Raw genomic sequence first — 56,592 nt, forward strand, 5'->3', positions numbered from 1 at the left:
CCCCCCCCCAGATCCCTTTTTGGGGGGGCCCCCCACCCGCAGCCGCCCCTACCGCCTCAGCCCGGGGGAGTGTGACGATTTTTTGCCGTGACGGTTGATCTGGGTCAGGTGTTTCCGGGTAACGCGCGCCGAAGCCATGGTCAGCCGTGGTGCGTATGGCCCTCCATCGGGCCGCCCTCCATCGGCATCGACGGGGGCGCTTCGCCGGGAACCGGCAGGCTGCGCTCCAGCAGGTGGCCGCCGTGGCTGGCGACCAGGTAGAGGGTCCAGAGCCCTGAGGTGATGAGCAGCAGGGCGATGAGAACCTTGAGCCCGCGGCGGCGCAGCAGGGCCTGCACCCCGCCCGCGCCGAAGCTGGTCGCCAGCATCGCCGGCAGCGTGCCCGCGCCGAAGGCGAGCATGAGACTGCCGGCGCCCCAGGCGCTCTGCGCCGTGGCGGCCCAGGCGAGGCCGCTGTAGATCAGACCGCAGGGCATGAGACCCCAGCCGAGGCCGAGGGCAAAGCCCTGTGCGGGGGTGCTGACGGGCAGGAAGCGTGACGAGAAGCGCTGTACCGGGCGCCAGAGCACGGCCCCGGCGCGCTCGAGGACCGTGAGACCGCGCCACCAGTCGGCGATGTACAGGCCCATGAGAATAAGCAGTGCGCCGGCCAGGTAGCGCAGGCCCAGAGTCCAGGCCGCCAGGTTGATGCTGCCGGCCAGGAAGCCGAGCAGGGCGCCGAGGGCCCCGTAGCTGGTGATGCGGCCACCGTGGTAGGCGAAGGTCAGCGTCGGGCGGGTCTGGCCACCCAAGCTCAGGGCGGCGGCGATGCCGCCGCACATGCCCAGGCAGTGACCCGCGCCGGCGAGGCCGATGCCGAACGCCGCGGCGTAGTCGGCAGGGTTCACGGCTGCCCTCCGGACCGCCCGCTGTCGTCGCTCTCACCCGCGTTTGCGAAGTCGTCCTCAGTGTTGCTCCCGTCGGCTCTCGCGTCCGGCGCTTCTTCATCGGCCAGGATGCGCCAGCCCTCCTTGTCGAGGTCGTCGTACTGGCCGCTGTCGATAGCCCATAGCAGGAGCTTTACGGCGATGGCGACGAAGACGAGGGCGATGGGGATGAGGAGGTACAGGCTGTCCATGAGCGCTCCTTAGGGGCGGCGGCAGCGAGCCAGGCGCAGGGAGTTGCCGACAACGAGCAGCGAACTCAGGGACATGCCGATCGCTGCGGCCCAGGGCGGTACGTGCCCCAGGGCTGCCAGGGGAATGCCGACGCCATTGTAGCCCAGGGCCCAGGCGAGGTTCTGCCTGATGACGCTGCGGCATTTCGTCGCGTGCGACAGCAGCAGGCTGACCCGGTCGAGATCGCCGTCGGCGACCACGAAATCCGCCTGGGTGCGGGCCAGGTCCGTGGCGCCGGCCACGGCCAGGGAGGCATCGGCAACCCTGAGTACCGGGGCATCATTCAGGCCGTCGCCCACCATCATCACCACGGCGCCGGTGCGTTGCAGGGCGGCCACGGCGGCGCTCTTCTCTACCGGTGCCAGGCCGGTGCGGACCGTGTCGAAGGCGAGCTCGGCGCCGAGACGCGCCCCGTGCCCGGAGGCATCCCCGGTGAGCAGGGTAAGGCGCAGCCCCCGCGCTCGCGCATCCGCGAGGACGGCCGCCGCTGCGGGTCGCAGTGGGTCCTGCAGGGCGATAAGAGCGCTGGCACCGGCCGCGGAGCAGAGGCCTATCCAGTAGCGGCCGTCCTCCGGGGGATCGTCGAGCCGCGGGCACAGGCGTCTGCAGAACGCCAGGGAGCCGAGATGCCAGCACTGGCCCCGCCATTTTCCCTCGAGCCCTGCGCCGACGTGGTAGCGCACGGCGTCCACCCCGGGGGCGGCCTCGACGTGCCGGAAGGCATCGGCGAGCGGATGGGTGGACCAGGCCTGCAGCGCGGCGCAGAGGGCGAGGACCTCCGGCTCCGCCAGGTCGCCGGTCAGGCGGATCTCGTCGATGGCGAGCTGTCCCGCCGTGAGGGTTCCGGTCTTGTCGAACACGACATCCGATGCCCGGGCCACGGCCTCAAGCGCGTTCTCCCCGCGAACGATCACACCGGCGCGGCGCAGGGCGGCCGCCGCGTTCGCCAGGGCCGCCGGTGTGGCCAGCGCAAGGGCGCAGGGGCAGCTGATCACGAGGACGGACAGGGCGATCCAGAAGGCCTTCTCCGGCGCCAGGAACCACCAGGTGAGTGCCGTTGCGGCGGTGGCAAGGAGTACGGTGCCGATGAACCAGGCGGCAATGCGGTCCGCCAGCTGTGCGATCCGCGGTTTTTCCGTGGCGGCCGCCTCGATGGAGCGCTGCAGGGCTGCGAGGCGGGAGTCCCGGTAGCTGCCGCTGGCCACGAGCTCAATGCCGCCCTCGACATTGACCGTGCCTGCGTAAACCACATCGCCGGCGCCGACGCTGCGCGGCAGCGGTTCTCCGTTGAAAGTGTCCTCGCGCACGGCACTGGTGCCGTCGACGACTTCGCCATCGATGGGGACCATTTCGCCGGCGGGCACGAGAACGCGGTCGCCCGCGGCAAGGCGCTGCCGCGGCCGCTGCTCGACCCGGTCTCCCGCGCGCACCCGAACCGCCGCGGGGAGTGCCGCCTCCGCATCGTTCCAGAGAAAGGCATCGCGATAGCGCAGGCGCTTCTCGGCGAAGCGCGCGAGGAGCAGGAAGAAGGTGAACATTACCACCGAGTCGAAATACACTTCGCCGCTGGCCGTGATCGTGGCGTAGACGCTGGCGCCGAAAGCGAGGCCGATGGCCAGCGCCACCGGCAGATCCATGACCAGCGCGCCCTGGCGCAGGTGACGCCAGGCGCTCTGGAAGAACGGGCGTGCGGAGAACAGCACGACAAAGCCCGCTACCAGCAGGCTGAACCAGCGCAGCAGACCGCGGTACTCGCTGGCGATGCCCTGCAGGTCGCCGGCGTGGAGCGCGATGGCGAACATGCCCACCTGCATCATGCCGATTCCGGCCACGGCCAGCCGGCGCAGGTCTGCCCGGTGTTCCCGGTCCAGTTCCCGCTGCTGCGCGTCGCTGCGGAAGGGGGCGACCCGGTAGCCCATGGCTGCGACGCGGGCGAAGACTTCGGCGAGGGGCAGCACGCCAGCGTCGAGGGTGACATCCAGGCGGGCCTGGGCAAGGTTGACGTTGGCCGCCTTCAGGCCGGGAAGGCGGCGCAGCGTGCTCTCTACCAGCCAGGTGCAGGCGGCGCAGGTCATGCCGCCGAGGAGCAGGCGGGCGCGCAGCAGGCCGTCCTCCCCGCGCTCACTGAAAGTGGCGGCCAGTTCCGGGTCATCGTAGATGCGCCACGGGTCGAGATCGCCGGTGGGGACCTCGGGGGGGCGTTCACTCCAGGCCGTGCGCTGCTCATAGAAGCGGCCCAGGCCGCTCTCGGCGATGAGCGCTGCCACCGCGCGGCACCCGGGGCAGCACATCGGCTGCTCCTCACCGTTGATGCACACGGAAAAATCCGCGCCCGGAGGTACCGCCTCGCCGCAGTGATAGCAGCGCCCGCCCTCCGCGGGGCCGGTATCAGCCGCCGTCGTCACCGCGGAAGTTTCCCGCCTCCAGCGAGCCGTCGAGGCGCCAGCCCCCGTCCTCGCCGGCATCGAGGATCCAGTGCCAGTGGCTGGCGATCGGACCGGGGAGCGCCGCGCTGTAATGCTCCGGTCCCGTGCGGGTGAGCTGGACGGTGAAATCCCGGTCCGCTTCCAGTGGGTGCGACAGCTGCAGCCGGAGGCTTGCATAGCGCTCGATGCCGTCGGTCTCGACCTCGATGCGTTCCCCGGTTATGGCGAGGCGGGCGGCGTAGCCGCGCTGCCGGGCTGTTTCCTGCTTGGCGAGCTGGCGGTTGATGGCGAGCCCGTCCTTATAATACTCGTCGACCACGAGGTCATCGGCGTGGCGGTTCGCGATATACAGTGTGGCGAAGGCCGCGATGACCACCGAGCCCGGCAGCACGATCAGGAACCAGGGCCAGAACTGCCGGTACCAGGGCGCGCTGTCCTCCCGCGCCGGGGAGCCGGGGCGGCGGTTCACAACGGACGCATGAAGCGGGATTCGGCCACGGCGCGGAGCGAGGGCATGTCCTCGGCGACGACCGTGAAGGTCATTTCCGTACTCGGTGCCGCGAGCGCCTCCGGCCGTGCGCTTACGCGCAAGCTGATGGTCCGGACCTCGCCTCCCTCAAGCATGTAGCGGGTGCTGCCAAGCAACTCGGCGCCGTCGATGCCGTCGATGGACAGCGTGAAGGCGTGTGGCTCGCCGTCCATGTTTACGAGGTTCAGCTTGTAGATGTTTTCCACGGCGCCGTCGGTCGTCTCGACGTAGAGCTGGTTCCGATCGCGGATCACGGTCATCTCCAGCGGTATGCGGGTTACGACGTTGTAGCTGAAGACAGCGACCATGACAATGAGCATGGTGATGTAGCCCAGGACCCGCGGCCGCAGCCAGTGGGTAGTCCCGCCCTCAAGCTCGTTTTCACTGGTGTAGCGGATCAGGCCGCGGGGATAGCCCATCTTGTCCATGACCGAGTTGCAGGCGTCGATACACAGGGCGCAGCCAATGCATTCGTACTGCAACCCGTCGCGGATATCGATGCCCGTCGGGCAGACCTGCACGCAGAGGTCGCAGTCGACGCAGTCCCCGAGACCGAGAGCGCCGCGGTCCGCATCGCGCTTGCGCGAGCCCCTCGGCTCACCGCGGTTGGGATCATAGGAGACGATCAGCGTGTCCCGGTCGAACATCACCGACTGGAAGCGGGCATAGGGGCACATGAACTTGCACACCTGCTCGCGCATCCAGCCGGCGTTGACGTAGGTGGCCAGCGTGAAGAACACGGTCCACAGGGCCTGCCACTTGCCCGTCGAGAAGGTGGCCAGTTCCCAGACGAGGTCGCGGATCGGGTAGAAGTAGCCGACGAAGGTCAGGCCGGTCATGAAGGCCACGAAGAACCAGCCGGCGTGCTTGGCGCTCTTGCGCGCGGCCTTTTCCATGGACCAGGGCGCCTTGTCGAGCTTGATGCGCTGGTTGCGGCTGCCCTCGGTCTTCTGCTCGATCCACATGAAGATGGATGTCCACACGGTCTGCGGGCACGTGTAGCCGCACCAGACACGGCCGGCGGAGACGGTCACCGCGAACAGCGAATAGGCGCTGACGATGAGCAGGAAGGCGAGGAGCGGGAAATCCTGGGGCCAGAACGTCAGCCCGAAGATATGGAACTCGCGCTCCGGCAGGTCGAACCAGACTGCCTGGCGCCCATCGATGCTGATCCAGGGCAGCAGGTAGTAGCCGAGGAGGAGAGGCCAGCCGGTGAACAGGCGCAGGCGCTGGTAGAAGCCCTCGATCTTGCGTGTATAGATCTTCTCGCGCTTCTGGTAGAGGTCGAGTTCGGCCACCTCGGCGGGGGCCGCTTCCTGCACGACTTCGATGACGTCCGGATCTTTCATGGGGGATACCACTGGTTGCTGCCGGCGCGTGCCGGCGTTACCGCGCGCGGAAAAAATCCGCGCACGGCAGGTTCGGCGCCTACTGCGCCTGGCGGCTGCTGCCGTAGATGTAGGCCGTGACGATGTGGATCTTGTCCTCGCTCAGCGTCTCGCCGAAGGCCGGCATCTTGCCATTGCGTCCGTTACGCAGCGTCAGCTCAATCTGTTCCTCGCTGCCGCCGTAGAGCCAGATGCCATTGGTGAGGTTCGGCGCGCCCATGGCGGGGTTGCCCTTGCCCTCGGGGCCATGGCAGGCGGCACAGTAACTCTGGTAATGCTGCTTCCCGCGCCCGGCTTTCTCCGCGTCGGCGCTGCGGTTATTGAGCGACAGCACGTACTCGGCGGCTTCATCGATGCCGTCTTCGCCGAGGATATCCTTCCAGGCCGGCATGGCGGCCTGGCGGCCGTTGACGATCGAGTGCTTGATCGCCTCCGGTGAGCCGCCCCAGAGCCAGTCTTCATCGACAATGTTCGGGAAACCGTAGGCGCCGCGGGCATCCAGGCCGTGGCACTGGGAGCAGTTGTTGCCGTAGATGCGCATGCCCATCTTCATGACCTTCGGGTCTTCGGCGATCTCGGCCACGGGCAGGGCCAGGTAGCGGTCGCGCATGGCGCGGTACTTCGCATCCGCCGCGGCGACCTCGTCGGCGTGCTGTTCCTCCTGCGTCCAGCCGAGCAGGCCCTCGAAGTTGCCCATGCCCGGGTACATGGCGAGGTAGCCGATGCCCCAGACGATGGTGATCACGAACATGGCGAACCACCAGGCCGGGAGGGGATTGTCATACTCCTCGATGCCGTCGTACTCGTGCCCCGTGGTTTCGTTCTCGCCCGAGCGCTGGCGGTTGGCGAACAGGATCCAGGTGATCCCCACGATGGTGATCACCGTGAGAATGATGACCCAGTTGCTCCAGAAGCTAGTCATTCCGTCCTTCCTCTTCCTTGGTCCGTTGATTCAGCTCCTCGTCCGCGAAGGGCAGGTTGGCAGCCTCGTCAAAGGTCTTCTTGCGTTTCTTGCTCCAGGCCCAGCCACAGACCCCGATGAAGGCAATCATCAGGAAGAGGGTGGAAAGGCCGCGCAGGTCATTGATATCCATAGCTCAGCGCCGCGTCTGGATCAGGGTGCCGAGCTGCTGCAGGTAGGCGACGAGGGCGTCGATCTCCTTCTTGCCCGCGACCGCGGCCTGCGCGCCGGCAATGTCCTCATCCGTATAGGGCACGCCGAGCTTGCGCAGTACGCTCATCTTCCTGCCCGTGTCCTCGCCGTCGAGGGTGCGCTCGAAGAGCCAGGGATAGCCCGGCATGTTCGATTCGGGCACCACGTCCCGGGGGTTGTAGAGGTGCGCACGGTGCCAGTCATCGCTGTAACGCTGACCGACGCGGGCCAGGTCCGGCCCCGTGCGCTTCGAGCCCCAGAGGAAGGGGTGGTCGTAGACGAACTCGCCGGCGACCGAGTAGTGACCATAGCGCTCCGTTTCGGCGCGCAGCGGCCGGACCATCTGCGAGTGACAGTTGTTGCAGCCCTCGCGGATGTAGATGTCGCGGCCCTCCAGCTCGAGGGCGTCGTAGGGTTCGAGGCCGGCGATGGGCTCGTTCGTTTCCTTCGCAAACATCAGCGGGACCAGTTCCACCAGCGTGCCGAAGCTGATCGCCACGATGATGAGGATGATCATCAGGCCGACGTTTTTCTCTACCTTCTCGTGTTTCATGGGTCAGGCTCCTCAGGCGGCAGTGGCCGACGGTGCCGGCGCTTGCGCCGGGGCGTCCTTGCGGGTGGTCATGTAGACGTTGTAGGCCATGATCAGCATGCCGGCGAAGAACACCGCGCCGCCGAGGACTCGGACAACGTAGCCGGGATAGCTGGCGGCCACGGATTCCACGAAGGCGTAGGTCAGCGTGCCGTCCTGGTTGTAGGCGCGCCACATGAGGCCCTGCATGATGCCGTTTACCCACATGGAGGCGATGTAGAGCACCGTACCGATGGTGGACATCCAGAAATGCACGTTGATGAGGTTGGTGCTGTACATGCGCTCCTTGTTGAAGAGCTGCGGGATCAGGTGGTAGAGCGAACCGATGGAAATCATGGCCACCCAGCCGAGGGCCCCGGAGTGCACGTGGCCGATGGTCCAGTCCGTGTAGTGCGACAGGGAATTCACGGTCTTGATGGACATCATGGGGCCTTCGAAGGTGGACATGCCATAGAAGGACAGGCTCACCACCATGAAGCGCAGGATGGGGTCGTCGCGCAGCTTATGCCAGGCGCCGGACAGCGTCATGATGCCGTTGATCATGCCGCCCCAGGAGGGCGCGAGGAGAATCAGGCTCATAACCATGCCGAGGCTCTGGGCCCAGTCGGGCAGGGCGGTGTAGTGCAGGTGGTGCGGACCGGCCCAGATGTACACGGCGACCAGGGCCCAGAAGTGCACGATGGACAGGCGGTAGGAGTAGACCGGGCGCTCGGCCTGCTTGGGCACGAAGTAGTACATCATGCCGAGAAAGCCCGCGGTCAGGAAGAAGCCCACGGCGTTGTGGCCGTACCACCACTGCACCATGGCGTCGACGGTGCCCGAATAGGCCGAGTAGGACTTGGTCAGGGTGACCGGCAGCGCCGCGCTGTTGATGATGTGCAGGACGGCGACGGTCACGATGAAGGCGCCGAAAAACCAGTTGGCCACGTAGATGTGGCTGGTCTTGCGCTTCGCGATGGTACCGAAGAAGACGACGGCGTAGAGCACCCAGACGATGGTGATCAGCACATCGATGGGCCACTCGAGCTCGGCGTACTCCTTAGATGAAGTGAGCCCGAGGGGCAGGGTGACCGCCGCGGCGACGATCACCAGCTGCCAGCCCCAGAAGGTCATCGCCGCGAGCTTGTCGGAAATGAGCCGGGTCTGGCAGGTGCGCTGGACCACGTAGTAGGAGGTGGCGAACAGGGCGGACCCGCCGAAGGCGAAGATCACCGCGTTGGTGTGCAGGGGCCGCAGGCGGCTGAAGGTGGTCCAGGGCAGGTCGAAGTTGAGGGCGGGCCAGGCCAGCTGGGCGGCGATGAGGACGCCGACCAGCATGCCCACGATCCCCCAGACCACGGTCATGATCGCGAATTGGCGCACCACCTTGTAGTTGTATACCGGGTGCTCCAGCGCAGGGTTGAGCTCAGTCATGATGTCTTACCGTCGTTCGCAGGATGAAAATCGTCAGTTGCTGAATTCTAGTGGCTTTCAATTACAGCTCTTACAGCGCCGCTGCGGGCCCCTCCGCGGGCGCCGGGGTCAGGCATCGGTGAAGGCCGGCGCGGCGCCGTACTCCCAGGCCAGCACGGACACGACCAGGATGCAGACCAGGATCACCAGCGCGATGGCGAGGACGGCGCTGGAGAACAGGAAGCCCCGCTCCTCGGGAATATCCATCACGATCGGGATGCCGAGGTACATGAGGTAGACGGACCAGCTGACAGCGACCACGCCGATAAGCAGGTCCAGCCACAGCGTCGGATAGAAGCCGACCAGGCCCGTGACGAACAGCGGGGTAGCCGTGAGGCCGGCGATGACGATGCCCTTGGCGATGGTGGAGTCGGCACCGTAGGTATCGGACATCCAGTGGATGAAGTAGCCGATGGCCGCAACGCTTGCGACCATGACCATGTAGAAGAGAATGCTGATCTGGAACGCGCTCTCGGTGGTCAGCCGTATCACCTCGTTGTAGCTGCCCACGGTCCAGCCCACGTGACTGGTACCGTAGTACCAGGCGATCGCCGGGAAAACGGCCATGATGCAGGGGTACAGCACAAGCGCATTGCGGGATTTTTCGGGCATGGCGGCAACAGTCCGCCAGGTCGCGCTGGGCTTGGTCAACATGCCGAACAGGTGCTGGATCATGGGGGGGTTCTCCTCGTCGCTTATGGCGCGGAATTCTAACGTTATACCCACTGGGGGGGTTGATGCAGGTCAAGGTGCGGCGCAAAGACGCCGGCAACGCAGGGGACCGGGGGGATTGTAATCGGACCGGCTTGGGCCGGTGCAGGGCGTGCCCTGCCCCGTGAGGGGGTTAGCCGCCTTCGGCGAGCCGCTTCAGGGCATCGAGATCGAGGACCTCGATTTCCTTGTTGTCGACGCGGAGCACATCCATCTTCTGCATGCGGCTGAAGACGCGGCTCACGGTCTCGACGGTGAGCCCGAGGTAATTGCCGATGTCCACCCGGGACATGCTCAGGCGGAACTGCGTGGCGCTCAGCTTGCGCCTGGCGTTGCGCGCCGAGACGCTGAGGATCAGCGCGGCCACCCGCTCGTCCGCGGAACTCTTGCTGAGGAGGGTGATCAGCTGCTGGTCCGCGGTGATCTCCCGGCTCATGAGCTGGAAAAAGTGACGCTGCAGCTGCGGCATGGTCGCGCTCAGCCTCTCGAGCGACGAGAAGGGAATCTCGCAGACGGCGGCGGTTTCCAGCGCCTTGGCGGAGGAGGCATGGACGTTCTTGCTGATGCCGTCCATACCGACGATCTCACCCGGGAAATAGAAGCCGGTGACCTGCTCGCGGCCGTCGTCGGTGGTCTGGTAGGCCTTGAGGCTCCCCGCGCGCACTGCGTAGACGGACTGGAAACCGTCGCCTTCCCGGTAGAGGTGGTGGCCCTTCTGCAGCGGCTTGCTGCGCTGGATGATCCGATCCAACTCGTCCATGTCCCGCGCCTCGAGGGAGAAGGGCAGGCAGATACTGTTCAGCCGGCAGTTGCTGCAGCTGACCTGGAACTCATGGGAACAGGCTTTCTTGGTATCCAGATGCTGCTGCTGGCTGTTCATGCGGACCTTCCTTGTTGCCTAGGGGAAAAGTAAAACCCCGTCGTCGGGCTGTCAAGGAAGCTTTACAGTATGACCGCCTGCGTTGCGGTCACACCGTGGCCGAGAAGCGCCGCCCTGGTTGCCGCTGTTGCCTCTCGAGATATTCGTCGAAGGGCATGCAGATATTGCGAAGGAAGGGTCTGCCCGCCTCGTGGATGCGGATATCCTCGTCGCCGAGCGTGAGCAGGCCGTCGGCCTGGAGCGGGGCAAGGGTGGCCAGCTCATCCGCAAAGTGTTCCTGGAAATCGACGCCGAAGCGGCGCTCGCAATCACCGATATCCAGGGCCAGCTCGCAGATCAGGGTCATGATCACATGGCGGCGCAGCTTGTCCTCGCTCGTCACCATGCAGCCCCGGTTCAGCGGCAGCTCGCCGGCGTCGATGCGGCGATAGTAGTCGTCCAGGTCGCGGGCATTCTGCAGGTAGAAGTCGCCGATCTGGCTGATGGCGGAGACACCGAGGCCAAGCAGGTCGTCGGCGAGCTGCAGGGAGTAACCCTGGAAGTTGCGCTGCAGCCGGCCCTCGCCCTGGGCCAGGGCGAGGTCGTCGTCCGGCAGCACATAGTGGTCCATGCCGATGTGCCGGTAGCCCGCATCCTGCAGGGTGGCACTGATCATCTGCGCCAGCACGAGCTTTTCTTCCGGCTCCGGCAGCGTCAGCCGGTCTATGGAGCGCTGCGGCTTGAAGCGCTCCGGCAGGTGTGCGTAGTTGTAGCAGGCGATCCGGTCCGGACGCAGGGCAACGACCCTGCGCAGCGTCTCGGCCATGCTGTTGTGGTCCTGGTAGGGCAGGCCGTAGATGAGATCGAAGGACAGGGAGCGGAAGCCGTGATGCCGGATGCTCTCGACCAGCCTGGCAACCTGCTCGTAGGGCTGGACGCGGTTGACCGCCTGCTGCACTTGCGGATCGAAGTCCTGGATCCCGAGGCTGATGCGGTTGAAGCCGACCCCCTTGAGCAGGGCCATGGTGGCCACGTCCACGGTGCGGGGGTCGATCTCGATGGAATACTCGCGATAGCCGCGGTCGAGCAGTCGGAAACTGCTCGCGAGCAGGTGCATGAGCTCCGTGATTTCCGCCGGGTCGAGGTAGGTCGGTGTACCGCCGCCCCAGTGCATCTGCGTGACCGGCCGCTCATGGCCGACGAGCTCGCCCTGGAGGCTGATCTCCTGGGCGAGACGGTCGAGGTATTCCCGGGCGACGCCGCTCTTGCGGGTCACTACCTTGTTGCAGGCGCAGTAGTAGCAGATGTCGTGGCAGAACGGCAGGTGCACGTACAGCGACAGCGGTTCGGAGCGCAGACCCTGGCGGGACTGCCAGTTGAGGTAGCGCTCGAGGCGGAAGTCCTCCGTGAATTGCGGTGCCGTCGGGTAGGAGGTATAGCGCGGCCCCTGGCAGGCATACTTCCGGGCCATGGCGATACCTTCCCGCCAGGCGGCAGGGATATCGTAGGGCAGGTCGATGGTCTGGATATCGTTCATAACAGGTCGCGCAGGCCTCCTTCAGGATGCGTAGAGGCTAGCAAGGGGGGGGGCGGGGCGCGTTGATTTGCGTCAACCGCGCCGCGTTCGTTCAGGTTGCCAGGGGACTGAGCTCCAGCGTGACCTCCTCGAGCGGGCGCGGCATGCCGACGCCCCAGCCCTGCAGGTAGTCGACGCCGATCTCGTGCAGCGGCTCGATGAGCTCCACGGATTCGACGCTCTCCGCGATCGTTTTCTGGCCGAGGAAGTGCGCCAGGTCGTTGATGGATCGCACCATGGCGTAGTCGTTGGCATTGGTGTTCAGGTCGCGGATGAACATGCCGTCGATCTTGACGTTGTCCACCGGCAGCTCGCGCAGGTACTGGTGACTGGCCATGCCGGTGCCGAAGTCGTCTAGGGAAAAGGTGCAGCCGATGTTGCGCAAGGTGCGGATGAAGTCGGCGGCCTTGGTGAGGTTCTCGATCGCCCCGGTCTCGGTGATCTCGAAGCAGAGCTTGCTGGTGCCCACGCCGAACTCCGAGATCTGCTCCAGGACGTAGTCCATGAAGCGGTCATCCATGAGGCTGCTCCCGGACAGGTTGATGGAGACCTGCGGGATCACCTTCTGCTTGTCCATCAGGCTTGAAATCCATTCGCAGACGCGCCGGACCACCCAGCGGTCCACGCCGTTGATGAAGCCGAAACGCTCCGCGGAGGTGATGAATTCCGTCGGCGAGAGCAGGCTGCCGTCGTCCTGGCGGATCGAAAGGAGGATCTCGTAGTGGTGCGTGGCCGGCTGGGAGCCGTCGAGCGCGCTCTGCACAATGGGCTGGGCACGGAGCACCAGGCTGTCGGTGGCAATGGCGTCATCGAGCATCACCCGGGAACGCTCGCGCTCCCGCCGGGCGGCCAGGATCTCCTCCTCGTCGCGGTCGTAGGCCACAGAGCAGTTGCGGCCCTTTTCCTTGGCCCGTACCAGGGCCCTTTCCGCCTGCTCCATGACCGTGTCCACGTCCGCGGTTTCACTGGCGATCGGGGCAATACCGATAGATACGGTGAAGCTGATCGCCTCGCCGCCGAGCGGCAGGCTGCTGCCGGCGATGTCCTCGCGGATGCGCTCGGCAAAGGCGAGGGCCTCGTCGCGGTCCCGGTAGGCGAGCACGATACCGAAGCGGTCGCCCTCGAGCCGCGCGGTGACGGAGCGCCGCTCGTTCAGCTGGGAGAGCATCTGCGCGAAGGCGTGAATCACGTCGTCGCCCTGTTCGTCGCCGTAGAGGTCGTTGACCAGGTGGAACTGGTCGATATCCAGGAGCAGGAAAGCGTGCTGCACGTCATTGCGCTGGGCGTGCTCGACCGTGCGCTTGAGCCGCTGGCGAAGCGTGCCCGCGTTGAGCAGCCGGGTCTGCGGGTCATGCGTGCGCCGGAAGGACAGCCGTTCCTGAGTGCGCGCCAGCGCGCCGTAGATCCCCTGGTCGAGCACAGACATGTTGTCCAGCGGATCCGGCGGCGCGAGGCCGTGGCTGAGCTTCCGGGCCAGCTGCAGGCGCGTCAGCTCGCCGACTTTCTGTCCCAGGTCATTGACGAAGGCGAAGCGCTCGCGGTCGTCGCTGATCCAGATCAGGCGCATGCGCTTGCTGTGGCCCTCCTTGTCCCGGTAGCTCATCACCGTGCCGGCGCGAAGCTGGTCCACGCGTTTCAACCAGCGGTGAAGCCGCGGCAGCTGCTCGAGGCGCTCGTCGGGAAGTTCGTCGTCGCCGGCCAGTGGTGCCTCGACGGGCAGCGCTTCCAGCGGCTCTTCGCCGCAGAGCACGGCCTTCAGGTCCCGCAGCGCAGGGCCGTGCCCCACGTTGTCCGGCTGGGCCTGGCGGATCTCGTCCCCCAGCTGATCCAGCTGCCGGCGCAGCGGCTCGGGGAGGCGCGGTGGTGCCTCGCCTGCCTCGACGGCCTCGAGCGCAGCGCACACAGCCTCCAGCGTGGCCACCTGTTCCTGCCACAACGTGGAGCCTTCGCCCTCGCGCACCACGATCTGTCTGAGCAGGTCGCGCCAGCCGGCGTCAAGGAGCTCGAGAAGTACCCGCGGTGCGGAAGGGGGCTTGACGAAAGCGGCGAGCAGCCGGTCGACCGTGCGCCAGGCGCGGCGGAGGTGCTCCCGCCCCTCCACGCCGCTGATCACGCGGGCGATGTTCTTGTTCAGCGTGCGCTCGTGCTGGTCGACCAGGGAGCCGAGCCTGCCAAGCCCGTCCTCGAATACGGCGCTGTCTTCCGCATAGCCGGAGGCGACCAGGGTGACGATGTCCTCGAGCTTCTTCTCCAGGACCCGGTTCGGAAAATTCTCCGTGGTCGCGAGCCGTGACAGCTTGTCGAGGAATCTGTGGGCCGGGTGGCCAGGATCCGCGAAAAAGCGTGGCTCGAGCAGGGACAGGCGCGCCAGGGGAATGCGCAGGCGCTCGAGAAGGGGCTTCACGCCGTCGCTGATGTCCAGGTTGCCGCGCATCGTGCTGAAGACATCGTCGACGAACTCCAGCCTGCTCCCCGCCTCACCACCGACCGCGCGACGCACCGAGGGGTCGGTATTCTCACCGGCGAGGAGGTCGCGCAGGGAGCTGGGGGCGCCGTCAGCTGGCTGCGTTACCTGCTGGAGGCTGAGGAGCGCCGCAGCCACCGTTTCGGCGGAAGCCGCCGGCGCGGTGGCCGCGGCGTCTTCTCCCGGCAGTGGCGCGTCTTCCCGATCGACTTCCTGCCGTGTTTTGAGGGCGTTGACCACGGCGTCATAGATGGCTTCGTGCTTCTGCCGTGGCGCCTCCGGGCGCTCAGGGGGCGACTCCTCGGCTGCCGGGGCCATACCCGCCGATGCATCCGGCCCGGGGGCGGAGCCGGCGCCGTCGTCCGCTGTCTCACGCTGGCGTTCGCGCCCGCTGCGCTGGGACCGGCGCGCCTTGTCGCGCTGGAATTCGATGATGGAGCCACCGCGATAGAGCTCATCCTCCAGCCCGGGCCGGAGGCCCGCCTCGGCAAGGCTGCCGTTGAGGCGGGCATAGAAGCCGGTGAGCCTGCGCACCCACTCCCGGTGGAAGAACCGAAGGCTCTGCCGTAGCGCCTCCGCGGAAAACCCGAGGGCGTGCAGCGCCTCCTCGAGGGCGCGGCACTGGTAGGCGGGATGGAAGAGTGCCTTCGCCTGGCCAGCACCGAGGCCGAAGAGGTCGCTGACCCTGAGCGTGAGACTCTCCAGGTCGATCCGGTAGCGATCCAGCGCATCCCTGATGATGCGCTCGACTTCCAGCCGCTCTTCCATTTCCGAGAAGTTGACCAGGTCGAGGTGGCTGGCGTCCGCCTCCTCGAGGGAAGCCAGGCGCGTTTCCCGTTCCTTCTCGGGATCCTGCAACTGGGCGCGGAGACTGGCTGTGAACAGCTCGCGGAAGCGATCGTTGTTGCGCTTCAGATGATTGAGGGCGTCGTAGTAGGCCTGCCTGGCCTCGGTGTCCTGGCGGGTGGAGGTGGCGAGGTCGAAGAGAAAGTCCGCCAGGCCATTGATGAAGCCGCGCAATTTTTCGTCGAACTCCCCGAGTCCCAGCTCGATCTGGTCGCGGTAGAAGGCGCTGGCGCGCTCCCGGGTCCAGGGTTCGCCGGCGAGGAGCATGCCCAGGGCGCGCGCCGAGGCGGCATCGATACCGTCACGGATACTGAGATCGAGCCATTCCCCGGCATAGCCATTGAGGCAGACAGTCAGCGACAGGCGTTCTCCGTCTGGCCGCGCCAGTTCGAGGACCGCAGGCTTGTTGCCCGCCCAGGCCAGCGCCTCGCCCTGCCTGCCGGCGAACAGGACCGCGCCCGCACCGCGTACTGTGACGCGCCCGTCGGAGGCCACGCCCTGTGGCAAGGTCAACCGCCCCCGGTAGCACTCCTTCTCCCGCTTGCCCCTGTCCATAGCCTGGCTGCGCTCCTCGATGCCGCTCACGATATATTGCGCCAGCAAACTGCACAAGCAGCGGGGCGCGCCGGCTCGACCGGCCGGCCGGGGCGGGATAGCCTGTGCGCCCGCGAGGCGTCGGAAGCAAGGAGCAGGCGTGGACGGAAAGCGCGAAGTGCGACTGGAGCCGGGGTGGCTGCGCCTGCTCGGCGGGGAGTTCGAACAGCCTTATATGCAGACGCTCTCGGCGTTCCTGCGTGAGCGTCGGCGTGCGGGCGCCACGCTTTTTCCTCCCGCCCCGGAGCTCTTCAACGCCTTCTGGTATACCCCGCCGGAGCGCGTCTCGGTGGTGATCCTCGGCCAGGATCCCTACCACGCGCCGGGGCAGGCCCACGGGCTCTGTTTCTCGGTGCACCCGCACGTACCGACCCCGCCATCGCTGCGCAACATCTACCGGGAACTGGAGGGCGACCTGGGCATCCCCGAGGCGGCCCACGGTTCGCTGATCGCCTGGGCCCGGCGCGGCGTGCTGCTGCTGAACAGTGTTCTCAGTGTCGAGCAGGGCCAGCCCGGCGCGCACCAGGGCAAGGGCTGGGAGCGCTTCACGGACCGCGTGGTTTCGCTCCTTGACGCCCGGGAGCGCGGTCTGGTGTTCATGCTCTGGGGAAGCTACGCCCAGAAAAAAGGCGCACGGATCGACACTCAGCGGCACTGCGTGCTGCGAGCGCCCCATCCGTCGCCACTGTCGGCGCACCGCGGTTTCTTCGGGTGCCGGCACTTCAGCCAGGCCAACGCCTGGCTCGCCGCCCGCGGCGAAGAGCCGGTGGACTGGCGGCTGCCACCGCTGGCAGAGGCAGAGCGCCTCGCCGCTCAGCCCGCGTCCCCGGCGTAGGGGAGCGGGCAGGGCTCGAGGGGCTCTCCCGCCGCAGTCGTGAGCCGTCTCTCACTGTCCTCGACCCGGGCGAGGCCGGCGACCCAGGCCGTACCGGCACTGTCGCGCACACAGCGCAGAACCTCGGCCGAGGGATGGCCTTCCCCGTCGGCGAGGGTGTCGCCCGGCCGGGGCGCCTCTGCGAGGCGGCCCCGCCAGAGTCCCCAGCGCTGCTTCGCCCTGCCGCGGTAGTGCAGCCGGGCAACGACCTCCTGCCCGGTGTAGCAGCCCTTGCGGAAGCTGACGAGACCCGCCCGGTCGTAATTCAGTGCCTGCGGCAGCCGGGCCTCGGCCTGGCCCGCACCGAGGCGCAGCAGCCCGCGGCGCAGCTCGAGCGCACGCCAGTCGGCCTCGGCGCCGGTGCCGGTCGCGGCGAGGCGCTCGCGCAGGGCGCTGTCGTTGGCGAGGTAGAGCTCGAAGGCTTCGCCGGTCTCGTCGCAGGATACCGCCAGCCAGCCGTCACCGGCCGCGCAGGCATTCTCCCCCTCGGGAGCGGTGCCGGCTGCCTCGCGGAGCGTTGCCGCCGCGCCTTTGCCCCAGAGTGCGCAGGGCTGCCAGCGGTCGCCCGCTGCTTTCACCGCGATACGGGAGAACATGGCATAGCGCCCGAGCACCGTCGCCGTGTGTTCCGCCAGCGCGGCGCCGACGCGCAGCAGGCCTCCCCCGGACGCCGGCAGCAGCAGGCGCAGGTCTGCGATGACGCGTCCCTTCGCGTTGCACAGTGCGCCCGGCACGCTGCGTTCCGGCCCTGCCACCCGCGTGTCGCAGGTGAGTTGGCCCTGCAGGAAGGCGGCGATACCGTCCCCCTCGAGAGCGAGCACGGTGTCTTCGCTGAGTTCCGAGAACTGGCTGTCGGTCATGGGTTGCCTCCGTGTACCGCGGCGGGGGCCGGTCGGTGGCGGACACGTTATACTGCGACGCCACCGGCCCCTGGAGTGATGGCGATGATACGGGAAAACGACCACCGGCGGATGCGCTGGGCGAGCCGCCGCGGCATGCTCGAGCTCGATCTCGTGCTCGCGCCCTTTGTCGACGCCGTCTACCCGACCCTGGGCGAGGACGACCGGGCCTTGTACCAGCGCCTCATGGCCTGCGAGGATCAGGAGCTCTATGCCTGGTTTCTCGGCCGAGAGGCGCCGGAGGACCCGGCGTTGGCGACACTCGTGCGGCGCATCGTTGCCTACAAGCGCGGCGAGCAGGCTAGGGTGTGAGGATCGTGTCCCGGGCCTCGGGTAGCGGGTCCGGGTAGTCGAGGGTGTAGTGGAGGCCGCGACTCTCCCGGCGCGAGATGGCGCACCGGATCATGAGTTCGGCCACCATGGCGAGGTTGCGCAGCTCCAGCAGGTCGTTGCTGATCTTGTAGTTGCTGTAGTACTCCGCAATTTCCGCCTGCAGCAGTTCTGCCCGATGCAGTGCCCGCTCCAGGCGCTTGTTGGTGCGCACGATGCCCACGTAGTCCCACATGAAACGCCTGAGTTCATCCCAGTTGTGCGAGATCACCACGTCCTCGTCGGAGTCTGTCACCTGGCTCTCGTCCCAGGGTGGCAGCGCCGGCGCGGCCGGTGCACCGGGCCTCTTGGCCTCGATGTGCGCCGCAGCGGCACGGGCGAAGACGATGCACTCCAGCAGTGAGTTGCTGGCCATGCGGTTCGCTCCGTGCAGCCCGGTGAAAGAGCACTCGCCGATCGCATAGAGCCCGGCGAGGTCGGTCCGGCCGTGGCGGTCGACGGCGATGCCGCCACAGGTATAGTGAGCCGCGGGCACCACCGGGATGGGTTCCGATGCAAGGTCGATGCCAAAGTCACGGCAGCGGGCCATGATCGTCGGAAAGTGGGCCTCGAGGAAATCCCGCGGCTTGTGGCTGATGTCGAGGTAGACGCAGTCGATCCCGAGGCGCTTCATTTCGTGGTCGATGGCCCGCGCCACCACGTCCCGCGGCGCGAGTTCGGCGCGCTGGTCGAAGCGCGGCATGAAGCGTTCACCGTCGGGCAGCCGCAGCACCGCTCCCTCACCGCGCAATGCCTCGGAAACGAGAAAGGATTTCGCCCGCGGGTGGTAGAGGCAGGTCGGATGGAACTGGTTGAACTCGAGGTTGGCGACCCGGCAGCCGGCCCGCCACGCCATGGCGATGCCGTCGCCGCTGGCGCCGTCCGGGTTGCTCGTGTAGAGATAGGCCTTGCTGGCTCCGCCGGTGGCGAGGACCACCGCCGGGGCCTGGAAGAGGTCGACGTGTTCCGTGCCGAGGTCGAGGATGTAGGCGCCGTGGCAGTGTCCGTCGCGCACCACGAGGTCGACGGCGATGCGGTCCGTGAATACCTCGATGTTGTCTGCCGCGCGCACGCGCTCGCCCAGGACGTCGCCGATGGCGCGGCCCGTCTGGTCCGCGGCGTGGATGATACGCCGGTGGCTGTGGCCGCCCTCCATGGTCAGGTGAAACTCGTGGGCCTGCTCCGCCTCCCGCCGGTCAAAGTGCACGCCCCGGGCGACCAGCCAGTCGACACAGGCCCGGCTGTTGGCCACGGTGTACTCGACGATAGCCCGGTGGCACAGACCGCCGCCGGCGCGGAGCGTGTCCTCGACGTGGGAGTCGATGCTGTCGCGATCATGGAGTACCGCGGCCATGCCGCCCTGGGCCCAGTAGGTGGATCCCTGCTCCAGGTCACCCTTGGTGATCACCGCGACGCGCAGGGTTGACGGCAGGCTCAGCGCCGCGGTCAGGCCGGCAGCGCCGCTGCCGATGACGAGCACGTCGTGTTGCCAGTGATGGCCCATCAGGCGCGGCCCTCGGGGGGCGGGTCCGGGTGCCGGGACGGGCCCCCGCCCGGAAGCGCGGGCTGCTGTGCGGGATGACGGTTGCGACAGTGCAAAAGCGGGCGTGCCGTGAGAAGCTTTGCGGGAGTATAAACGAGCATCTCGCGCATTGGTAAATGCATAGCACGGCGGGCATTTCGGCAATTGTTGGCACTCGCGGTAACCGGCGGACGCACCCCGTTGAACTTCCGCGCGGGGCGGTGGTCTATCTCGCCAGCCACAGGGAAGGGCCGCGGCACGGCGTCGTCGGCGCCGGTTCGCGACGCAGCAGGGAGAGCCAGCGCCGGTGACGGCCGAAGCGACGGACAAGCAACTGGTCGACCGGGTGCAGCGCGGGGACAACCGCGCCTTCGACCTGCTGGTGCTCAAGTACCAGCACCGGATTCTCGGTCTCGTCGGCCGCTACGTGCAGGATGCGGACGAGGTGCAGGACGTTGCCCAGGAGGCCTTTATCAAGGCCTACCGGGCAATGCCGGGCTTTCGGGGTGAGAGCGCGTTCTATACCTGGCTCTACCGCATTGCTATCAACACCGCGAAGAACCACCTGGTTTCGCGGTCGCGGCGCCCTCCCGGGGCGGATGTCGAGGTGGAGGATGCGGAGCACTTCGAGAGCGGTGGCGCCCTGCGGGATCTCGAGAATCCCGAGAATGCCCTGTTTGGCGAGGAATTGAAGGCGGTGGTGGAAGCCGCCATCGAGGAATTGCCGGAGGATTTGCGGACCGCGGTAACGTTGCGGGAATTTGATGGTCTCAGTTACGAGGATATCGCCGATGTGATGGACTGTCCCGTGGGCACGGTACGATCGCGGATCTTCCGCGCACGCGAGGCCATCGACATCCGGGTGCGGGCACAGCTTGCCGGCGAAGTGGCGCCGGAGCGGAGGAAACACCAGTGAACGGTTGGAGTGAGGCATGAACGAGGCACTGCGCGAATCCCTGTCAGCAGTCATGGACGGGGAGGGTGATGACCTCGCCCTGCGCCGCCTCCTGGCGCGATCCGACGACGCGGAGGTGCGGGGTAGCTGGTCCCGCTACCACCTCGCCCGCGATGCCCTCAAGGGCCACGGCACGGCGGTGAGCATGGATATCTCCGGCGCGGTGCGCGCCGCGATCGACGCGGAGGAAACGCCGCGGCGGCGCGGCCCCCGCAGCTGGCGCTCCCTGGCAAGTTTTGCCATCGCAGCGTCGGTCACTGCCGTCGTGGTCCTGGGCGGCCGGGAACTGGCCGGCGTCGGTGACCGGCCGGGTACGGTGCCGATGGCGGCACCGGTCGGCCTGGTGAACACGCTCGGCGCTTCACCGGTGCGGGCGAGCTACGGCGCCCGGCCGGTGCCCGCGCTACAGCCCACTACCGCCGGCGCCTATGACGAGCTCGCCCGGCAACGGCTGCGACGTTACAGTCAGGCGCACGCCGAGCAGGCCGCGCTGAATACTCCCCAGGGCCTTATTCCCTTCGCGCGGGTGCCGGAGCTAGACCGCTGATGGAGGGTGCCGCCGTGCCGCGCTGGCTGCTCGCGCTGACGCTCGCCACAAGCGGGCCGGCGGCGCTCGCCCAGGGCTGCCCGAAGACCGATCCGGAGGCGATGGCGCTCCTCTCGGCCCTGGCCGGCCGGGCCGAGGCTGTGACTTACGAGGGCGTGCTGACGCTGCAGCGGGGCAATGGCCAGCGCATGATGACGTTGCGACACGGCGTGGAGGACGAGCGTGTTTCCGAGGCCCTCACCCTGCTGACAGGGCAGGAGGCGCAGGTTGTGCGCGATGACCACCCGCTCGACTGTGAGCACCCCGGGCACCGGCTGCTACGCGCCGCCGCCGACCTTGAGCACGGCGATTGCGGTCTGGCCGGACACTACCGGATCAGCACAGCACCCGGCGAACGCGTCGCCGGTCGCCAGTCCGTGCGCCTGCTGCTGCAGCCCAGGGACATGTACCGCCACGGCTACGTCTTCGAGCTCGACCGCGAGTCGGCCGTGCTCCTCAAGGGCACCATCGTCGGGGCGGGCGGCCGCGCCCTTGAGCGGTTCCAGTTCGCGAGCGTCAAGGTTGGCGCTGTGGCTCCCGGGGCATCCGAAGGGCCGGCGGCCGTCGTCCACCGCGCCGCGCACCCTCATCCGGCAACGCCCGAGGCCGGCCCGACAGCGGGCCTGCATTGGGTGCCGGGCTGGTTGCCCGCCGGCTTCGTCGCCACCGACGGCGCGGGCGCAAACAGCCTGCGCCGCTCCTACACGGATGGCATGGCGACGTTTTCTGTCTTTGTCGAGCGCCTCCGCGAACCGCTCCGGCCCGGCGAGGGCGTCGTCCGCGAGGGCAGTACCGTGTCCTATGCCCGGGGGCTCACCCTGGGCACGGCCCCGGTGCTCGTTACCGTCCTCGGGGAGATTCCCGTGAACACCGCCCGCATGGTTGCGGATGCGGTGCGACGGGTTCGCTGAGCATGCTGCGGGAAACGGGCCGGGTCGTCGCCGTCGAGGCGGGCAGCGTCTGGGTGGAGACCATCCGCAAGAGCACCTGTGGTGCCTGCGCGGCCAGCAAGGGCTGCGGCCACGGTCTGCTGGAGCGCTATGCGAGCGGCCAGCGGGGCCTCGTTCGCGTACTGCCAGGGCCGCGCCTGGCTCCGGGCGACTGCCGCATCGACGACCAGGTCATGATCGAGCTGCCCGAGGCCGTTGTGCTGCGCGGCTCTTTCATCGTCTATGCACTGCCGCTCCTCACCCTGCTTGCCGGTGCGGCAGTGCCCGCCCTGGCCGGGGCCCCGGGCGATGTCCCTGCGGCCCTCGGGGCGGCGGGTGGCCTGCTGGCCGGCCTGGCGCTCGTGCGCTGGCATGGCTGGCGTCACCGCCATGACCGGCGGCTGCAGCCTTCGCTGGCAGAAATCGTCGAGCGCGCTGCGGAACCGCTCGCGCTTCGCTAGCATTCCCCATTGTCATTGTTGTTCCCGCCAAGGAGTTACCCATGATTCCACAAGGCATCCTGCACCGTTCGCTGTTGCTTTTCGCCTGTCTGCTCCTGCCCGCGCTGGCCTCGGCCCGCGAGCTCCCCGATTTCCGCGAGATTGTTGCCGAGCAGTCCCCGGCCGTGGTGAAAATCCTGGTGGAAAGCCGCAGCGGCGGTCATCCGCGTTTCGACACGGAGGAGATTCCGGAGTACCTGCGCCGCTTCTTCGAGTTCCGTGGCGAGCCGCCGGGCCCGCGGGAGCGCATGTCCCTCGGCTCCGGCTTCGTCATCTCCGACGACGGCTACATTGTTACCAACAACCACGTGGTCGAGGGTGCCGACAGCGTCGTGGTTCGCCTTATCGACCGCCGCGAATACGACGCCGAGGTTATCGGCACGGACCCCCGCTCTGATCTCGCGCTCCTGCGCATCGAGGCGGAGGACCTGCCGGTGCTGCGTCTCGACGAGGAAGACGACCTGGTGGTGGGGGAGTGGGTACTGGCCATCGGCTCGCCCTTCGGACTTGATTATTCGGTCACCGCCGGCATCGTTTCGGCGATGGGGCGCAGCCTGCCGACGGAGCGCAACGAGAACTACGTGCCTTTCATCCAGACCGATGTGGCCATCAACCCGGGCAACTCTGGTGGTCCGCTGTTCAACCTCGACGGCGAGGTGGTCGGTGTGAACTCGCAGATCTACACCCGCAGCGGCGGTTCCATCGGGCTGTCCTTCGCCATCCCGGTCAGCGTCGTGCGCAATGTCGTCGAACAGCTCAAGGCCGAGGGGCGGGTGACCCGCGGCTGGCTCGGGGTCACGATCCAGGACGTGGATCGCAATCTCGCCGAGTCCTTTGACCTCGAGCGGCCCATGGGTGCCCTTGTGGCCCAGGTGGCACCGGGGAGTCCCGCAGAGGATGCGGGCATCGAGCCCGGTGACGTCATCATCAGCTTCGATGGCGAGACCATAGATACCTCCGCGGATCTGCCCCACGTGGTGGGCCTGCTCCGGCCGGGTGTCGAGGTCGATGCCGTGGTGGTGCGCAACGGGCGCCGGCGGACGCTCGAGGTCGAGGTCGGCGGGCTCGATGCCGACGACGATCCGCGGGTGGCTGCGGCCGGCAGCGATGGCGACAGCGCGCGCATCGGTATCACGGCAGAGACCGCTGCGCCGGAAACCCTCGAGCGCTGGGGCATCAGCGGCGGTGTGGTGGTGCGCAGCGTCGTGCCGGACTCCCCGGCGGAGGAGGCGGGCATCCTCGCGGGCGACGTGCTTACCTTGGTCGGCTCGACGCCGGTAAAGGATCTCGACAGCCTGCGCGAGGCCCTGGAGGCGCAGCAGCCGGGCAGCTCCGTTCCCCTGCGGCTGATCCGCCGGGGCGCGCCGCTGTTCATCGGACTGCGCCTGCCCGAATAGCGCGCCAGCCCGGCAGGCGCCCGGGCATCGCAGCTGCCTGCGCATAGCAGGCGCCGACGGGCTGGGTTACAATCCGCGCCCCTGGAACCGGCGGCGCCCCTGCGCCGCCATTCATTGCCGGCACGGGGCCCCGCGGGGTCGCGCGCCCTTTCATGCGCCTCGGCGCCGGATCCTGCTGCGTGAGCGACCTGGAACACATCCGCAATTTCTCGATCATTGCCCATATCGACCACGGCAAGTCGACACTCGCGGACCGCTTCATCCAGCACTGCGGTGGCCTCACGGGCCGTGAGATGGCCGAGCAGGTGCTCGATTCGATGGATCTAGAGCGCGAGCGCGGCATTACCATCAAGGCGCAGAGCGTCACCCTTGACTACACGGCCCGCGACGGGCAGGTCTACCAGCTGAACTTCATCGATACGCCGGGGCACGTGGACTTTTCCTACGAGGTGTCCCGCTCCCTCTATGCCTGTGAAGGAGCGCTGCTGGTAGTGGACGCCGGGCAGGGTGTCGAGGCGCAATCCGTGGCCAACTGCTACACGGCGATCGAGCAGGGCCTCGAGGTGCTGCCGGTGCTCAACAAGATGGATCTCCCGCAGGCGGACCCGGACAAGGTGCGCCTTGAGATCGAGGAGATCATCGGCATCGACGCCAGCGAAGCCTGCCTGGTCAGCGCCAAGACCGGGCTCGGTATCGAGGACGCCCTCGAATACCTTGTCGCGCACATCCCGCCGCCTGCCGGAGATCGCGAGGCGCCGCTGCAGGCGCTGATCATCGACTCCTGGTTCGACAACTACCTGGGCGTGGTCTCGCTGGTGCGGGTCAAGCAGGGCGTGCTGCGCAAGCGTGACCGGATCGTCACCAAGTCCACGGGCAAGACCCACCAGGTGGACGGTGTCGGCATCTTCACCCCCAAGCGCCGGGAGACGGACCTGCTCCAGGCCGGGGAGGTCGGCTATGTCATCGCCGGTATCAAGGACATTGCCGGGGCCCCGGTGGGCGATACGCTGGTCAGCGCCCAGCATGCGGACGTGCCGGCGCTGCCCGGCTTCCAGAAGGTCAAGCCGCAGGTGTATGCTGGCATCTTCACCGTCTCCACTGACGACTATGAGGATTTCCGCGACGCCCTCGCCAAGCTGACCCTGAACGACGCCTCGCTGTTCTACGAGCCGGAAACTTCAGACGCTCTCGGCTTCGGTTTCCGCTGCGGCTTTCTCGGCATGCTGCACATGGAGATCATCCAGGAGCGGCTCGAGCGGGAATACGACCTGGACCTCATCACCACGGCGCCGACGGTGATCTACGAGGTCGTCAGGAAGAGTGGCGAGGTTATTTATGTCGATAACCCCTCGTCGCTGCCGGACGTCGGCGATATCGAGGAAATGCGTGAACCGATCGCCCGCTGCAGCATCCTGGTGCCACAGGAGTACCTCGGCAACGTGATCACGCTGTGCGTCGAGAAACGCGGCGAGCAGAAGGACATGCAGTTCCTCGGCAGCCAGGTGTCGCTGACCTACGACATCCCGATGGCGGAGGTGGTACTCGACTTCTTCGACCGGCTCAAGAGCGTGAGCCGTGGCTACGCCTCCCTCGAGTACAGCTTCGACCGCTTCGAGGCGGCGAGCCTCGCCCGCCTGGACGTGCTCATCAATGGCGAGCGGGTGGATGCGCTGGCGATCATCGTGCACCGGGACCAGGTGCAGCATCGCGGCCGGCAGCTCACGGAGAAGATGAAGGAACTGATTCCCCGGCAGATGTTCGACGTGGCCATCCAGGCCGCCGTCGGCAGCAAGATCGTCGCGCGGCAGACAGTCAAAGCCCTGCGCAAGAATGTTACCGCCAAGTGTTACGGCGGTGACGTGACCCGCAAGCGCAAGCTGCTCGAGAAACAGAAAGCCGGGAAAAAGCGCATGAAACAGGTGGGGCGCGTGGAGATTCCCCAGTCCGCCTTCCTGGCAGTACTACAGGTGGACAGCTGAGGCCGGCATGAGTATCGATTTTCCCCTGATCCTGCTGCTCGCCGTCGCCTTCACCGGTGGCGCATGGCTGTTCGATGCGCTCGTCCTCGCGCCGGCGCGGCGCAAGCGGGGAGAGGAGGGCGCCTCGGAGCCAGTGGTCGTGGAGTACTCCAAGTCCTTCTTCCCCGTGCTTTTCGTGGTTTTCGTGCTCCGCTCCTTCGTGGTGGAGCCTTTCCAGATCCCGTCCTCCTCGATGGTCCCGACGCTCGAGGTAGGCGATTACATCCTGGTCAACAAGTTCACCTACGGCATCCGCCTGCCCGTGTTGCGCACAAAGGTGATCGACCTTGGCGAGCCGGAGCGCGGCGACGTGATGGTGTTCTTCCCGCCGCACATGAACAAGACCTACTACATCAAGCGGGTAATCGGTATTCCCGGTGATCAGGTGACGTACCGCAACAAGCGGCTCTACGTCAACGGCAAGCGGGTACCCGAAGAGCTCCTGGCGGTGGTGCCCGGCGGCCGCTCCCGGCAGCAGGTCAGCCTCGCCGCCTTCGGTGGACGTAACCACCTCGTGCAGGAAGACCTGGCGCGGCCGTCCCGGGACTTCTCCATCACCGTGCGTCCGGGGCACTACTTCATGATGGGGGATAACCGGGACAACTCCAGCGACAGCCGCGTTTGGGGGCAGGTGAGTGAAAGGGATATAGTCGGCAAGGCGTTCGCGGTCTGGATGCACTGGGACTCGCTGTTCAGTATCCCGAGCTTCAGCCGCGTCGGTGTCATAGAATAGACGAGCGACGGCAGCGGAGCACAGGCATGGCGGCAATCCACAGGCAGCGGGGGATGTCCCTTCCGGCAATGCTCATCATCGCGATGATGGTGGGCTTCTTCATCATGGTCGGTCTGCGTATGGCGCCGTCCTACATCGATTACCTGCAGGTCAAGGAGGTGGTGACCAAGGTCGCGGGGGAATACAACCGCGAGGAGGACACCATTGCCGACGTGCGCCGCAGACTGGCCACGCTGCTCAACACGAACCAGATCTATGGCATCGACTACAAGGACATCGAGGTCTTCCGCGAGGAGGGGCGGACCTGGATCGACGCGCGCTACGAGGCGCGGGTTCCTGTGGCCTGGCGCATCGACGCGGTCATCAAGTTCGACGACCTCAAGTACGAGGCCGGCCGCAGCTACTCGGACTGAAGCCCCGGTGCAGCTTGACCGCCTCGAGGGTGCCATCGACTACCGCTTCGAAGACCGCGAGCTCCTCGAGCGCGCGCTCTCCCATCGCAGCGTCGGGCGCAGGAATAACGAGCGCCTCGAGTTCCTGGGTGACTCTGCACTGAATCACCGCGTTGCCGAGCGCCTCTTCCACCGTTTCCCCGACGCGGACGAGGGCGAACTCTCACGCATGCGCGCGGCCCTGGTCCGCGGTGACACGCTGGCGGCCGTGGCCCGGCGCCTCGGCATCGGTGATCACCTGCGCCTGGGGCCCGGTGAACGCAAGAGCGGGGGGCGCCGGCGCGGTTCCATCCTGGCAGACGCCCTCGAGGCCCTCGTCGGTGCGGTGCTCATCGACGGCGGCCCGGGGGCCTGTGCCGCCCTCGTGGACCGTATCCTGGAGGGGGAGCTTGCCGCCCTGGCGGGCGGAGGCGCGGGCAAGGATCCGAAGACCAGGCTGCAGGAATACCTGCAGGGGCGCGGTTTAGCTCTGCCGAGCTACGAGCTTGTATCCGTAGAGGGCAGCGAGCATGCCCGCGAATTCGAGGTGGCCTGCCGCCTTGAGGCACCGGCCTGCGAGGCCCGGGGCAGTGGCAGCAGCCGCCGCCGGGCGGAGCAGGCTGCCGCGCGCGCCGTCCTGGAGGCTCTCGAGCATGGCTGAGGCAACCCGGGCCGGCTATGTTGCCCTGGTCGGGCGGCCGAACACGGGCAAGTCCACGCTGCTCAACTACCTCGTCGGGCAGAAGCTCAGCATCACCTCGCGCAAGCCCCAGACCACGCGTCACCAGATCCTCGGTATTCGCAGCGAGAGCGGCTGGCAGGCGGTTTATGTCGATACGCCGGGAATGCACAAGGGCAGTGAGCGGGCCATCAACCGGGTCATGAACCGCGCGGCCAGGGCGGTCCTCGGCGATGTCGACGTGATCGTCATGGTGGTGGACCGTACCGTGTGGACCGACGAAGACGAGCGCGTGCTCGAGCAGGTCAGCGACAGCGGCGTGCCGGTGATCCTCGCGGTCAACAAGGTCGACCTCCTGGCAGACAAGCGTGTGCTCCTCCCGCACCTTGAGGCCCTCAGCCAGCGCGCCGACTTCGCGGCCATCGTGCCGCTCTCGGCGCTGCGCGAGGTGAACCTGGACGAACTCGATGCCGAAGTACTGAAGCGCTTGCCGGAGGGGGACTTCTTCTTTCCGGAGGACCAGGTCACGGACCGAACCGAGCGCTTCCTCGCTGCGGAAATCGTCCGTGAGAAGATCACCCGCCAGCTCGGCGACGAGCTGCCCTATGCCACGGCCGTGGAAATCGAGGAGTTCGCCGAGGACGGCGCGGTGCTGCACATCAGTGCGCTGATCCTGGTCGAACGCCGCGGGCAGAAGCGCATTGTCATCGGCGAGGGCGGTTCGCGGCTGCGCGCGATCGGCACGGAGGCGCGCAAGGACATGGAGCGGCTCTTCGACCAGAAGGTCATGCTGCGTCTCTGGGTGAAGGTTCGCGCCGGCTGGTCCGACGACGAGCGCGCCCTCAAGAGCCTCGGCTACGACGAGCGCGGCTAGCACATCCCATGCGGGAGTCCCTGCAGCCCGCCTATCTCCTGCACCGGCGCCCGTACCGCGAGAGCAGCCAGCTACTCGAGCTGCTGACGGCGGAGTACGGGCGCGTTGGCGCGGTCGCCCGCGGGCTGCGCCGGCGCAGCCGGGGCGGCAGTCCCGGCGCGCTGCTGCAGCCTTTTGCGCCGCTTCTCGTCGACCTCTCGGGCCGCGGGGAGCTGAAAACCCTGGCCGGCGTCGAAAGCGGCGGCGGCCTCGCACCGCTGCGCGGTGATGCGCTGCTCTCGGGGTTTTACGTGAACGAGCTGCTCGTGCGCCTGCTGCACCGGGACGACCCACAGCCCGCGGTGTTCGCGAGCTATGCAGCGGTGCTCGCCGCCCTGGCTGACGCCGGGCCCATCGAGCCGGCGCTGCGGCGCTTTGAGTGCGAGCTGCTGGAGGCGCTGGGCTACGCCGTGGCGTTCGACCACGACGCCAGGGCCGGCGTGGCGGTGGCGGCTTCCGGCCGCTACCTGTTCGAGCCGGGGGTGGGCCTGTGCGCACAGCGCACCGGGGCCGAGGGTAGCAGCTTCGCGGGTGCGGACCTGCTGCGAGCGGCGGCCGGCGATTTCACCGGCACTGCCGGGAAGGCGGCCAAGGGCGTTCTGCGCAGCGCCCTCGGGGAGCTGCTCGGAGAGCGTCCGCTGCGCAGCCGGCAGCTGTTCCTGCGCCGCCGTGAGCGGGGTGGCGACGACCACTGACGCCTGTGGCGGGCGCCTCCCCGCGGCGGCTGCGGCGGTGAGGTCCCTGCCAACGCTGTCGCGGCGAGGGCGCCGTGCACACAGCGCGGGTCGCGGCGAGGGCACCGCTCCTACTATACTCTGCGGCCTGTTACGGGAAGGGAACGCACCATGCCCGACTACCCCACCATCGAGAGTTGCATCGGCAACACGCCGCTGGTCCGCCTGCAGCGCCTGCCGGGCAGGACGAGCAACACCCTGCTGGCCAAGCTCGAGGGCAATAATCCTGCCGGGTCGGTGAAGGACCGGCCGGCGTTGTCCATGATCGTCGAGGCGGAGCGCCGCGGCGACATCACACCGGGCGATACGCTGGTGGAGGCCACCAGCGGCAACACGGGGATCGCGCTGGCCATGGCGGCGGCCATTCGGGGTTACCGCATGGTGCTCATCATGCCCGAGAGTGCGAGCAGCGAGCGCAAACTCGCCATGCGCGCCTACGGCGCCGAGCTCGTCGAGGTCAGTGCCGAAGCCGGCATGGAGGGCGCCCGGGATCTGGCCGAGGCGATGGAGCAGGAAGGCCGGGGCCGGCAGCTGAACCAGTTCTCCAACCCCGACAACCCCCTGGCTCACTTCCGCGGCACCGGGCCCGAACTCTGGCAGCAGACGGGCGGAGCGATCACCCACCTGGTGAGTTCCATGGGGACCACGGGAACGATCATGGGCTGCTCGGCCTATCTCAAGACGCAGAATCCCGACGTGCAGATCGTCGGTCTGCAGCCGACGGAGGGCGCCGCCATTCCCGGGATCCGCCGTTGGCCCGAGGCCTACCTGCCGAAGATCTTCGAGCCGGCGCGGGTCGACCGGGTGATGGACATCTCCCAGGAGGAGTCCGAGGAAACGATGCGCCGCCTCGCGGCCGAGGAGGGCATCTTCTGTGGCGTCTCCGCCGGCGGGTCCGTCGCCGGTGCCCTGAGGCTTTCGGCCGAGGTCGAGAACGCCACCATCGTCGCCATCATCTGCGATCGCGGCGACCGCTACCTGTCCACCGGCGTCTTCGGCGCGGGCAGCTGAGGCGGCGGTGGTCCAGGTTCGCGACCAGGCGTGGATCGACGAAGACGGGCACGCGGATGTGCGCGCCTGGCTCGCGCAGCTGCCGCTGGCACTCGAGGCCACCGATGCCGAGCGGGTTTCGTCGGCGGCCCACTGCGCCGCTGATGCCGTGGCCCGGCCCGGCCTGGATCTCGATGACTGGTGCGCCGATTCCGACTGCCTGCTCGCCGGCCTCGAGACAGCGCAGATCCTCGCCGAACTTCAGGTCAGCGCCGACTGCCTCATGGCCGGCCTTCTCTATCGCGCGGTGCGCGAGGAGCGCCTGCCTCTGGCGCAGGTGGAGGAACGTTTCGGCAGACCCACGGCGCAGCTGCTCGAAGGCGTGCTGCGCATGGCTGCCGTGTCGGACCTGCGCAAGACCGGGGACGAGCGGGTGCTCGGGCAGGCCGACGCCCAGCGCGATAACCTGCGCAAGATGCTGGTCGCGATCGTCGACGATGTCCGCGTCGCCCTGATCAAGCTCGCCGAACGCACCTGTGCGATCCGCGCCGTCAAGAACGACCGGCAGCGCCGCGAGCCCATCGCCCGGGAGGTGTTCGATGTCTACGCGCCGCTGGCACACCGCCTCGGCATCGGTCACCTCAAATGGGAGCTGGAGGACCTGTCTTTCCGCTACCTGCACCCGGATGCCTACGGCAAGATCGCCCGGCTGCTGGACGGTAAGCGCCGCGAGCGGGACCTGTTCATCCGCCGGGTCTCGGAGCAGCTGCAGGTCGTCCTGCACAACGCCGACATCCACTTCGAGATCTCCGGCCGGGCAAAGCATATTTACAGCATCTGGCGAAAGATGCAGCGCAAGGGCATCGGCTTCTCCCAGGTCTACGATATCCGCGCCGTGCGCATCCTCGTGCCCAGCGTCGCCGATTGCTACGCGACCCTTGGCCTGGTGCATGGGCTCTGGCGCAACATCCCCAATGAATTCGACGACTACATCGCGAACCCGAAGGAGAACGGTTACCGCTCCCTGCATACCGCGGTCATCGGCCCCGAGGGCAAGATCCTCGAGGTTCAGATCCGCACCTTCCAGATGCACGAGGAGGCCGAGCTTGGCGTGTGCGCGCACTGGCGCTACAAGGGCTCGGACCTGAGCGGACGGCTCGGCAGCAGCTACGACGAGAAGATCGCCTGGCTGCGGCAGGTGCTCGACTGGCACGAGGAGGGCGACGCCGAGGGCATTGCCGAGGAGTTGCGCGCCGACATCACCCAGGACCGCGTCTACGTGTTCACGCCGAAGGGCGATGTGGTCAGCCTTGCTGCGGGCGCCACGCCCCTGGATTTCGCCTACCACGTGCATACGGAGGTCGGACACCGCTGCCGCGGCGCGAAGGTCAACGGCCAGATCGTGCCGCTGACCTACGCGCTGCAGACCGGCGAGCGGGTGGAGATCCTCACCGGTCGCCAGGATCAGCCGCGCCGGGACTGGCTGCAGCCGGGGCTGGGCTACCTGCGCACGAGCCGCGCGCGGGCGAAGGTGCAGCAGTGGTTCAAGAGCCAGGCCCGGGAGGAGAACATCGATGCCGGGCGCCAGCTGCTGGAGCGTGAGTTCCGGCGCATGGCCCTGACCAGCGTCGACTACAAGCGCATCGCCGCCAAGGTGCAGCAGCCGACCGTGGAGGACATGTACGCGGCCGTGGGTGCCGGGGACCTGTCGTCGTCGACGGTGGTCAACGCCGCCCAGGACCTGGTCGGCGACCGGCCGCAGCCGAAGCTGCGCGTGGCGGCGTCGCCCGGACGGCGCCGCGCCCGCGCCGGCAAGGTCGAGGTGCAGGGAGTCGGCAACCTGCTCACGCACATGGCAGGCTGCTGCAAGCCGCTGCCCGGCGACCGCATCGTGGGCTATATCACCCAGGGACGCGGGGTCAGTGTGCACCGGGCCGATTGCCAGCGGGTGATACAGTTTCAGGAGGAGGCGCCCGAGCGCATCATCGAGGTCGACTGGGGCGCTGCCGAGGGCGAGCGTTTCGAGGTCGACCTGGCCATCGAGGCCTACGACCGCCAGGGCCTCCTGCGCGATGTCACTGCGCTGTTCGCCAGCGCGCGCATCAACGTACTGGCCATCAACACCCTGTCCAACAAGAATACGCACACGGTGGCCATGCGCCTCACGGTGGAGATCAGCGACCTCGGCTCCCTGGCCAAGCTGCTCGAGCGCCTGAACCGCCTGAAGAACGTGATTTCCGCTGCCCGCCTGGACCGCTGAAGGAGACCCCCGTGCCCGAAGACCGCTACGGCCTCGACGATCTGCTGCGCATCATGGAACGGCTCCGGGACCCGGAAACGGGCTGCCCCTGGGACCTGAAGCAGGATTTTGCCAGTATCGTGCCGTCCACCATCGAGGAGTGCTACGAGCTCGCCGAGGCCATCGAGCACAGCGACTTCGACCACGTCGCCGAGGAACTCGGGGACGTGCTCTTCCAGGTCGTGTTCTACGGCCAGCTGGGCCGGGAAGCCGGGCTCTTCGACTTTCCGGGCATCGTGCACACGCTGGCCGACAAGCTCGTGCGCCGACACCCGCACGTCTTCGCTGACGGTGACATCGAGGGGATTGTCCGCGGCGACCTCGACGAGCGGCAGGTCAAGGAGCAGTGGGAAGCGATCAAGGCCGAGGAGCGGCGGGCACGGGACCAGGTCCATGCGCTCGCCGACGTGCCCGTGGCGATGCCGGCCCTGCCCCGGGCGCAGAAACTGCAGAAGCGCGCCGCCCGGGTGGGCTTCGACTGGCACGGCCCCGAGGGCGTCCTCGCGAAGCTCGACGAGGAGCTCGCGGAACTGCGCGAGGCCATGGCGGCCGGGGATGACGCGGCGATCACCGAGGAAGTGGGCGACCTGTTTTTCACCTGCGTCAACCTCGCGCGACAGCTCAAGGTCGACGGCGAGACCGCGCTGCGCGGCGCCAACGCGAAATTCGAGGCGCGTTTCACCGCGATGGAAGACGCGATGCAGGCCGAGGGCCGGTGCCTCGAAGACCTCGACGCGCAGGCCCTGGAAGAGCGCTGGGTGGCGGCGAAGGCGGCCCTGGCTTCGACGACAGGGTAGGCTGGCGGCTTCGGGCCCGCCCTTGTGCCCGCCTGAGCCGCTGTGTAAGGTTGGGCCCCTTCCGGACGGGGCCGGTGCGGACGCCGTGCGGCCACGTCTCCCGAGCGACTGCAACGACGAGGAAAGCGTATGCGTCTGATACTCCTGGGTGCTCCCGGCGCCGGCAAGGGAACGCAAGCGAAGTTCATCACCGAGCGACTCGGGATTCCCCAGATATCCACGGGCGACATGCTGCGCGCGGCGGTCAAGGCAGAGACTGAGCTCGGTCTCGCCGCGAAGGCGGTCATGGATGCCGGTGGCCTCGTATCGGACGACATCATCATCGGCCTGGTCAACGAGCGTATCGCGGAGCCCGATTGCCAACGCGGTTTTCTCTTCGACGGTTTCCCGCGGACCATTCCCCAGGCGCAGGCGATGGTCGACGCCGGCGTAGATCTCGACCACGTACTGGAAATCGCCGTGGACGACGAGGAGATCGTGGGCCGGCTGTCGGGGCGCCGCGTGCACCCGGCCTCCGGGCGCGTCTACCACGTGGAGCACAACCCGCCGAAGGAACCCGGCGTCGACGATGTCACCGGGGAGCCGCTGGTGCAGCGCGACGACGACAGGGAAGAAACGGTGCGCAAGCGCCTGGCGGTCTACCATGAGCAGACCAGTCCCCTTGTCGCCTTCTATCGCGAAATGGAGGGCGACCGCGCCCCGGCCTGCCACCGCGTGGAGGGGGTGGGCTCCGTGGACGATATCCGCGACCGGGTCTTCGAGGCCATCGGCATCAGCTGACCCGGGTTCCCGGGGGGATGCTCGCGGCCCCCGTGTTGTAATTCGCGAAGGCGCTGCCCGGGCCGGGGAAAGCCACGGCCTGACCCGAAAGCGTTGCGTACCACCCCCGCACACTGCGACCACCGGCCTCGAGGTAGCTCGTGACCCCGAGTGCCGCGCTGCGAGTGAGGAGCGCGCAGAGATAGTGGTCGCGGCCATCGGCCCGCGCCCAGGCCACGGCGCGATCGCACGCGGGCAGGGCCGCGCGGAGCCTGGCGACCAGGTCTGCCGGCAGTCCGGGGACGTCACAGGGGGCCAGTGCCAGCAGCCAGCCTTCGCGGAGCGCCGGCAGGACAGCCTCCACCCCGGCCAGCGGACCCTGGTAGGGCGGCCGGCGGTCGCGAACGATGCCGTCGCCGAGCGCCGCGTAGTCCTCCGGATGGCGGTTGCAGGCCACCAGCAGCTGTTCCACCTGGGGGCGCAGGCGCCCGGCGGCGGCCGCGGCGAGCGTCGTCGGGCCGAAGGGGAGCAATCCCTTGTCGACGCCGCCGGCGCGGCGGCCGGCGCCGCCGGCCAGGAGCAGACCGAGAACCGGTGGCGATGGCGGTGCGGGCATGGCGTCTCCCTGGGTGAGCGTCCGCCAAGTATGGGATACTTGCGCCCCGATCCGCGACCCTGGAGCAAGCCATGAGCGAGGGCACTGCCGTGCTCGCCGTGGAAACGGCGACCGATGCCTGTAGCGTTGCCCTCGCCCTCGGCGGGGAACTCCGCAGCCGCCACGAACTGGTGCCCCGGCAGCACCAGCAGCGTCTCTTTGCCATGCTGCGGGAACTTGCCGGGGACCGGCCCCTGGCGGCCCTCGGCCTGGACCTCATCGCCTACGGGCGGGGGCCCGGTTCCTTTACCGGGCTCCGCATTGCGGCGGCCGCTGCCCAGGGGCTCGCGTTCAGCCTCGGCCTGCCGGTGGCGGGCATCCCGACCCTCGGCGCCCAGGCGCGCACGGCGCTGCGGCAAGGCGCCGTGGCGCCGGACGCGGTCATCCTGAGTACCATCGACGCGCGCATCGGCGAGCTCTACTGGGCACTGTACGACGCGGCCGACGGCCTGCCGCAGGCCCTTACGGCGCCCGGGGTTTGCCGCCCTGAGGCGCTGCCAGTCGCGGCGGTTGCCGGCGCCGCCGCCGGCCGTCCCCTCTACCTGGTCGGCTCCGGCGCTGTGCTTGCGGGCGCGTTTCCCGCCGGCCTCCCGCCCTTCGCGGGCGTGTCCCCGGCGCTGCTCCCGGAGGCCGTGGACCTGGTGCCGCTGGCGCGCGCGAGCCTCGCCGCGGGCGAGGCCGGTGGCGCGGACACGGTCGCGCCCCTCTACGTACAGGGCGGGGACCGCTGGAAGACCATCGCCGAGCAGGGCCGGGCCCAGTGATCGAACCCTGGCAAGCGGCGCTTCTCGCGCTGGTGCAGGGGCTGACGGAGTTCCTGCCCATCTCCAGTTCGGCGCACCTGGTGATCCCGGGGCTGGTGTTCGGCTGGCCGGACCAGGGCCTGGCCTTCGATGTGGCCGTGCATGTGGGCACGCTGGCCGCCGTGCTGCTCTACTTCCGCCGCGATCTCGCCACGCTCGCCGCCGGCACCGGCGGCGCGCTGCAGGCGCGACGCCTGACGGCGCCGGCCCGGGAGGTCCTCGCGCTGGCGGTGGCGACGCTGCCCGTGGTGATGGTGGGCTTTCTCGCAGAAGACTGGATCGAGGAACGGCTGCGCACCCTGCCGGTGATCGCGGCTACGACGCTGCTCTTCGGCCTCCTGCTGGTGGTGGCGCACCGGGCCAGCCGGCACCGGGGCGTCGCCACGGTGACGCTCGCCGTGGCCCTGGCGGTGGGGCTCGCGCAGGTGCTTGCCCTGGTACCGGGCACCTCGCGCTCGGGGATCACCATGACCGCGGCCATGCTCCTCGGTGTCGAGCGCACGGCGGCGGCGCGCTTTTCCTTCCTGCTCTCGATTCCCGTGATCGCCGGCGCCGGGCTGCTCAAGGGCGTGGAGCTTGCGGCGGCCCCCGCGCCGGCACCCTGGCTCGCGCTGGCCCTGGCGGCGCTCCTCGCCGGCGCCTGCGCCTACAGCTGCATCGCGCTGTTCCTGCGCTGGGTGGCGCGCCTCGGCCTGCTGCCCTTCGCCGCCTACCGGGTCGGCCTTGCGCTGGTGCTGTACGCGCTGTGGTTGGCATAATGTCCGTTTTCCACCCACTGGAGTCACCATGAAGGTCGCATTTATCGGCCTCGGCGTCATGGGTTATCCCATGGCGGGGCACCTGGCAGCGGCCGGGTACGAGGTAACCGTCTACAACCGCACTGCCGCCCGGGCCGAGGCCTGGTGTGCGGAACACGGCGGCGGCCACGCCGCGACACCGGCAGAAGCCGCGGCGGGGGCCGACATGGTCTTCGTCTGCGTCGGCAACGACGACGACGTGCGCGAGGTGGTCCTCGGCGCGCGCGGCGCACTCCCGGCCATGGCGGCGGGAAGCCTGCTCGTCGACCACACGACTGCCTCCGCTGCCCTGGCGCGGGAACTGCAAGGGGCCGCTGCGGAACGGGGCGTCGCGTTTCTTGACGCGCCGGTCTCCGGCGGCCAGGCCGGCGCCGAGAACGGCGCGCTCACGATCATGGCCGGCGGCGACGAGGATGCCTTCGCCCATGCGCAGCCCGTGCTCGCCGCCTACGCGCGCTGCGCCCGGCGCCTCGGGCCGGCGGGAAGCGGGCAGCTCGCCAAGATGGTCAACCAGGTCTGCATTGCCGGTGTTGTGCAGGGGCTCGCCGAGGGTCTCGCCTTCGCGGAGCGTGCCGGTCTCGATGCCGCGGCGGTGGTCGAGGTGATTTCCCAGGGCGCCGCGCAGTCCTGGCAGATGGAGAACCGCTACAAGACCATGCTCGCCGGCGAGTACGAGCACGGTTTTGCCGTGGACTGGATGCGCAAGGATCTCGGCCTGGTCCTGGAGGAAGCGGACCGCCACCGGCTCGGCCTGCCCCTGACCAGCCTGGTTGATGCCTTCTACGCTGACGTACAGCACATGGGCGGCGGGCGCTGGGACACCTCCAGCCTGTACGCCCGCATGCGCGCCATTGCGACTCTCGGCCAGGACGGCAGCGAGGAGGGGTGAGGTGACCGGCACCGGCTTCAACGCGGGCCTGCTCGCGTTCCTCGAGCGCGCCACGACGCCCTTCCACGCCGTGGCTGCGCTGGCCGAGGCGCTGGAGCTGGCGGGTTACAGCGCGCTGCCGGAGGACCGCAGCTGGTCCCTTGCGCCCGGGGGGCGCTATTACGTTACCCGCAACGGCTCGAGCCTGGTCGCCTTTCGCCTCGGCGAGGAGCGCACCGCGGGACTGCGCATGGTCGGCGCGCACACGGACAGCCCCTGCCTGATGGTGAAGCCGAACCCGGACCTCACCCGTCACGGCTGCTATCAGCTGGGGGTCGAAGTCTATGGCGGCGCCCTGCTGAATCCCTGGTTCGATCGCGACCTCTCTCTCGCCGGACGGGTGTGCTACAGCGGCCGGGATGGCGCCCTGGCGACGGCCCTGGTGGATCTGCGCCAACCGGTGGCGATCATCCCCAGCCTGGCGATCCACCTCGACCGCGAGGCGAACAGCAACCGCAGCGTCAATCCGCAGACCGACATCCTGCCGCTCCTGTGCCTGCCCGGCGACGGTGAGGAGCCCGCGCTGCGGACGCTGCTCATGGAACACCTGCGCGGTATGGGCCTGGATCCGATGGAGGTGCTCGACTACGAGCTCAACCTCTACGACACCCAGCCCCCGGGGCAGGTCGGCCTGCAGGGGGAGTTCATCACCAGTGCGCGCCTGGACAATCTGCTGTCCTGCTACACGGGGCTGCGTGCACTGCTGGAAAGTGATGAGGGCCAGCCGGCGCTGCTGGTCTGCAACGATCACGAGGAGGTCGGCAGCGTCTCCGCCGCCGGCGCCCAGGGGCCTTTCCTGCGCTCGGTGCTCGAGCGCATCGCCGGGGACGCGGAGGCCTGTGCCTGCCTCGTCGACCGCTCGATGCTCATTTCCGCGGACAATGCGCACGCCGTGCACCCGAACTTTCCGGACCGGCACGACGGCAACCACGGCCCGAGGCTCGGCGGGGGCCCGGTGATCAAGCTCAACGTGAACCAGCGCTACGCCAGCAACAGCGAGACATCTGCGCTGTTCCGGCAGCTGGCGGCGCAGGTCGGTGTGCCGGTGCAGAGCTTCGTCACCCGCACCGACCTGGCCTGCGGCAGCACCATCGGTCCGCTCACGGCGGCCGAGGTCGGGGTGCGGACCCTGGATGTCGGGGTACCGACCTATGCCATGCATTCGATTCGCGAGACCGCGGGCAGCCAGGACGCGCTGGCGCTGTGCCGCGTCCTGCGTGCGTTCTACGAGGCCCCGGAACCGCTGTTCCCGCGTTGATGCGGCGCGTGCTGCTGCTGTCGGCCTACGCCGCCGACAGCCACGAATACTGGCGCCGCAGTGTCGCGGCCCTGCTGCCGGACCACCGGTTCACAGTGCTTACGCTGCCCCCGCGGCACTTCAGCTGGCGCCTGCGCGGCAACGCCCTGTACTGGGCCAGCACCGAGCGGGCGGTCCTCGAGGCCGGCTACGAAGCTGTCGTCGCAACCTCCCTGGTCGACCTCGCCACGCTGCGCGGGCTGGTGCCCGCGCTGGGGTCGGTGCCGACGCTGCTCTACTTTCACGAGAACCAGTTCGCCTACCCGCCGGCCGAGCGGCAGCAGGGTCGCGTCGAGGCACAGATCACCGGCCTCTACAGTGCGCTGGCGGCGGACCGGCTCGCCTTCAATTCGCGCTGGAACCGCGACAGCTTCCTTCGCGGCGTGGCCGAACTCCTGGCCCGCCTGCCGGACCGGGTGCCCCCCGGCATCGTCGATAACCTGGCCGCCCGCAGCGAAGTGCTGCCCGTCCCCCTTGCGGCCGATGTGGGCGCGCCTGGGGAGGGCCCGGTGCCTGGCGCGCACCCCTTCAGTGGTGACGGCCCCTACCGGGGGCCAGCCGGGCGCCCGCTGCGCGTGGCGTGGCTCGGCCGTTTCGAATACGACAAGGGGCCCGAGCGGCTGCACGCCCTTGCGCGCAGTCTCGCCGGCGGTCCGCGGCCGGTGGAACTCGCGCTCGTCGGCCGTCGTTTTCGCCGCGAGCCCGAGGCCTTCGCCGCGCTGCCGGCGCTGCTCGGCGAGCGACTCGTCCACCGTGGCTACCTGCCGGCCAGGGCGGAGTACCTGGCGCTGCTTTCTGCGGCAGACATCGCCCTGTCCACGGCGCGGCACGAGTTCCAGGGCATCGCGGTGCTCGAGGCGGTGGCGCGGGGCTGCCTGCCCTGTGTGCCCGACGGGCTGTCCTACCCCGAGCTGTACCCGGCGCGCTTCCGCTATCCCGTGGGTGAGACGGCGGAAGAGGAGGGCCGGCGTGCCGCGGCGCTGATCGACACGCAGGCCGAGGGGCTGGCCGCCGGGATGCTGGAGGCGCCTTCCGTGGCACCCTGGGAGGGCCCGGCGCTCGCGCCGCGCTACGCCGGGGTACTGGATAGCATTGGCCGGTAAAACCGGTATCATTGGCGGCTTTTCCTAAGGGGCCAGGGGCATGGGCAAGCAGCGGTATCTCACCGGCATCACCACCACCGGGACGCCGCACCTCGGCAACTACGTGGGCGCCATCCGGCCCGCGATCGAGGCGGTGAATGCCGGCGGTGCCGAGTATTTCTTTTTTCTCGCCGACTACCACGCCCTCATCAAGTGCCCTGACCCCGCACAGGTGCGGCGCTCCTCCCGGGAGATCGCAGCGACCTGGCTGGCCCTGGGGCTGGATACGGACAGCGCCGTGTTCTACCGGCAGTCCGATGTGCCGGAAATTCCGGAGCTCACCTGGATTCTCGGCTGCAGTGCCGCCAAGGGCCTCATGAATCGCGCCCATGCCTACAAGGCGGCGGTGCAGGCCAACGAGGAGGCGGGGGAGGACCCGGATCACGGGGTGACCATGGGCCTGTTCAATTATCCGGTGCTCATGGCCGCGGACATCCTCATGTTCAACGCTACGCACGTCCCCGTGGGTCGCGACCAGCTCCAGCACCTGGAGATGGCGCGGGACATCGCCCAGCGCTTCAACCACAACTTCAGCGAGCTGTTCACGCTGCCCGATGCGGTGGTGGACGACAGTGTCGCGGTGCTCCAGGGCCTCGACGGGCGCAAGATGAGCAAGAGCTACGGCAACACGATCCCGCTTTTCGAGGGAGAGAAGAAGCTGCGCAAGGCCATCAACAGGATCAGGACCAACCTCCTCGAGCCGGGGGAGCCGAAGGACCCGGACAGCTCCACGGTATTCCAGGTCTGGTCGGCCTTCGCGCCGCCGGCCGAGGTGGACCGCATGCGAGCCGAGTTCGCCGCGGGTATCGCCTGGGGCGAGGCCAAGAAACAGCTCTTCGAGCTGATCAACGACGAACTGGCGCCGGCCCGCGAGCGCTACGAAGCACTCCTGGGCGACCCGGGACACATCGAGGCCGTGCTCAAGGCGGGCGCCGAACGCGCCCGGGCGGAGGCCGTACCGCTCATGCAGCGCGTGCGCGAGGCGGTGGGCATTGCGCCCATGGACACCGCCTAGAAGCGATAGCTGACGCCGATGCCGCCGTAGGCATTGCGCCCCGGTGCCGGTTCGAAGAAGCGGTTGAAGTTCTGGTTGACGCGGATGTTGGCGAAGTAGGTCTCGTCAAAAAGGTTGTTGATGCCGAGGTAGGGGCTCACGGCCAGCGCCCCCAGCCGGTACTGCCGCCCGAAACGCAGGTTGCTGACCGTGTAGCCGTCGACCCGCGCAACCGGACTGTTGGCATCGTTCGCGTAGAGTTCCCCCACCCGCAGCAGGTCCCAGGTGGCGTACCAGCCCGCGCTGTGGGTCCAGGCCAGCTCGGCGAAGAGCTGCGATTCCGGGACTCCCGGCAGCGTGTTGCCGTCGAAGGTCTCGCCCCCGGCGCTGTAGCGGTCGTAGCGGAAATCGTTGTAGCTCCAGGCGAGGGTCAGGCGCAGGCCCGCTGCAAGGCGCGCTTCCGCGGCGAGCTCCAGGCCCTCGCGGGTCGAGGCGCCGGCATTGCGATAAAACACGTCGCCGTTGGCCTCGAAGGGCACCAGCTCGTCCTCGAGATCGATGCGAAAGACGGCCAATTCATAGCGCAGCCGGTCTCCGTACAGGCCCTTGACCCCGATCTCGTAGTTGGTCGAGGTCTGCGCCTCCAGGGTTTCGAGGAAGCCCGGCCCCGCCGGGTTCTCGAGCTGGTTGAGGCTGGGTGTCTCGAAGGAGGTGGACAGGTTGGCGTAAACGTTCGCCCAGGGCAGTGGTGACCAGAGCAGGCCCGCCATGGGCGTGAACTCCTCGAAGGTGATGGCCCCGGAGTCGTCGCCGTTCGCCAGGAAGTCGTCGCGAAGCTTGAAGTCCAGCGACTCGTAGCGCCCGCTCAGCCGGAGTGCGAGCGCATCGGTGAGCGCGAGCTCGTCCTGCAGGTACAGCGCCACGCTGTCCACCGACTCCCGCTGCCGCTGGGTCAGCGTGCCCCGGTTGCCCTCGCGGTCGGCGTCGAAGCGCTCCCGGTCATCTTCCTGCGTCGTCAGCTCGACACCGGCAACGAGGCGGTTGCCGCGGCCGAAGAGCGTACCCGCCAGGCGGTATTCGGCGCCGCCGCCGATGTAGTGGCGATCGAAGGTGGTGTGATCCACGAAGGGGCAGGGCAGCCGGGCGTCGAACTCGCGATCGAGCAGATAGCCGCGCAGGCGCAGCGACTGGCCCTCGCCGAGCGCCTTGCGCAGCACCACGCCGGTACGGTACTGGTCCGCGGTTTCGCGGACGCCGCAATCGATGCTGTTCTGGCGTGCCCGGTCCCGCGGCCCTTCGGCCAGCTCCGCGGGCGTGAGGGCGCCGGGGTCGCGTGCGGTCTTGTCGAGGGCGGCGAGCACCGCGGTAAGCTCCAGGGTCGGGTCGACGTCGTAGTGAAAGGTGGAGTTGACCGTGGTCGTCTCGGCCTGCGCATGATCGCGGAAGCCATCCAGGTCCTGGCGGCGTACGCTGGCAAGGTAGCCGAGTTTTCCGCTCCTCCCGCTCGCCTTGAGCTGCAGCTGCCGCTGGCCGTAATCGCCCGCCGTGGCCCGGGTTTCGATGGTCGGCCGGGGAGCGGGTTTCTCACTGTAGATGTTGATGGCGCCGCCGGCGGCGGTGCCGAACAGGGCCGCCGAGGGCCCCCGCAACACCTCGACCCGTCCCATGGAGCCCATGTCGAGATCATCGACCTGGCTCGTTCCGTCCGGGGTGGTCAGCGGGATGTCGTCCACGGCGATGCGGATCCCGCTCTGACCGAACTGCGCCCGGGCGCCGAAGCCCCGGATGGCGATGCGCAGGTCCTGGTTGAGGTTGTAGCGGTTCTGAAAGAAGACCCCGGGTACGCGGGTCAATGCTTCGTCGATACCGATCTGCTGCCGCCCCAGCTGGATATCCTCGCGGGTGACGGCGGTAATGGCAAAGGGGGTGCGCTCCACCGTGTCATCGAGGCGGGGAGAGGTGACGACGACCTCATCGATTTCCGCGGCTGCCGAGGCCGGCAGGGCGATCAGAGCCGGCAGGAAGAGTGCGGCAGCGCGGCGCAGAACGGGCATCGGGGTTTCCTTCTGACAACAGAGCGCCGCACTATAACAAAGCGCGTCGCTGCAAAAGAAGGCGGCTATGGGCAGGGCGTCTGCTATGATGCGGCCCCTTCGCCCGGAGGCCCGCCATGGACAGCGCAGAGCAGGTTCTTGCCATCAACGACGACCTTCCCGTGCGCACCGCTGCCCCGGTCCACAGTGGCAAGGTGCGGGCGGTCTACTGGCTGACGGAAGCCGACTCGCGGCGCCTGGCAGAGACCCGCGGTTACCCGGTGGCCCCGGGTGCGCCCCTGGGCATCATGGTGATTTCGGACCGATTGTCCGCCTTCGACTGCCTCTGGCGGGCCGAGGGCGGCTGGGATGGCGTTCCCGGCAAGGGCGCGGCCCTCAATGCCATTGCCGCGCACTGGTTCCGCCGTTTCGCCGCCGAGGGGCTCGCGCCGGCGCACCTGCTGGAGACACCGCACCCGCTGCTCTGGGTGGTGCAGCGGGCCCGGCCGCTGGCCATCGAGGCGATCGCCCGGCGCTATATCACCGGCTCGCTGTGGCGCGCCTATGCGCGGGGCGAGCGCCGCTTCTGCGGTATCGACCTGCCCGAGGGTCTCGGTGAGCACGCCCGCCTGCCGGAACTGCTGATGACGCCCTCCACCAAGGGTGTGCTGCTCGGCATCCCCGGGGTGCCCGAGGCGGACGACGTCAACGTCAGCCGCGAGCAGCTGCTGGCGCACAGCGCCACCTTCGGCTTCGCCGGGCCCGCCGATGTCGACCACTACACCACGCTGCTTGCCGCCGGTTTCCGTCTCATCGAGCGGGAGCTGACCGCGCTTGATCTCGTATTTGTCGATACGAAGTTCGAGTTCGGCTATGTCGATCGCCCCGGGGGAATCGAGGGCGCGGGGCAGCAGCTCATCTATCTCGACGAGGCGGGCACGCCCGACTCCTCGCGGATCTGGGACGGCGCCGCCTATCGCGCAGGAAGGGTCGTGGAGTTCTCCAAGGAAGCCTTCCGCCAGGCGCTGCTGGCCGGTGCGCCGGATCCGCAGGTCCTGCTGGACAAGGACCGCATGGACGCCCGGCGGGCGCTGGCCCGGGACTGGGTCCTGCCCCGGGCCTTTTTCGAGCAGGTGGCCGCGAGCTACCGCGACCTGGCCGAGCGGCTCACCGGGGAGCCCCTGCGGGTGCCCGAGCGCCCGCGGGAGGAACTCACGGAGGTGCTCGCCGACGAGCTCGGGCTGGTGGACTGAGCGGTGCTCGGCGATCCGGCCTTCTACGCTGTGAGTATTCCCGGCGTGCTGCTTTACGGCATCGCCAAGGGCGGCTTCGGCGGCGCCGTGGCCATTCTCGCCGTGCCGCTCATGGCGCTGGTCATGCCGCCGGCGCAGGCCGCGGCGATTCTGCTGCCGATTCTCTGCGTCATGGACGCGGTGGTTGTGCGCACCTACTGGGGCCAGTTCGACGGGCGGGCGCTGCGCCTGCTCCTGCCGGGGGCCGTGGTCGGCATCGTGCTCGGCTACCTGACCCTGGACGTGATGAACGAGCACTGGTTGCGCCTCCTGGTCGGCGTCGTCGCCGGCAGCTTTGGCGTGCTGACGCTGCTCGGCCTGCAGGCCATGACCGGCCGCGACCACCATCCCGGCACCGCGGGCTTTTTCGGCGGCCTCGCCGGTTTCACCAGCTTCTCGATCCACGCCGGCGGTCCGCCGCTCACCATGTACCTGCTGCCCAAGGGGCTGCCGCCGCTGGTCTTCGCGGGTACGGCCGGGCTGTTCTTCGCCGTGGTCAATGCGCTCAAGCTTCTGCCTTACTACCTCCTAGGCCAGTTCTCCGCCGACAACCTGCTGTACTCCCTGGTGCTGGTGCCGCTGGCGCCCGTGGGTGTGCGTATCGGCCACTGGCTGGTCCGCCTGTCCCACCCCGCGGTGTACTACCGGATCATCTCCGTGTTCCTCGTGGTCGTCGGTATCAAGCTGTGCGTTGACGGCGCCCGGGGGCTCGCCGTCAGCGCGACGCTCGCTCCCTAGAGTCGCGCCCGGTCGCGGGCTATACTGCGGCCCCGCAAGACACGGGGCGGCGCCGGCGGCGCTGCCCCCGCCAGCAAGGAGTGCCCATGCAGATCGTCAAGCTCACCGACACGGTAGGTGTTTCCGGGCAGATCAGCCCGGCGGACCTGCCGGCCCTGGCCGAGGCCGGATACCGCGTCATCATCAACAACCGCCCCGACGGCGAGGCCCTGGATCAGCCCAGTTCCGCCGAGTTCGCCGCCGCGGCAGAGGCCGCGGGTCTCGAGTACCACTACTACCCGCTGAACGCCTTCAACTACCCGGGGGATGACCTCGGTGCCATGGCGCAGCTCTTTGATGACGGCGAGCGGCCGGTTTTCGCCTTCTGCCGCAGCGGCACGCGTTCGACGAACCTGTGGATTTCCAGCCGCGGGGCCGAGGAGCAGGACGCGGCGCGGGAGCACGCCCGCGGTCTCGGTTTCGACGTTTCCATGTCCCGGCGCTGAGTGGCCCCCGACGCAACCCGAGGAATTTTTATGCGAACGATCCTGCGTACCCTGTCCCTTCCCGTCTGTTTGGCCCTGCCGGTCGTACCGGCGCCTGCCGTCGCCGATGAACTCACGGAGGCCGTCCAGCAGGACTACGATGCGCACCTCGCCCCGCTCTTCGAACATTTTCACCGCAACCCCGAGCTCTCCTTTATGGAGACGGAGACGGCGGCGCGCCTCGCCGCCGAGCTTCGCGATGCCGGCTTCGAGGTGACCGAGGGCGTGGGGCGCACCGGGCTCGTCGCCATCCTCGAGAATGGCGAGGGGCCCACGGTCATGATGCGTGCGGACATGGACGGCCTGCCCGTGCCCGAGAAGACCGGTCTCCCCTATGCCTCCGAGGCCAGGCAGGTGGACCGCAATGGCAACGAGGTGCCCGTGATGCACGCCTGCGGCCACGACGTGCACATCACCGCGCTCGTGGGTACGGCGCGGCAGATGGCGGCGCGCCGGGACGAGTGGTCCGGCACGCTCATGCTCATCGGCCAGCCCGCGGAAGAAGTGATCGCCGGGGCCCGCGTGATGATGGAAGACGACCTCTGGGCACGCTTCGGCAAGCCGGACCAGGCCATGGCCTTCCACGTCGCCTCCAGCATCCCGACGGGCAAGCTCTCGGCGCCGCTCGCGCCGTATTCGGGGTCGGACACGGTGGACATCATCGTTCACGGCGTCGGCGCCCACGGCGCCAGCCCGCACACGGGTATCGACCCGGTGCTGGTGGGTTCGCAGATCGTCCTCGGCCTGCAGGCCGTGGTCAGCCGCAACCTGGCGCCGCGCGAGCCCGGCGTGATCACCGTCGGTGCCTTCCACGCCGGCACGAAGCACAACATCATTTCCGACCGTGCCCACCTCAAGCTGACGGTGCGCAGCGAGAGCAGGGAGGCCCGCAAGCTGCTCCTCGACGGCATCCGCCGCGTTGCCGAGAACACGGGGCGCGCCGCGGGCCTGCCGGACAACCTCCTGCCCGAGGTGATCGTCTCCGACGAGAGCACCCCGCCGACACTGAACGACCCGGCGCTCACCGCGCGCCTGAAGGATCGCTGGAGCGAGCGCTTCGGTGATGACGTTTTCTACACGGCCAAGCGCGAGGGCATGGGTGCGGAGGACTTCCCGTTCTTTGTCACCGACCCGTACATTCCCAGCACCTACTTTGCCGTGGGCGGTACGCCGCAGGCGGCCTTCGACGCCGCCGAGGCGGGCGGCCCGCCGGTGCCGTCGCATCACTCGCCCCTGTTCAAGGTGGCCCCGGAGCCGTCGATCACGCTCGGCGTCGAGGCCACGGTCACGGGCCTGCTGGAACTCCTCGGTAGCTGACCTTGGGCGACACGGTACCGGTACGTCCGGCGAGTACCGTCGTGCTCCTGCGGGAGCGGGACGGACAGCTGGAAACGCTGCTGCTGAAGCGCAACAAGGCGCTGCTCTTCGCCGGCGGCTTCTGGGTGTTCCCCGGTGGCGCCATCGACGATGCAGACCGGGCAGCGGCCGGGGGTGACCCGGATCGTGCCGCGCGGCTGGCTGCAGCGCGCGAAGCGGCGGAGGAGGCCGGCGTGGTCGCCGACCCGGACGCCATGGTGCCGCTGAGCCACTGGACCACCCCCGCAGTGGAAAAGCGCCGCTTCGCCACCTGGTTCTTCGCCGCGCCGCTGGCGGCCGATGCAGAAGTGACTATCGACAACGGCGAGATCCATGCCGCGCGCTGGCTGGGGCTTGCGGAGGCGCTGGCGGCGCACGCGGCAGGGGACCTCAACCTGATGCCCCCGACCTACGTGACCCTGCTCAACCTCGTCGCCTACCGGGACCTGGCAACCATGCTGGCCACCGAGGCGCGTTCCCCGGTACCCCGGGTGGAGCCGGTGCTCGGCCGTGAGGGAGAGCAGCTGGTGACCATCTACCCGGGCGATGCGGCCTACGAAGGCGGCGACCCCGCCCTTGCCGGACCCCGGCACCGCTGCGTCCTTGACGGGCGGCAGTGGATCTACCAGTGCCGGGACCTGCCCGCAGGCTGCCTGCCCCTCGTTCCCCGGGAGTTCAAGCGCGATGAGCGGCACTGAGGCCCGCCACCCGCTCTGGGACCTGCCGGTCCGGCTTTCGCACTGGGTCATTGCCCTGTGCCTGCCGGCGTCCTGGTGGACGGCGGAGGAGGGGCTGCTGGAACTCCATGCCTGGGTCGGCTACACGGTGCTGAGCCTGGTGCTGGCGCGCCTCGCCTGGGGGATCTTCGGCAGCCCGCAGGCGCGTTTCGGCGATTTTCTGCGCGGGCCCCGGGCGATCATCGCCTACCTGCGCGAGGGCCGCCGGGATACGCCCGGACACAATCCCCTCGGCGGCTGGTCGGCCATGACGCTCTGGGGCCTGCTGCTGGTGCAGGCCGTCAGCGGGCTCTACAACAGCGACGGCATTCTCTTCGACGGGCCGCTCTATCACGCTGCGGGGGACGCGGTCACGGACAAGCTCGGTGCCGTTCACGCCTGGCTCTTCAACGCCATTCTGGCCTTCGTTGGTCTGCATATCGCCACCGTCGCCTGGTACCAGTGGGGGCGTGGCGAGCAGCTTCTCGTGCCGATGCTGCGCGGCTCCGCGCCGGGCCGTGAGGGCACGGGGCCGGCGGCGCCACTCTGGCGCGCCCTGCTGATCCTCGACCTCGTCGCGCTGGCGCTGCTGGCGATCTTTGCGGCCGCGCCGGAGCCCGTGTCCTCCTGGTGGTGACGCCCCGGGGCGGCCCGGGACACGGCGCCAGGCCCTCAGAAAAGCGCGTGGTCGCCAAGCTCCTGGCCGGCCAGCCCCCGCGCCAGCACCTGCTCGTAGAATCCCTCGAGCGTATCCTCGCCGAAAGATGGTGTCGCGTCGGCATCGTAGGCGCCGCGCTCTTCATCCCAGAGCAGCATGGACTCGGTGGCGTAGTAGTGGCCGATGCGGGCGAACTCCGCCTTGTCGAGGAGGGGCGGGAACACCCGCCCCAGGGTACCGAGGGGGCCGCCGACGGCGGTGAACAGGCCCGGCGGGACGCTGCGAAAATGCGCCGGCCGGCCGCTCAGGCGGAACAGGAGTTCACCCATGGCCCGCGGCGTCAGCGCCGGGCCCGGGCCGCCGATGGGCAGGACGGCGTTCTCCCGTGCCGGGTCGTCGAGGCAGTCACCGAGGTACCGGGCGAGGTCGCGCTCGCTGATGGGCTTGCAGGCGGTGAGTTCGCCGTTGCCGAAGAGCAGGTAGGGTTTGCCGGCGAGGACCCGGGGCACCTGCCCGGCAAGGGACTTGAAGAACGCCGTGGGGCGGACGATGGAATACGCAATGCCGCTGGCAACGAGGGACGCCTCGAAGGCCAGCTTGGCCTGCTGGAAGGCGAGCTTCGGCCGCTGCACGCAGATCGCTGAGAGCAGCACGAAGCGGTGTACCCCGGCCGTCAGGGCAGCATCCAGCAGCACCCGGTTGGCCGCGAACTCCACGTTCCAGGCATCGCGGATACCGCCGCCGCGGGTGGCGAGGCAGGAGAAGACCGCGTCGAAGGTCTCGCCGGCAAAACCGTCCTCGCGCAGGCTGCGCGGGTCGGAGACGTCGCCCACGCGCAACTCTGCGCCGGGAAGGTCCCGGGCGAGGTCCGCCGGGCTGTCCCGGCCGCCGACACCGCTTTGCGGCCGCACCAGGCAGACCACGCGGTGCCCGCGCGCGCACAGCTCGCGGACCAGCGCGCGGCCGATGTAGCCGCTGGCGCCGGCGACGAAGACCGCGGCGCCGCGGCGGGGGGCTGCCTCGGCGCCGGGGATCAGTACAGGTAGTCCTTGGCCTTGTACTCGTCGTGGCAGGCCTTGCAGGCGCCGCCCGTGGCCTTCACGGCCTCGGCGATGGCCGCCCGGTCGCCGCCTTCCGCCGCCTCGTCGAGCGCCTCGGCGGCTTCCTTGAGGTCCGCAAGCTTGGCCTCGAAATCGTCCATGTTCTCCCAGATGGCCGGCTTGGCCCGGGTCATGCCCTTCTCGGAGCCGGGGGCGAAGCCGCGCAGCAGGTCGAGCTCGGTGACCGTTTCGAGGTCATCCGCCCAGCCCTGCAGCTTTTCGAGATCCCAGGGGATGTCACCTTTCACCATGTCGGCGATCGGGCCGAAGTTCATTGCCACGATGGCAAAGTAGGACTGCCGGTAGGACTGCAGCGGCTCGTCCGAATCGAGGCGCGCGCTGACCAGCGGCGCGGCGGCGACGGAGGCGGCCACGGCGGCCGCGGCGAGGGTGCGTTTCAGGGGCATCGGCATGGGTGGATCTCTCCTCTGGCCTTTGGGGTGGTGCGCAGGCAGTTTGCCGGCGCTCTGCCCTATGCTAGCAGATGCCCCTCGCGGCGCCAGCAGCACCCCCGGGATGATGCCGGGATACGGGGCGCTCGCCAGTCCCGCAGGCGGTGGTTAAACTGCGCGACGGGATAAGGAAGAGAGCAGATCATGAGCGAGGGAGCGCGCCCGCTGGAGGGCCTCCGCGTCATCGAGCTGGGACAGCTGCTGGCGGGACCGTTCACGGGAACGATCCTGGCCTATTTCGGTGCGGAGGTCATCAAGGTCGAGCCGCCCGGCGGCGACCCGATCCGCGGCTGGCGCGAGGTGAAGGGTGGCACGTCGCTCTGGTACCGGAGCCTGGGGCGCAACAAGAAGTCCGTGACGCTGGACCTCAGGAACGAGCGCGGCCGGGCCCTCGCGCTGTCACTCCTGGACGGCGCGGACGTGCTGGTGGAGAACTTCCGTCCCGGCGCGATGGAAGAGTGGGGGCTGGGCCCGGCCGTGGTCAAGGCGCGCAACCCGGCGCTGATCTACACGCGCATCTCCGGTTATGGCCAGACCGGTCCCTATGCTGGCAAGCCGGGCTATGCCTCGGTGACCGAGGGCTTCGGCGGTTTCCGCTACATCAACGGCGAGCCCGGCAAGGCGCCGGTGCGACCCAACATTTCCCTCGGCGATACGCTCTCGGCGATCCACGCGGCCCTGGGCATCACCCTGGCGATCATTCAGCGGCAGCGCAGTGGCGAGGGCCAGACCATCGATGTGGCGCTCTATGAGTCCGTTTTCAACCTGCTCGAGGCGATCGTGCCCGAGTTCGACGGCGCCGGCCTGGTGCGCGAGCCGTCCGGGACCACGCTCACGGGTATCGTTCCCACCAATACCTACCGCTGCGCCGACGGCCGGTACGTGATCATCGGCGGCAACGGCGACTCCATCTTCAGGCGCCTGATGCTGGTTGCAGGCCGGCCGGACATGGCCGACGATCCGGCGCTCGCCAGCAACGCCGGACGCGTGCGGCAGGAGGCAGCTATCGACGCCGCGCTGGCGGCGTGGTGTGCGGGGCTCACGGCGGGCGCAGTGATCGAGCAGCTGGAGGCCGCGCGGGTTCCCGTGGGGCCGATCTACAGTGTCGCCGACATGGTCGCGGACCCGCACTTCCAGGCCCGGGGGCTGTTCGAGACCGTGGAGGTGGACGGGGAGCCGCTGAAGATTCCGGCGATCCTGCCGCGGCTGCAGGGAACACCGGGCCGCACGGAATGGCCCGGCGGTGCTATCGGCAGCCACAACGAGGAGGTGCTCGGCGGCCTGCTGGGCCTCTCCGGGGAGGAGCTGGCGGCGCTGCGGGACGAGGGTGTGATCGCCTGAGGCGCGTTCGCCGCTATTTGCCGAGCATCGAGCGCGCGACCAGCTCGCGCATGATCTCCGAGGAGCCGCCGTAGATGCGCTGGATCCGGGCGTCCGTGTAAAAGCGCGAGATCGGGTACTCGCTGGTGTAGCCATAACCGCCGAAGAGCTGCAGGCACTCGTCCACGGTGCTGCACTGCATCTCGCAGGAAGCGAGCTTGAGCATCGCCGCCTTGTCGGCGGTGAGTTCGCCGTGGGCGTACTCGTCGGCGCACTGCTCGTAGAGCGCCCGGTTCAGGGCGATCTCCGTCTTCACGTCCGCCAGCTTGAAGCGCGTGTTCTGGAACGCGCCGATGGGCTGGCCGAAGGCCTTGCGTTCCTGTACGTAGTCTACGGTCAGCGCCAGCGCGCCCTCGGCCGCGGCCACCGCCTGCGCGGCAATGCCCAGGCGCTCCCGGGGCAGCTCTTCCATCATGATGACGAAGCCGCGGTTTTCATCCCCGAGGAGAGCATCCGCCGGCAGGCGCACGTCCTGGAAGAACAGCTGGGCCGTATCGGAGCTGTGCTGGCCGATCTTCTCGATCTTCTTGCTCTTCTCGAAGCCCGGCAGGTGCGCGTCCACGAGGAACAGGCTGGTGCCCTTGGCGCCCTTGCCGGGGTCCGTGATCGCCGCGACGATCACGAGATCGGCGTGGATGCCGTTGGTGATGAAGATCTTGGAACCGTTAAGGACCCACTCGTCGCCGTCGCGCACGGCGTTGGTGCGTATTGCCTGCACGTCGGAACCCGCGCCGGGCTCGGTCATGGCCAGGGCGCCCACCGCGTCCCCGGAGACCATGCGCGGCAGCCACTGCTGCTTCTGCGCCTCGGTGCCGTGGCGGGCGATGTAGGGGGCAACGATGTTGGAGTGAATGCCGTAGCCGCTGGCAATCCCGCCGAAGCCCATGGCCGAGAGTTCCTCGATGAGGGCGAGGGTGACGTGGGGGGAGGTGCCCGCGCCGCCGTAGGCCTCGTCGACGTCCGGGCAGAGCAGCCCGGCTTCACCCAGGGTGCGCCAGAGGTCCCGCGGCACGAGGTGGTCTTCCTCCCACTGTTCGAAATGGGGGCTGATCTCCTGCTCGAAGGCCCGCCGGGCCATGTCGCGGAAGAGGGTCATCTCGTCGCTGCCGATGTCCATGTTCACGGGGCACACTCCTGCCGGGGCGGATGTTGACGGGGCACATATTGTCCGGGATGGCGTGCCCCCTGGCAACTGTCCCGGCGCTAGCTGAAGGGTCCCGGGCACGGTGCTACACTGGCGGGCGTCCAACAAGCCAAGGAGCACGGAGACAGCCATGCGCGACTATACCCGCTTCTATATCGACGGCCAGTGGGTCGAACCGGCCGAGCCCCGCCCGCACGACGTGATCAACCCGGCGACGGAGGAGGTGTGCGCGCGGATTTCGCTCGGCGGCGAGGCCGACGTGGACCGCGCCGTGGCGGCGGCCCGGCGCGCCTTCGAGAGCTACTCGCAGACTTCCCGGGAAGAGCGGGTGGAACTGCTCGAGGCCTGTGCGGCGGTCTATGAGAAACGCTTTGCCGACGTCGCGGCCGCGATCAGCGAGGAAATGGGCGCGCCGAAGAGTCTCGCCGGCGGCAGCCAGGCCTTCACCGGGCTCGGCCACCTGAAGGAGGCGGCGAAGGTGCTCCGCGACTATGCCTTCGACGAGGATCTCGGCCCGCACCGGGTGGTGAAAGAACCGATCGGTGTCTGCGGCCTGATCACGCCCTGGAACTGGCCCGTGAACCAGATCGGCTGCAAGGTGGCGCCGGCGCTTGCCGTGGGCTGCACGGTCATCCTGAAGCCCAGCGAAGTTGCGCCGCTGTCGGCCTGGATCTTTAGCGAGATCCTCGATGAGGCCGGCGTGCCGGCCGGGGTCTACAACATGGTCAACGGCGACGGCCCCGGCGTCGGCACGGCGCTGTCGAAGCACCCCGGCGTCGACATGATGTCCTTCACCGGCTCGACCCGCGCCGGCACCCTGGTGGCGCAGAATGCGGCGCCGACGGTAAAGCGGGTGACCCAGGAACTGGGGGGCAAGTCGCCGAACATCATCCTCGAGGATGCCGACCTGGAAAAGGCTGTGGCCAGCGGCGTGGAAGGCATGTACGAAAACACCGGTCAGTCCTGCAACGCGCCCTCACGCATGCTGGTGCCCAGGTCCCGGCTCGCCGAGGCGGAGGCCATTGCCCGCCGCGTCACCGGGGAAACCGTGGTCGGCGATCCGGCGGACGAGAAGACCCAGGTCGGCCCGGTGGTCTCCGAGGTGCAGTGGAAGAAGATCCAGGATCTCATCGAGCGGGGCATCGCCGAGGGTGCGAAGCTGGTCTGCGGCGGCCCGGGCAAGCCCGAGGGGCTGGACCGCGGCTACTATGTTCGCCCCACGGTGTTTTCCGAGGTGACCAACGACATGACCATCGCCCGGGAGGAGATCTTCGGCCCGGTGCTGGCGATGATCCCCTACGACTCCGAGGAAGAGGCGCTGCGCATTGCCAACGACACGCCCTACGGCCTCGCCGCCTATGTTCAGAGCGAGGACATCGAGCACGCGCGGCGGGTAGCGGCGAAGATCCGTGCCGGTAACATCCACATCAACGACCAGTGGGGCGGCTTCGCGGTGCCCTTCGGCGGCTACAAGCAGTCCGGCAACGGCCGCGAATGGGGGGCCCACGGTTTTACCGACTTCCTGGAGATCAAGGCCATCGAAGGCTACGGGACCTAGTGGTCGAGCCCGAGAGGATACTGAGCCATGGCTGATTACATCCTCGCTATCGACCAGGGCACCACCGGTACGACCGTCGCTCTCATGGATGCAACGGGCCGGCTCCGGGCCAGCGTGAACAACGAGTTCCCGCAGCATTACCCGAAGCCCGGCTGGGTGGATCACCGGGTCGAGGATATCCGTGCGTCCGTAGACAAGGGCATCCGTGGCGTGCTGCGCAGGGGCGTGTGCAGGGCCAGCGAGATCGCCGCGATCGGTATCACCAACCAGCGCGAGACGGCGCTGCTCTGGGACCGGGAGACCGGCGAGGCGCTGAACAACGCCGTGGTCTGGCAGTGTCGGCGGACCACGGATTTCTGCGAGACGCTCAAGTCCCGGGGCCACGAAAAGACGGTGCGGCGCAAGGCCGGCCTGGTGCTTGACCCGTACTTCTCCGCCAGCAAGTTCCGCTGGCTGCTGCACAACACGCCGGGTATCCGGCGCAGGCTCGCCGCGGGCCGGGTGGCCGCAGGCACGGTCGACAGCTACCTGGTCTGGCAGCTTACCGGCGGCGAGCGGCACGTGACCGACGTGTCCAACGCGGCCCGCACCAGCCTGATGAACCTGAAGCGGCTGGCCTGGGACAGCGAGCTCGCAGAGCTGTTCGAGGTGCCGCGGGAACTGCTGCCGGAGATCGTGCCCACGAGCGGCATCCTCGGCCACACGCGCGGCGTCAGCGGCCTGCCGGACGGCATTCCCATCGCCGGCATGGCCGGGGATCAGCAGGCGGCGCTGTTCGGGCAGGCCTGCTTCGGCGTCGGCGACGCCAAGTGCACCTTCGGCACCGGTTCCTTCATCGTCATGAACACCGGCGCGGAGCTGCTCCACTCCCACGCCGGCCTACTCACCACCGTGGCCTGGCAGCTGGGAGAGGGCGGCAAGCCCGTCTATGCGCTGGAGGGCGGTGCTTTCATCTGCGGCGCCGCGGTGCAGTGGCTGCGCGACGGGCTCAAGCTGATCCGCCGGGCGGCTGACGTGGAGGCGCTGGCGGCAGAAGTCGAGGATCATGGCGGGGTCGAATTCGTGCCGGCACTGACCGGGCTCGGCGCCCCGCACTGGGCACCGGAGGCTCGCGGCCTCATTGCCGGCATCACCCGGGGCACCAGCCGCGCCCATATCGCCCGCGCAACGCTCGATGCCATCGCCCTGCAGAACGCGGACATCCTCCGCGCCATGGAGAAGGACCTCGGTCGGCGCATGCGTCCCCTGCGCGTGGACGGGGGCGCGTCGGCCAACAACCTGCTCATGCAGATCCAGGCGGATGTCCTCGGTCGCAAGCTGATCCGGCCGCAGGTGGTCGAGACCACGGTCGCGGGTGCGAGCTACCTCGCCGGGGTAGGGATCGGCCTGTGGCGCGGCACGTCCGACATACGCCGCATCTGGCAGCCCGGCGAGGAGTTTCGCGTGCGCCTTTCCGCGCCCGCACGCCGTCGCCGCCATGCCGCCTGGGAAACGGCCGTGGAGCGCACCCTTCGCTGATCAGTCGCCCGGCGGCGGCCCCTGCGGTTCGCTCGGCTCCGCCGCGCCTTCCGGCCATTCGAGGATGCCCCGGGACCGGGCTCTCGCCTCCCAGTTGCGCCGGGCCAGGGCCTGCATGTCGGTCACCGCGTCCGACTCGTCGACGATCTCCAGCCCGAGCAGGGTCTCGATCACGTCCTCCATGGTGACGATGCCGGCCATGCCGCCGTAGTCGTCCATGACCAGGGCGATGTGCTCGCGCTTCTCGAGGAAGCTCGTGAACAGCTCCGGCAGCGGCGAGGCTTCCTGCACCACGGGAATGGGCCGCTGCAGCTCGCCCAGCGTCAGCTCCGCCTGGCCCGCAGCCTGGCGCTCCAGCGCTTCCGTGCGCAGAAAATAGCCGCTGATGTCCTCGCTCCGCCCCTCCCGGGACAGGGGAATACGCGAGAAGCGCAGCCCCGGGTTGGCGCTGAGGAAGGCGCCGACGCTGGTGCCGGCGTCAGCCGTGCGCACCACCATGCGCGGTGTCATCACATCGCGGGCGGTGACGTCCTTGAAGCGCAGCAGGTTGCGGATAATTGCTGTCTCGCCGCGGGCAAAGACGCCCTCCTGCGCCCCGAGCTCAGCCAGGGCGAGGAACTCGGAGCGTGTCAGCACAGAGGCGGAGTGGCTGCGGTTGAGGCTGCGGGTGACCAGCTGGCAGGCCCAGACCAGCGGGTACAGCGCGGCGATGATGAAGGCGAGGGAGCGCGCCGTGAATGGCGCCAGCCGCTGCCAGAAGCTCGCGCCGAGGGTCTTGGGAATGATCTCCGAGAGGATAAGGACCGCAAGGGTCATGATCGCCGGTACGGCCAGCGAGGTGATAAGCGGGTTGGCATCGGCCCAGATCAGCGCAGCCTGCTGGCCGACGCCGATGGCGCCGACGGTGTGAGCAATGGTATTGAGCGTAAGAATGGCTGCGAGGGGCTGGTCGATGTTGCGTTTGAAGCGCTCCAGCCGTGCCCCGGTCCGGCCGCCCTGCTCAAGCTGCAGGCGCGCATAGGCCGGGGTGATGGACAGCAGCACGGCCTCCCAGAGGGAGCAGAGGAACGAGGTGATGATGGCGACGAGGAAGAACGCCACCAGCAGTGACAGCACGGCCCCGACCCCTCAGCCGCCCAGGCCACCCATAAGCACGTACTTGATCTCCGTATAGTCGTCGATACCGTACTTGGAGCCCTCGCGGCCCGACCCGGATTCCTTGACGCCGCCGAAGGGCGCCATCTCGTTGGAAATGAGGCCTTCGTTGATGCCGACGATACCGTACTGCAGCCCTTCGGCGACCCGCCAGGCCCGGCCGAGGTCCCGCGTATAGAAATAGCTGGCGAGGCCGAAGGGCGTGTCATTGGCGAGGCGGA

The 56,592-nt window shown here is 68.5% G+C and carries 54 protein-coding genes (1 of these 54 only partly in view); 32 read left to right on the forward strand and 22 right to left on the reverse strand.

Annotated elements, in window-relative coordinates; translation table 11 throughout:
- Positions 1-140: 140 nt before the first annotated feature.
- From ACX93N_RS11500 to ACX93N_RS11560, 13 genes are all read right to left on the reverse strand, one after another.
- Positions 141-887 (reverse strand): sulfite exporter TauE/SafE family protein, encoded by a 747-nt coding sequence (locus ACX93N_RS11500; RefSeq protein WP_459428565.1) that lies wholly within the window; start codon positions 885-887, stop codon positions 141-143.
- A complete protein-coding gene (ccoS, locus tag ACX93N_RS11505; protein ID WP_459428566.1) occupies positions 884-1,117 on the reverse strand; it encodes a cbb3-type cytochrome oxidase assembly protein CcoS in 234 nt (77 codons plus the stop codon). The genes ACX93N_RS11500 and ccoS overlap by 4 nt, the downstream gene beginning before the upstream one ends.
- A 9-nt stretch (positions 1,118-1,126) precedes the next feature.
- A complete protein-coding gene (locus ACX93N_RS11510) occupies positions 1,127-3,562 on the reverse strand; it encodes a heavy metal translocating P-type ATPase (RefSeq protein ID WP_459428567.1) in 2,436 nt (811 codons plus the stop codon).
- Positions 3,546-4,052, reverse strand: coding sequence for a FixH family protein (locus tag ACX93N_RS11515; RefSeq protein ID WP_459428568.1), 507 nt, complete (start codon positions 4,050-4,052; stop codon positions 3,546-3,548). Before ACX93N_RS11515 ends, ACX93N_RS11510 begins: the two co-directional genes overlap by 17 nt.
- Positions 4,049-5,461: a cytochrome c oxidase accessory protein CcoG gene (ccoG, locus tag ACX93N_RS11520; protein ID WP_459428569.1), complete on the reverse strand. Its 1,413-nt coding sequence runs from the start codon at positions 5,459-5,461 to the stop codon at positions 4,049-4,051. The genes ACX93N_RS11515 and ccoG overlap by 4 nt, the downstream gene beginning before the upstream one ends.
- A gap of 79 nt (positions 5,462-5,540) precedes the next feature.
- Positions 5,541-6,422, reverse strand: a complete 882-nt coding sequence (gene ccoP / locus ACX93N_RS11525) for a cytochrome-c oxidase, cbb3-type subunit III (protein WP_459428570.1) — start codon at positions 6,420-6,422, stop codon at positions 5,541-5,543.
- On the reverse strand, positions 6,415-6,594 hold the full coding sequence (locus ACX93N_RS11530; protein ID WP_459428571.1) for a cbb3-type cytochrome oxidase subunit 3: 180 nt from the start codon (positions 6,592-6,594) through the stop codon (positions 6,415-6,417). The genes ccoP and ACX93N_RS11530 overlap by 8 nt, the downstream gene beginning before the upstream one ends.
- A 3-nt stretch (positions 6,595-6,597) precedes the next feature.
- The gene (gene ccoO / locus ACX93N_RS11535; protein WP_459428572.1) at positions 6,598-7,206 is read right to left on the reverse strand and encodes a cytochrome-c oxidase, cbb3-type subunit II; all 609 of its coding nucleotides are present in this window, start codon (positions 7,204-7,206) and stop codon (positions 6,598-6,600) included.
- 12 nt (positions 7,207-7,218) lie between these two features.
- On the reverse strand, positions 7,219-8,658 hold the full coding sequence (gene ccoN, locus ACX93N_RS11540) for a cytochrome-c oxidase, cbb3-type subunit I (protein ID WP_459428573.1): 1,440 nt from the start codon (positions 8,656-8,658) through the stop codon (positions 7,219-7,221).
- Between the two features lie 108 nt (positions 8,659-8,766).
- Complete coding sequence (locus ACX93N_RS11545) at positions 8,767-9,372, reverse strand: Yip1 family protein (protein WP_459428574.1); 606 nt, start codon at positions 9,370-9,372, stop codon at positions 8,767-8,769.
- Between the two features lie 169 nt (positions 9,373-9,541).
- On the reverse strand, positions 9,542-10,288 hold the full coding sequence (gene fnr, locus ACX93N_RS11550; protein ID WP_459428575.1) for a fumarate/nitrate reduction transcriptional regulator Fnr: 747 nt from the start codon (positions 10,286-10,288) through the stop codon (positions 9,542-9,544).
- 88 nt (positions 10,289-10,376) lie between these two features.
- Positions 10,377-11,804 carry an oxygen-independent coproporphyrinogen III oxidase gene (hemN, locus tag ACX93N_RS11555; RefSeq protein ID WP_459428576.1) on the reverse strand — a complete coding sequence of 476 codons (1,428 nt, stop codon included), beginning with the start codon at positions 11,802-11,804 and terminating at the stop codon, positions 10,377-10,379.
- Between the two features lie 91 nt (positions 11,805-11,895).
- Positions 11,896-15,738: a DUF1631 family protein gene (locus ACX93N_RS11560; RefSeq protein WP_459428577.1), complete on the reverse strand. Its 3,843-nt coding sequence runs from the start codon at positions 15,736-15,738 to the stop codon at positions 11,896-11,898.
- Positions 15,739-15,847: 109 nt separating this feature from the next.
- Between ACX93N_RS11560 and ung the strand changes: the two genes are divergently transcribed.
- A complete protein-coding gene (ung, locus tag ACX93N_RS11565; RefSeq protein ID WP_459428578.1) occupies positions 15,848-16,582 on the forward strand; it encodes a uracil-DNA glycosylase in 735 nt (244 codons plus the stop codon).
- Here the strand turns inward: ung and ygfZ are convergent.
- The gene (ygfZ, locus tag ACX93N_RS11570) at positions 16,561-17,481 is read right to left on the reverse strand and encodes a CAF17-like 4Fe-4S cluster assembly/insertion protein YgfZ (RefSeq protein WP_459428579.1); all 921 of its coding nucleotides are present in this window, start codon (positions 17,479-17,481) and stop codon (positions 16,561-16,563) included. The genes ung and ygfZ overlap by 22 nt on opposite strands.
- 78 nt (positions 17,482-17,559) lie before the next feature.
- On the opposite strand from ygfZ, the gene ACX93N_RS11575 reads away from it, so the two are divergent.
- Positions 17,560-17,832: an FAD assembly factor SdhE gene (locus tag ACX93N_RS11575; protein WP_459428580.1), complete on the forward strand. Its 273-nt coding sequence runs from the start codon at positions 17,560-17,562 to the stop codon at positions 17,830-17,832.
- Here ACX93N_RS11575 and nadB read toward each other — a convergent pair.
- Positions 17,822-19,393, reverse strand: coding sequence for an L-aspartate oxidase (gene nadB / locus ACX93N_RS11580; RefSeq protein ID WP_459428581.1), 1,572 nt, complete (start codon positions 19,391-19,393; stop codon positions 17,822-17,824). The two genes, ACX93N_RS11575 and nadB, sit on opposite strands and share 11 nt — an antisense overlap.
- A 325-nt stretch (positions 19,394-19,718) precedes the next feature.
- Here nadB and rpoE point away from each other — a divergent pair, with 325 nt between their 5' ends.
- From rpoE to adk, 15 genes are all read left to right on the forward strand, one after another.
- The gene (gene rpoE / locus ACX93N_RS11585; protein ID WP_459428582.1) at positions 19,719-20,327 is read left to right on the forward strand and encodes an RNA polymerase sigma factor RpoE; all 609 of its coding nucleotides are present in this window, start codon (positions 19,719-19,721) and stop codon (positions 20,325-20,327) included.
- A gap of 16 nt (positions 20,328-20,343) precedes the next feature.
- Positions 20,344-20,913 carry a sigma-E factor negative regulatory protein gene (locus ACX93N_RS11590; protein ID WP_459428583.1) on the forward strand — a complete coding sequence of 190 codons (570 nt, stop codon included), beginning with the start codon at positions 20,344-20,346 and terminating at the stop codon, positions 20,911-20,913.
- Positions 20,913-21,863: a MucB/RseB C-terminal domain-containing protein gene (locus ACX93N_RS11595; RefSeq protein WP_459428584.1), complete on the forward strand. Its 951-nt coding sequence runs from the start codon at positions 20,913-20,915 to the stop codon at positions 21,861-21,863. Before ACX93N_RS11590 ends, ACX93N_RS11595 begins: the two co-directional genes overlap by 1 nt.
- Positions 21,864-21,865: 2 nt before the next feature.
- Positions 21,866-22,342 carry a SoxR reducing system RseC family protein gene (locus ACX93N_RS11600; protein WP_459428585.1) on the forward strand — a complete coding sequence of 159 codons (477 nt, stop codon included), beginning with the start codon at positions 21,866-21,868 and terminating at the stop codon, positions 22,340-22,342.
- 41 nt (positions 22,343-22,383) lie between these two features.
- Positions 22,384-23,778 carry a Do family serine endopeptidase gene (locus tag ACX93N_RS11605; protein ID WP_459428586.1) on the forward strand — a complete coding sequence of 465 codons (1,395 nt, stop codon included), beginning with the start codon at positions 22,384-22,386 and terminating at the stop codon, positions 23,776-23,778.
- 179 nt (positions 23,779-23,957) lie between these two features.
- A complete protein-coding gene (gene lepA / locus ACX93N_RS11610) occupies positions 23,958-25,757 on the forward strand; it encodes a translation elongation factor 4 (protein WP_459428587.1) in 1,800 nt (599 codons plus the stop codon).
- A gap of 7 nt (positions 25,758-25,764) precedes the next feature.
- Entirely contained in the window at positions 25,765-26,529 is a 765-nt protein-coding gene (gene lepB, locus ACX93N_RS11615; protein WP_459428588.1) for a signal peptidase I, read from the forward strand.
- A gap of 53 nt (positions 26,530-26,582) precedes the next feature.
- Positions 26,583-26,942, forward strand: coding sequence for a DUF4845 domain-containing protein (locus ACX93N_RS11620; RefSeq protein ID WP_459428589.1), 360 nt, complete (start codon positions 26,583-26,585; stop codon positions 26,940-26,942).
- Between the two features lie 7 nt (positions 26,943-26,949).
- Entirely contained in the window at positions 26,950-27,621 is a 672-nt protein-coding gene (rnc, locus tag ACX93N_RS11625) for a ribonuclease III (protein WP_459428590.1), read from the forward strand.
- Positions 27,614-28,513 carry a GTPase Era gene (gene era, locus ACX93N_RS11630; protein WP_459428591.1) on the forward strand — a complete coding sequence of 300 codons (900 nt, stop codon included), beginning with the start codon at positions 27,614-27,616 and terminating at the stop codon, positions 28,511-28,513. Before rnc ends, era begins: the two co-directional genes overlap by 8 nt.
- Before the next feature lie 8 nt (positions 28,514-28,521).
- Positions 28,522-29,247, forward strand: a complete 726-nt coding sequence (gene recO, locus ACX93N_RS11635) for a DNA repair protein RecO (RefSeq protein ID WP_459428592.1) — start codon at positions 28,522-28,524, stop codon at positions 29,245-29,247.
- 150 nt (positions 29,248-29,397) lie between these two features.
- Positions 29,398-30,297: a cysteine synthase CysM gene (cysM, locus tag ACX93N_RS11640; protein WP_459428593.1), complete on the forward strand. Its 900-nt coding sequence runs from the start codon at positions 29,398-29,400 to the stop codon at positions 30,295-30,297.
- Between the two features lie 7 nt (positions 30,298-30,304).
- Positions 30,305-32,536 (forward strand): GTP diphosphokinase, encoded by a 2,232-nt coding sequence (relA, locus tag ACX93N_RS11645; protein ID WP_459428594.1) that lies wholly within the window; start codon positions 30,305-30,307, stop codon positions 32,534-32,536.
- 11 nt (positions 32,537-32,547) lie between these two features.
- Entirely contained in the window at positions 32,548-33,372 is an 825-nt protein-coding gene (gene mazG, locus ACX93N_RS11650) for a nucleoside triphosphate pyrophosphohydrolase (protein WP_459428595.1), read from the forward strand.
- Positions 33,373-33,501: 129 nt separating this feature from the next.
- Positions 33,502-34,152, forward strand: a complete 651-nt coding sequence (gene adk, locus ACX93N_RS11655) for an adenylate kinase (RefSeq protein WP_459428596.1) — start codon at positions 33,502-33,504, stop codon at positions 34,150-34,152.
- Here adk and mobA read toward each other — a convergent pair.
- Positions 34,145-34,747, reverse strand: a complete 603-nt coding sequence (gene mobA / locus ACX93N_RS11660) for a molybdenum cofactor guanylyltransferase MobA (protein WP_459428597.1) — start codon at positions 34,745-34,747, stop codon at positions 34,145-34,147. The genes adk and mobA overlap by 8 nt on opposite strands.
- A gap of 71 nt (positions 34,748-34,818) precedes the next feature.
- Between mobA and tsaB the strand changes: the two genes are divergently transcribed.
- Genes tsaB through ACX93N_RS11690 form a run of 6 tightly spaced genes read left to right on the forward strand, consistent with a single transcriptional unit; the run spans position 34,819 to position 40,768 of the window.
- On the forward strand, positions 34,819-35,550 hold the full coding sequence (gene tsaB / locus ACX93N_RS11665; protein WP_459428598.1) for a tRNA (adenosine(37)-N6)-threonylcarbamoyltransferase complex dimerization subunit type 1 TsaB: 732 nt from the start codon (positions 34,819-34,821) through the stop codon (positions 35,548-35,550).
- On the forward strand, positions 35,550-36,347 hold the full coding sequence (locus ACX93N_RS11670; RefSeq protein ID WP_459428621.1) for an undecaprenyl-diphosphate phosphatase: 798 nt from the start codon (positions 35,550-35,552) through the stop codon (positions 36,345-36,347). The genes tsaB and ACX93N_RS11670 overlap by 1 nt, the downstream gene beginning before the upstream one ends.
- A gap of 28 nt (positions 36,348-36,375) precedes the next feature.
- Positions 36,376-37,275, forward strand: a complete 900-nt coding sequence (locus tag ACX93N_RS11675) for an NAD(P)-dependent oxidoreductase (RefSeq protein ID WP_459428599.1) — start codon at positions 36,376-36,378, stop codon at positions 37,273-37,275.
- Between the two features lies 1 nt (position 37,276).
- Positions 37,277-38,572, forward strand: a complete 1,296-nt coding sequence (locus ACX93N_RS11680) for a M18 family aminopeptidase (RefSeq protein WP_459428600.1) — start codon at positions 37,277-37,279, stop codon at positions 38,570-38,572.
- 8 nt (positions 38,573-38,580) lie between these two features.
- Positions 38,581-39,714, forward strand: coding sequence for a tRNA-queuosine alpha-mannosyltransferase domain-containing protein (locus ACX93N_RS11685; protein ID WP_459428601.1), 1,134 nt, complete (start codon positions 38,581-38,583; stop codon positions 39,712-39,714).
- A 40-nt stretch (positions 39,715-39,754) separates the two neighbouring features.
- Positions 39,755-40,768, forward strand: a complete 1,014-nt coding sequence (locus tag ACX93N_RS11690; protein ID WP_459428602.1) for a tryptophan--tRNA ligase — start codon at positions 39,755-39,757, stop codon at positions 40,766-40,768.
- Here the strand turns inward: ACX93N_RS11690 and ACX93N_RS11695 are convergent.
- Entirely contained in the window at positions 40,765-42,801 is a 2,037-nt protein-coding gene (locus ACX93N_RS11695) for a TonB-dependent receptor family protein (RefSeq protein ID WP_459428603.1), read from the reverse strand. The two genes, ACX93N_RS11690 and ACX93N_RS11695, sit on opposite strands and share 4 nt — an antisense overlap.
- A gap of 116 nt (positions 42,802-42,917) precedes the next feature.
- Between ACX93N_RS11695 and purC the strand changes: the two genes are divergently transcribed.
- From purC to ACX93N_RS11725, 6 genes are all read left to right on the forward strand, one after another.
- A complete protein-coding gene (gene purC / locus ACX93N_RS11700) occupies positions 42,918-44,033 on the forward strand; it encodes a phosphoribosylaminoimidazolesuccinocarboxamide synthase (RefSeq protein WP_459428604.1) in 1,116 nt (371 codons plus the stop codon).
- Positions 44,034-44,036: 3 nt separating this feature from the next.
- Positions 44,037-44,810 carry a sulfite exporter TauE/SafE family protein gene (locus tag ACX93N_RS11705; protein ID WP_459428605.1) on the forward strand — a complete coding sequence of 258 codons (774 nt, stop codon included), beginning with the start codon at positions 44,037-44,039 and terminating at the stop codon, positions 44,808-44,810.
- 86 nt (positions 44,811-44,896) lie between these two features.
- Positions 44,897-45,295 carry a protein tyrosine phosphatase family protein gene (locus tag ACX93N_RS11710; protein ID WP_459428606.1) on the forward strand — a complete coding sequence of 133 codons (399 nt, stop codon included), beginning with the start codon at positions 44,897-44,899 and terminating at the stop codon, positions 45,293-45,295.
- Between the two features lie 30 nt (positions 45,296-45,325).
- Complete coding sequence (locus tag ACX93N_RS11715; RefSeq protein WP_459428607.1) at positions 45,326-46,651, forward strand: amidohydrolase; 1,326 nt, start codon at positions 45,326-45,328, stop codon at positions 46,649-46,651.
- Between the two features lie 2 nt (positions 46,652-46,653).
- On the forward strand, positions 46,654-47,388 hold the full coding sequence (locus ACX93N_RS11720; protein ID WP_459428608.1) for an NUDIX domain-containing protein: 735 nt from the start codon (positions 46,654-46,656) through the stop codon (positions 47,386-47,388).
- Positions 47,375-48,043, forward strand: a complete 669-nt coding sequence (locus ACX93N_RS11725) for a cytochrome b/b6 domain-containing protein (protein WP_459428609.1) — start codon at positions 47,375-47,377, stop codon at positions 48,041-48,043. Before ACX93N_RS11720 ends, ACX93N_RS11725 begins: the two co-directional genes overlap by 14 nt.
- Positions 48,044-48,078: 35 nt before the next feature.
- Here the strand turns inward: ACX93N_RS11725 and ACX93N_RS11730 are convergent, their stop codons facing one another.
- Together ACX93N_RS11730 and ACX93N_RS11735 are read right to left on the reverse strand one after the other, a co-directional pair.
- Positions 48,079-49,146 (reverse strand): NAD(P)H-binding protein, encoded by a 1,068-nt coding sequence (locus ACX93N_RS11730; protein ID WP_459428622.1) that lies wholly within the window; start codon positions 49,144-49,146, stop codon positions 48,079-48,081.
- Positions 49,098-49,577, reverse strand: coding sequence for a c-type cytochrome (locus ACX93N_RS11735; protein WP_459428610.1), 480 nt, complete (start codon positions 49,575-49,577; stop codon positions 49,098-49,100). Before ACX93N_RS11735 ends, ACX93N_RS11730 begins: the two co-directional genes overlap by 49 nt.
- A gap of 183 nt (positions 49,578-49,760) precedes the next feature.
- On the opposite strand from ACX93N_RS11735, the gene ACX93N_RS11740 reads away from it, so the two are divergent.
- Positions 49,761-50,957 carry a CaiB/BaiF CoA transferase family protein gene (locus ACX93N_RS11740; RefSeq protein WP_459428611.1) on the forward strand — a complete coding sequence of 399 codons (1,197 nt, stop codon included), beginning with the start codon at positions 49,761-49,763 and terminating at the stop codon, positions 50,955-50,957.
- 13 nt (positions 50,958-50,970) lie between these two features.
- On the opposite strand, the gene ACX93N_RS11745 is transcribed toward ACX93N_RS11740, so the two are convergent.
- Positions 50,971-52,113 carry an acyl-CoA dehydrogenase family protein gene (locus tag ACX93N_RS11745; RefSeq protein WP_459428623.1) on the reverse strand — a complete coding sequence of 381 codons (1,143 nt, stop codon included), beginning with the start codon at positions 52,111-52,113 and terminating at the stop codon, positions 50,971-50,973.
- A 157-nt stretch (positions 52,114-52,270) separates the two neighbouring features.
- On the opposite strand from ACX93N_RS11745, the gene ACX93N_RS11750 reads away from it, so the two are divergent.
- Together ACX93N_RS11750 and glpK are read left to right on the forward strand one after the other, a co-directional pair.
- Positions 52,271-53,698 carry an aldehyde dehydrogenase family protein gene (locus ACX93N_RS11750; protein ID WP_459428612.1) on the forward strand — a complete coding sequence of 476 codons (1,428 nt, stop codon included), beginning with the start codon at positions 52,271-52,273 and terminating at the stop codon, positions 53,696-53,698.
- Between the two features lie 27 nt (positions 53,699-53,725).
- Positions 53,726-55,216, forward strand: a complete 1,491-nt coding sequence (glpK, locus tag ACX93N_RS11755; protein WP_459428613.1) for a glycerol kinase GlpK — start codon at positions 53,726-53,728, stop codon at positions 55,214-55,216.
- On the opposite strand, the gene ACX93N_RS11760 is transcribed toward glpK, so the two are convergent.
- Entirely contained in the window at positions 55,217-56,332 is a 1,116-nt protein-coding gene (locus ACX93N_RS11760) for a CNNM domain-containing protein (RefSeq protein ID WP_459428614.1), read from the reverse strand.
- A gap of 12 nt (positions 56,333-56,344) precedes the next feature.
- Positions 56,345-56,592, reverse strand: partial view of an NAD-dependent succinate-semialdehyde dehydrogenase gene (locus ACX93N_RS11765; protein WP_459428615.1) — the 3' portion only. 1,216 nt of this gene lie beyond the right edge of the window; the window shows 248 of its 1,464 coding nt (coding positions 1,217-1,464); its start codon lies beyond the right edge, outside the window; it ends in the stop codon at positions 56,345-56,347.

It is taken from the genome of Pseudohaliea sp. (assembly GCF_054552115.1).

Coding starts and splice junctions, on each gene's coding strand:
- ACX93N_RS11595 (WP_459428584.1), top strand. CDS start 20,913: ATGGAGGGTGCCGCCGTGCCGCGCTGGCTGCTCGCGCTGACGCTCGCC.
- ACX93N_RS11530 (WP_459428571.1), bottom strand. CDS start 6,594: ATGGATATCAATGACCTGCGCGGCCTTTCCACCCTCTTCCTGATGATT.
- mobA (WP_459428597.1), bottom strand. CDS start 34,747: ATGCCCGCACCGCCATCGCCACCGGTTCTCGGTCTGCTCCTGGCCGGC.
- ACX93N_RS11745 (WP_459428623.1), bottom strand. CDS start 52,113: ATGGACATCGGCAGCGACGAGATGACCCTCTTCCGCGACATGGCCCGG.
- ACX93N_RS11590 (WP_459428583.1), top strand. CDS start 20,344: ATGAACGAGGCACTGCGCGAATCCCTGTCAGCAGTCATGGACGGGGAG.
- adk (WP_459428596.1), top strand. CDS start 33,502: ATGCGTCTGATACTCCTGGGTGCTCCCGGCGCCGGCAAGGGAACGCAA.
- ACX93N_RS11715 (WP_459428607.1), top strand. CDS start 45,326: ATGCGAACGATCCTGCGTACCCTGTCCCTTCCCGTCTGTTTGGCCCTG.
- ACX93N_RS11575 (WP_459428580.1), top strand. CDS start 17,560: ATGGCGATGATACGGGAAAACGACCACCGGCGGATGCGCTGGGCGAGC.
- ACX93N_RS11710 (WP_459428606.1), top strand. CDS start 44,897: ATGCAGATCGTCAAGCTCACCGACACGGTAGGTGTTTCCGGGCAGATC.
- ACX93N_RS11675 (WP_459428599.1), top strand. CDS start 36,376: ATGAAGGTCGCATTTATCGGCCTCGGCGTCATGGGTTATCCCATGGCG.
- ccoN (WP_459428573.1), bottom strand. CDS start 8,658: ATGACTGAGCTCAACCCTGCGCTGGAGCACCCGGTATACAACTACAAG.
- recO (WP_459428592.1), top strand. CDS start 28,522: ATGCGGGAGTCCCTGCAGCCCGCCTATCTCCTGCACCGGCGCCCGTAC.
- tsaB (WP_459428598.1), top strand. CDS start 34,819: ATGAGCGAGGGCACTGCCGTGCTCGCCGTGGAAACGGCGACCGATGCC.
- hemN (WP_459428576.1), bottom strand. CDS start 11,804: ATGAACGATATCCAGACCATCGACCTGCCCTACGATATCCCTGCCGCC.
- ygfZ (WP_459428579.1), bottom strand. CDS start 17,481: ATGACCGACAGCCAGTTCTCGGAACTCAGCGAAGACACCGTGCTCGCT.
- ACX93N_RS11605 (WP_459428586.1), top strand. CDS start 22,384: ATGATTCCACAAGGCATCCTGCACCGTTCGCTGTTGCTTTTCGCCTGT.
- era (WP_459428591.1), top strand. CDS start 27,614: ATGGCTGAGGCAACCCGGGCCGGCTATGTTGCCCTGGTCGGGCGGCCG.
- purC (WP_459428604.1), top strand. CDS start 42,918: ATGGACAGCGCAGAGCAGGTTCTTGCCATCAACGACGACCTTCCCGTG.
- ACX93N_RS11750 (WP_459428612.1), top strand. CDS start 52,271: ATGCGCGACTATACCCGCTTCTATATCGACGGCCAGTGGGTCGAACCG.
- ccoS (WP_459428566.1), bottom strand. CDS start 1,117: ATGGACAGCCTGTACCTCCTCATCCCCATCGCCCTCGTCTTCGTCGCC.
- lepB (WP_459428588.1), top strand. CDS start 25,765: ATGAGTATCGATTTTCCCCTGATCCTGCTGCTCGCCGTCGCCTTCACC.
- ccoO (WP_459428572.1), bottom strand. CDS start 7,206: ATGAAACACGAGAAGGTAGAGAAAAACGTCGGCCTGATGATCATCCTC.
- ACX93N_RS11725 (WP_459428609.1), top strand. CDS start 47,375: ATGAGCGGCACTGAGGCCCGCCACCCGCTCTGGGACCTGCCGGTCCGG.
- glpK (WP_459428613.1), top strand. CDS start 53,726: ATGGCTGATTACATCCTCGCTATCGACCAGGGCACCACCGGTACGACC.
- nadB (WP_459428581.1), bottom strand. CDS start 19,393: ATGGGCCATCACTGGCAACACGACGTGCTCGTCATCGGCAGCGGCGCT.
- ACX93N_RS11690 (WP_459428602.1), top strand. CDS start 39,755: ATGGGCAAGCAGCGGTATCTCACCGGCATCACCACCACCGGGACGCCG.
- ACX93N_RS11600 (WP_459428585.1), top strand. CDS start 21,866: ATGCTGCGGGAAACGGGCCGGGTCGTCGCCGTCGAGGCGGGCAGCGTC.
- ccoP (WP_459428570.1), bottom strand. CDS start 6,422: ATGACTAGCTTCTGGAGCAACTGGGTCATCATTCTCACGGTGATCACC.
- ACX93N_RS11740 (WP_459428611.1), top strand. CDS start 49,761: ATGAGCGAGGGAGCGCGCCCGCTGGAGGGCCTCCGCGTCATCGAGCTG.
- ACX93N_RS11695 (WP_459428603.1), bottom strand. CDS start 42,801: ATGCCCGTTCTGCGCCGCGCTGCCGCACTCTTCCTGCCGGCTCTGATC.
- cysM (WP_459428593.1), top strand. CDS start 29,398: ATGCCCGACTACCCCACCATCGAGAGTTGCATCGGCAACACGCCGCTG.
- ACX93N_RS11545 (WP_459428574.1), bottom strand. CDS start 9,372: ATGATCCAGCACCTGTTCGGCATGTTGACCAAGCCCAGCGCGACCTGG.
- ccoG (WP_459428569.1), bottom strand. CDS start 5,461: ATGAAAGATCCGGACGTCATCGAAGTCGTGCAGGAAGCGGCCCCCGCC.
- ACX93N_RS11735 (WP_459428610.1), bottom strand. CDS start 49,577: ATGCCGATGCCCCTGAAACGCACCCTCGCCGCGGCCGCCGTGGCCGCC.
- ACX93N_RS11620 (WP_459428589.1), top strand. CDS start 26,583: ATGTCCCTTCCGGCAATGCTCATCATCGCGATGATGGTGGGCTTCTTC.
- fnr (WP_459428575.1), bottom strand. CDS start 10,288: ATGAACAGCCAGCAGCAGCATCTGGATACCAAGAAAGCCTGTTCCCAT.